The organism is Cognatundibacterium oligocarboniphilum (genome assembly GCF_013377855.1).
Classification (GTDB): Bacteria; Pseudomonadota; Gammaproteobacteria; order Burkholderiales; family Burkholderiaceae_D; genus Undibacterium; species Undibacterium oligocarboniphilum.
The window spans coordinates 1-57,671 of record NZ_JABXYJ010000007.1 but is presented as its reverse complement, the minus strand read 5'-3'; the positions used below and the strand labels follow the sequence as shown (position 1 = coordinate 57,671).

At 52.3% G+C, this 57,671-nt stretch carries 48 protein-coding genes and 1 riboswitch (1 of these 49 running past the window's edge); of the genes, 16 read left to right on the top strand and 32 right to left on the bottom strand.

The window, feature by feature from the left end:
* Positions 1–1,971 carry the 5' portion of a TonB-dependent receptor plug domain-containing protein gene (locus HV832_RS13380; protein ID WP_176804360.1) on the bottom strand. Its footprint begins 147 nt before the window's first position, so 1,971 of the gene's 2,118 nt are visible here — the first part of the coding sequence; its start codon is at positions 1,969–1,971; its stop codon lies beyond the left edge, outside the window.
* Between the two features lie 310 nt (positions 1,972–2,281).
* Entirely contained in the window at positions 2,282–5,023 is a 2,742-nt protein-coding gene (locus tag HV832_RS13375) for a PAS domain S-box protein (protein ID WP_176804359.1), read from the bottom strand.
* 313 nt (positions 5,024–5,336) lie between these two features.
* Between HV832_RS13375 and HV832_RS13370 the strand changes: the two genes are divergently transcribed.
* Positions 5,337–5,975 carry a response regulator gene (locus tag HV832_RS13370; protein ID WP_176804358.1) on the top strand — a complete coding sequence of 213 codons (639 nt, stop codon included), beginning with the start codon at positions 5,337–5,339 and terminating at the stop codon, positions 5,973–5,975.
* A gap of 55 nt (positions 5,976–6,030) precedes the next feature.
* Here HV832_RS13370 and maiA read toward each other — a convergent pair whose 3' ends face one another.
* Together maiA and HV832_RS13360 are read right to left on the bottom strand one after the other, a co-directional pair.
* Positions 6,031–6,687, bottom strand: coding sequence for a maleylacetoacetate isomerase (maiA, locus tag HV832_RS13365; protein ID WP_176804357.1), 657 nt, complete (start codon positions 6,685–6,687; stop codon positions 6,031–6,033).
* 11 nt (positions 6,688–6,698) lie between these two features.
* Positions 6,699–7,397 (bottom strand): fumarylacetoacetate hydrolase family protein, encoded by a 699-nt coding sequence (locus HV832_RS13360; RefSeq protein WP_176804356.1) that lies wholly within the window; start codon positions 7,395–7,397, stop codon positions 6,699–6,701.
* A 154-nt stretch (positions 7,398–7,551) separates the two neighbouring features.
* On the opposite strand from HV832_RS13360, the gene HV832_RS13355 reads away from it, so the two are divergent.
* On the top strand, positions 7,552–8,871 hold the full coding sequence (locus HV832_RS13355) for a TRZ/ATZ family hydrolase (protein ID WP_176804355.1): 1,320 nt from the start codon (positions 7,552–7,554) through the stop codon (positions 8,869–8,871).
* Positions 8,872–8,934: 63 nt separating this feature from the next.
* Positions 8,935–10,698, top strand: a complete 1,764-nt coding sequence (locus HV832_RS13350) for a M14 family metallopeptidase (RefSeq protein ID WP_176804354.1) — start codon at positions 8,935–8,937, stop codon at positions 10,696–10,698.
* Between the two features lie 63 nt (positions 10,699–10,761).
* Here the strand turns inward: HV832_RS13350 and HV832_RS13345 are convergent, their stop codons facing one another.
* On the bottom strand, positions 10,762–12,000 hold the full coding sequence (locus HV832_RS13345; protein WP_176804353.1) for a nucleoside recognition domain-containing protein: 1,239 nt from the start codon (positions 11,998–12,000) through the stop codon (positions 10,762–10,764).
* Positions 12,001–12,210: 210 nt separating this feature from the next.
* Between HV832_RS13345 and HV832_RS13340 the strand changes: the two genes are divergently transcribed.
* Complete coding sequence (locus tag HV832_RS13340; RefSeq protein WP_176804352.1) at positions 12,211–12,660, top strand: hypothetical protein; 450 nt, start codon at positions 12,211–12,213, stop codon at positions 12,658–12,660.
* Positions 12,661–12,691: 31 nt separating this feature from the next.
* On the opposite strand, the gene HV832_RS13335 is transcribed toward HV832_RS13340, so the two are convergent.
* Positions 12,692–13,339, bottom strand: coding sequence for a DUF1345 domain-containing protein (locus HV832_RS13335; protein WP_176804351.1), 648 nt, complete (start codon positions 13,337–13,339; stop codon positions 12,692–12,694).
* 219 nt (positions 13,340–13,558) lie between these two features.
* Between HV832_RS13335 and HV832_RS13330 the strand changes: the two genes are divergently transcribed.
* From HV832_RS13330 to HV832_RS13320, 3 genes are read left to right on the top strand one after another with little or no spacing between them, the layout of a single operon-like run.
* Positions 13,559–13,882 carry a hypothetical protein gene (locus tag HV832_RS13330; RefSeq protein ID WP_176804350.1) on the top strand — a complete coding sequence of 108 codons (324 nt, stop codon included), beginning with the start codon at positions 13,559–13,561 and terminating at the stop codon, positions 13,880–13,882.
* Positions 13,879–14,733, top strand: a complete 855-nt coding sequence (locus tag HV832_RS13325; protein WP_176804349.1) for an HDOD domain-containing protein — start codon at positions 13,879–13,881, stop codon at positions 14,731–14,733. Before HV832_RS13330 ends, HV832_RS13325 begins: the two co-directional genes overlap by 4 nt.
* 48 nt (positions 14,734–14,781) lie before the next feature.
* Positions 14,782–15,753 carry a GGDEF domain-containing protein gene (locus HV832_RS13320; RefSeq protein ID WP_223827335.1) on the top strand — a complete coding sequence of 324 codons (972 nt, stop codon included), beginning with the start codon at positions 14,782–14,784 and terminating at the stop codon, positions 15,751–15,753.
* A 110-nt stretch (positions 15,754–15,863) separates the two neighbouring features.
* Here the strand turns inward: HV832_RS13320 and HV832_RS13315 are convergent, their stop codons facing one another.
* The 5 genes from HV832_RS13315 to HV832_RS13295 all read right to left on the bottom strand — a co-directional run bounded on the left by HV832_RS13315 (position 15,864) and on the right by HV832_RS13295 (position 20,316).
* Positions 15,864–16,541: an OmpW/AlkL family protein gene (locus tag HV832_RS13315; RefSeq protein ID WP_176804348.1), complete on the bottom strand. Its 678-nt coding sequence runs from the start codon at positions 16,539–16,541 to the stop codon at positions 15,864–15,866.
* 15 nt (positions 16,542–16,556) lie between these two features.
* Positions 16,557–18,083 (bottom strand): alpha/beta hydrolase family protein, encoded by a 1,527-nt coding sequence (locus HV832_RS13310; RefSeq protein ID WP_176804347.1) that lies wholly within the window; start codon positions 18,081–18,083, stop codon positions 16,557–16,559.
* A 256-nt stretch (positions 18,084–18,339) separates the two neighbouring features.
* Positions 18,340–19,113 carry an HvfC/BufC N-terminal domain-containing protein gene (locus HV832_RS13305; RefSeq protein ID WP_176804346.1) on the bottom strand — a complete coding sequence of 258 codons (774 nt, stop codon included), beginning with the start codon at positions 19,111–19,113 and terminating at the stop codon, positions 18,340–18,342.
* On the bottom strand, positions 19,100–20,020 hold the full coding sequence (gene bufB / locus HV832_RS13300; protein ID WP_176804345.1) for an MNIO family bufferin maturase: 921 nt from the start codon (positions 20,018–20,020) through the stop codon (positions 19,100–19,102). The genes HV832_RS13305 and bufB overlap by 14 nt, the downstream gene beginning before the upstream one ends.
* A gap of 38 nt (positions 20,021–20,058) precedes the next feature.
* Positions 20,059–20,316 carry a BufA1 family periplasmic bufferin-type metallophore gene (locus tag HV832_RS13295; RefSeq protein ID WP_176804344.1) on the bottom strand — a complete coding sequence of 86 codons (258 nt, stop codon included), beginning with the start codon at positions 20,314–20,316 and terminating at the stop codon, positions 20,059–20,061.
* 187 nt (positions 20,317–20,503) lie between these two features.
* Between HV832_RS13295 and HV832_RS13290 the strand changes: the two genes are divergently transcribed.
* Positions 20,504–20,776 carry a hypothetical protein gene (locus tag HV832_RS13290; protein WP_176804343.1) on the top strand — a complete coding sequence of 91 codons (273 nt, stop codon included), beginning with the start codon at positions 20,504–20,506 and terminating at the stop codon, positions 20,774–20,776.
* Positions 20,777–20,813: 37 nt separating this feature from the next.
* Positions 20,814–21,032 carry an RNA-binding S4 domain-containing protein gene (locus tag HV832_RS13285; RefSeq protein ID WP_176804342.1) on the top strand — a complete coding sequence of 73 codons (219 nt, stop codon included), beginning with the start codon at positions 20,814–20,816 and terminating at the stop codon, positions 21,030–21,032.
* Between the two features lie 4 nt (positions 21,033–21,036).
* On the opposite strand, the gene HV832_RS13280 is transcribed toward HV832_RS13285, so the two are convergent.
* From HV832_RS13280 to mobB, 3 genes are all read right to left on the bottom strand, one after another.
* Positions 21,037–21,468: a hemerythrin domain-containing protein gene (locus HV832_RS13280; RefSeq protein ID WP_176804341.1), complete on the bottom strand. Its 432-nt coding sequence runs from the start codon at positions 21,466–21,468 to the stop codon at positions 21,037–21,039.
* Positions 21,469–21,650: 182 nt separating this feature from the next.
* Complete coding sequence (locus HV832_RS13275; RefSeq protein ID WP_176804340.1) at positions 21,651–21,851, bottom strand: YjfB family protein; 201 nt, start codon at positions 21,849–21,851, stop codon at positions 21,651–21,653.
* Positions 21,852–21,903: 52 nt separating this feature from the next.
* Positions 21,904–22,443 carry a molybdopterin-guanine dinucleotide biosynthesis protein B gene (mobB, locus tag HV832_RS13270; RefSeq protein ID WP_176804339.1) on the bottom strand — a complete coding sequence of 180 codons (540 nt, stop codon included), beginning with the start codon at positions 22,441–22,443 and terminating at the stop codon, positions 21,904–21,906.
* Positions 22,444–22,631: 188 nt separating this feature from the next.
* Here mobB and HV832_RS13265 point away from each other — a divergent pair, with 188 nt between their 5' ends.
* Positions 22,632–23,756, top strand: coding sequence for an ABC transporter substrate-binding protein (locus HV832_RS13265; RefSeq protein ID WP_176804338.1), 1,125 nt, complete (start codon positions 22,632–22,634; stop codon positions 23,754–23,756).
* Between the two features lie 79 nt (positions 23,757–23,835).
* Here the strand turns inward: HV832_RS13265 and ppc are convergent, their stop codons facing one another.
* The 4 genes from ppc to edd all read right to left on the bottom strand — a co-directional run bounded on the left by ppc (position 23,836) and on the right by edd (position 31,267).
* Positions 23,836–26,622 (bottom strand): phosphoenolpyruvate carboxylase, encoded by a 2,787-nt coding sequence (ppc, locus tag HV832_RS13260; RefSeq protein ID WP_218132047.1) that lies wholly within the window; start codon positions 26,620–26,622, stop codon positions 23,836–23,838.
* A 212-nt stretch (positions 26,623–26,834) separates the two neighbouring features.
* Positions 26,835–28,469 (bottom strand): glucose-6-phosphate isomerase, encoded by a 1,635-nt coding sequence (gene pgi, locus HV832_RS13255; RefSeq protein WP_176804337.1) that lies wholly within the window; start codon positions 28,467–28,469, stop codon positions 26,835–26,837.
* A gap of 130 nt (positions 28,470–28,599) precedes the next feature.
* Entirely contained in the window at positions 28,600–29,241 is a 642-nt protein-coding gene (eda, locus tag HV832_RS13250) for a bifunctional 4-hydroxy-2-oxoglutarate aldolase/2-dehydro-3-deoxy-phosphogluconate aldolase (protein WP_176804336.1), read from the bottom strand.
* Between the two features lie 175 nt (positions 29,242–29,416).
* Positions 29,417–31,267, bottom strand: a complete 1,851-nt coding sequence (gene edd, locus HV832_RS13245) for a phosphogluconate dehydratase (protein ID WP_176804335.1) — start codon at positions 31,265–31,267, stop codon at positions 29,417–29,419.
* A gap of 443 nt (positions 31,268–31,710) precedes the next feature.
* On the opposite strand from edd, the gene zwf reads away from it, so the two are divergent.
* The 4 genes from zwf (at position 31,711) to HV832_RS13225 (ending at position 35,877) form a co-directional block, all read left to right on the top strand.
* Positions 31,711–33,171 carry a glucose-6-phosphate dehydrogenase gene (gene zwf / locus HV832_RS13240; RefSeq protein ID WP_176804334.1) on the top strand — a complete coding sequence of 487 codons (1,461 nt, stop codon included), beginning with the start codon at positions 31,711–31,713 and terminating at the stop codon, positions 33,169–33,171.
* Positions 33,172–33,209: 38 nt separating this feature from the next.
* Complete coding sequence (locus HV832_RS13235; protein ID WP_176804333.1) at positions 33,210–33,887, top strand: 6-phosphogluconolactonase; 678 nt, start codon at positions 33,210–33,212, stop codon at positions 33,885–33,887.
* Between the two features lie 101 nt (positions 33,888–33,988).
* Positions 33,989–34,882 (top strand): SIS domain-containing protein, encoded by an 894-nt coding sequence (locus HV832_RS13230; protein WP_176804332.1) that lies wholly within the window; start codon positions 33,989–33,991, stop codon positions 34,880–34,882.
* Between the two features lie 158 nt (positions 34,883–35,040).
* Positions 35,041–35,877 carry an HDOD domain-containing protein gene (locus tag HV832_RS13225; RefSeq protein WP_176804331.1) on the top strand — a complete coding sequence of 279 codons (837 nt, stop codon included), beginning with the start codon at positions 35,041–35,043 and terminating at the stop codon, positions 35,875–35,877.
* A gap of 87 nt (positions 35,878–35,964) precedes the next feature.
* Here the strand turns inward: HV832_RS13225 and ribA are convergent, their stop codons facing one another.
* The 8 genes from ribA to HV832_RS13185 all read right to left on the bottom strand — a co-directional run bounded on the left by ribA (position 35,965) and on the right by HV832_RS13185 (position 47,859).
* Positions 35,965–36,606, bottom strand: coding sequence for a GTP cyclohydrolase II (gene ribA / locus HV832_RS13220; RefSeq protein ID WP_176804330.1), 642 nt, complete (start codon positions 36,604–36,606; stop codon positions 35,965–35,967).
* Positions 36,607–36,934: 328 nt separating this feature from the next.
* On the bottom strand, positions 36,935–38,812 hold the full coding sequence (gene ilvD / locus HV832_RS13215) for a dihydroxy-acid dehydratase (RefSeq protein WP_176804329.1): 1,878 nt from the start codon (positions 38,810–38,812) through the stop codon (positions 36,935–36,937).
* 275 nt (positions 38,813–39,087) lie between these two features.
* Positions 39,088–43,371 carry a translocation/assembly module TamB domain-containing protein gene (locus tag HV832_RS13210; protein WP_176804328.1) on the bottom strand — a complete coding sequence of 1,428 codons (4,284 nt, stop codon included), beginning with the start codon at positions 43,369–43,371 and terminating at the stop codon, positions 39,088–39,090.
* A gap of 1 nt (position 43,372) precedes the next feature.
* Positions 43,373–45,268 carry an autotransporter assembly complex protein TamA gene (locus HV832_RS13205; protein WP_176804327.1) on the bottom strand — a complete coding sequence of 632 codons (1,896 nt, stop codon included), beginning with the start codon at positions 45,266–45,268 and terminating at the stop codon, positions 43,373–43,375.
* Between the two features lie 6 nt (positions 45,269–45,274).
* Positions 45,275–45,718: an ExbD/TolR family protein gene (locus HV832_RS13200; RefSeq protein ID WP_218132046.1), complete on the bottom strand. Its 444-nt coding sequence runs from the start codon at positions 45,716–45,718 to the stop codon at positions 45,275–45,277.
* A gap of 15 nt (positions 45,719–45,733) precedes the next feature.
* Positions 45,734–46,429: a protein TolQ gene (gene tolQ / locus HV832_RS13195; RefSeq protein ID WP_176804419.1), complete on the bottom strand. Its 696-nt coding sequence runs from the start codon at positions 46,427–46,429 to the stop codon at positions 45,734–45,736.
* 158 nt (positions 46,430–46,587) lie between these two features.
* Positions 46,588–47,001: a tol-pal system-associated acyl-CoA thioesterase gene (ybgC, locus tag HV832_RS13190; protein WP_176804326.1), complete on the bottom strand. Its 414-nt coding sequence runs from the start codon at positions 46,999–47,001 to the stop codon at positions 46,588–46,590.
* 105 nt (positions 47,002–47,106) lie between these two features.
* The gene (locus HV832_RS13185; RefSeq protein ID WP_176804325.1) at positions 47,107–47,859 is read right to left on the bottom strand and encodes an SDR family oxidoreductase; all 753 of its coding nucleotides are present in this window, start codon (positions 47,857–47,859) and stop codon (positions 47,107–47,109) included.
* Between the two features lie 205 nt (positions 47,860–48,064).
* A riboswitch (ZMP/ZTP riboswitch) is annotated at positions 48,065–48,190 on the top strand.
* Positions 48,191–48,303: 113 nt separating this feature from the next.
* Between HV832_RS13185 and glyA the strand changes: the two genes are divergently transcribed.
* Positions 48,304–49,554: a serine hydroxymethyltransferase gene (glyA, locus tag HV832_RS13180; protein ID WP_176804324.1), complete on the top strand. Its 1,251-nt coding sequence runs from the start codon at positions 48,304–48,306 to the stop codon at positions 49,552–49,554.
* Between the two features lie 103 nt (positions 49,555–49,657).
* Entirely contained in the window at positions 49,658–50,149 is a 492-nt protein-coding gene (gene nrdR / locus HV832_RS13175; RefSeq protein WP_176804323.1) for a transcriptional regulator NrdR, read from the top strand.
* 75 nt (positions 50,150–50,224) lie between these two features.
* Here the strand turns inward: nrdR and HV832_RS13170 are convergent, their stop codons facing one another.
* Genes HV832_RS13170 through pilV form a run of 6 tightly spaced genes read right to left on the bottom strand, consistent with a single transcriptional unit; the run spans position 50,225 to position 57,530 of the window.
* Positions 50,225–50,791, bottom strand: a complete 567-nt coding sequence (locus HV832_RS13170) for a GspH/FimT family pseudopilin (RefSeq protein ID WP_223827334.1) — start codon at positions 50,789–50,791, stop codon at positions 50,225–50,227.
* Positions 50,791–51,252, bottom strand: coding sequence for a type IV pilin protein (locus HV832_RS13165; RefSeq protein WP_176804322.1), 462 nt, complete (start codon positions 51,250–51,252; stop codon positions 50,791–50,793). Before HV832_RS13165 ends, HV832_RS13170 begins: the two co-directional genes overlap by 1 nt.
* A gap of 20 nt (positions 51,253–51,272) precedes the next feature.
* Positions 51,273–55,193, bottom strand: a complete 3,921-nt coding sequence (locus HV832_RS13160; protein WP_176804321.1) for a pilus assembly protein — start codon at positions 55,191–55,193, stop codon at positions 51,273–51,275.
* 48 nt (positions 55,194–55,241) lie between these two features.
* Positions 55,242–55,895: a pilus assembly PilX family protein gene (locus HV832_RS13155; RefSeq protein ID WP_176804320.1), complete on the bottom strand. Its 654-nt coding sequence runs from the start codon at positions 55,893–55,895 to the stop codon at positions 55,242–55,244.
* A 7-nt stretch (positions 55,896–55,902) separates the two neighbouring features.
* Complete coding sequence (locus HV832_RS13150) at positions 55,903–56,955, bottom strand: PilW family protein (protein ID WP_176804319.1); 1,053 nt, start codon at positions 56,953–56,955, stop codon at positions 55,903–55,905.
* Positions 56,956–56,957: 2 nt separating this feature from the next.
* Positions 56,958–57,530: a type IV pilus modification protein PilV gene (gene pilV, locus HV832_RS13145; RefSeq protein ID WP_176804318.1), complete on the bottom strand. Its 573-nt coding sequence runs from the start codon at positions 57,528–57,530 to the stop codon at positions 56,958–56,960.
* Between the last annotated feature and the right edge of the window lie 141 nt (positions 57,531–57,671).

Sequence of the window (57,671 nt, the reverse complement as noted above, 5' to 3'; positions counted from 1 at the left end):
TTTAGGATCAAATTTCCACAAGGCATACAGATCCAGCACTCGCTTTGGCACAGAATATTTGCTTTGTGCGACCGAGATTCTGACCGGACCTGCATCCTGGAAACTGGCATTTCCACCGATAGTCAACGGTAGATTATCGAGCTTGTAATCAAGACCGATATTCGCGCTGACAGGTGTTTGAGAATCCAGGCGGTTATTCGGCCCCGGAACTGTTTTCAAATCCGACCAGTTGAAAGACAGGTTGGCACGAAAATCAATCGCTGGAGCATCCTTCATGACGGAACGCAGCGGAAACTTCGCTTCCAGCTCAATACCCTTGGTATTTGCCACGCCATCGTTGACCGGCATCGTCACCCATAAGCCATTGAGATAATTCAATTGCGTACGAATGATGTCATTAATATGGCGCATATAAACACTGGCGCTGAGCATGCCGCCGTCAGAAAGATAATGCTCAAATGCGGCATCAATGCCCCAAGCCAGTTCTGGCTTCAGCTCAGGATTTCCCATACTGTCAGGACTGGTCGCACTGTTATTATTTGAGATATAGCGACGGGGGATCAGCTGGCCCGTATCCGGCGCTTTATAGGTGCGGGTAATACCGAATCGCACCTGGTCATTTTTACTGTCCGGCAGCTTCCACAATGTTTGTAAAATCGGGCTCCAGACGCTGGATTTATTCCTTACCTCACTATAAGCACTGCCTTGACTGCGGGTATTCAACGCCTCCCAGCGCAAACCGGTATAGACAGACCACTGTTTGGTGACATTCCATTCGTCCTGGGCAAATAAAGCTATACGCGTCACATCTGCATGAAATATCTCATTCAGATTGATCGGCGTCAACGTGCTACCGGCACTGACCACGTCATTCTGCAGTCGCTCTTCATTCCGCTTACTATATGCACCATCCCAGCCGACAACAAAAGCATGATCTTCAATCAACGGTGCGGAATATTTACCGCTGATTGTCAGACCTTTGTCACTAGCGCCCGAAGTCGTTTTACGATCCAGTATCTGAGCGGCATTCAGGCCATAACCAAGCAGATCGACGTCGGAATTACGATGGTTATAATTCAGTCCCAGTTTAACATCCAGCTTGGCGCTGTCCGCCAGCTTATGAATCCAGTTCAGATTGGTCCGGATCATGGCGAAATCTGATTGAACCCGCTGCAGGTCACTGACATACGTTGGTAATGATCCCATCGCCGTCTGAGAATTTTCTGAAAAATTCCCGGAAAACCGGCTGGCGTTAATAAAACTCTGGGTAGTGATGGTATCTCCATTCTGGAGATTAATATTCACACGCGGTGCCAACCCGACGCCATTAAAAGTTCCCCATCCCAGCTGATCGGTATGGCGCAGTAAATTTGTTTGCCCGGCCGCGTTGGTGCCGACCTCGTCAAAGTAAGAGGGACGCTCATAGCGACCGTGATTCAGGTTGCCCGAGATAGAATAAGAGTAACGTCCCGCCTTATCAGAAATCTGGAAATTGGCATTTTCGCCCCATTGACCACCATCCTGCTGGCCGCCGATCTTAATTTCTTTCTGCGCGGTCTGTACTGCTTTTTTTAAGACAATATTGATCGCTCCAGCGATCGCCTGGGTACTGTATTCTGCCGTCGCTGCGCGGATGATCTCAATCCGTTCAATCAGATCGGGCGACAGCGAATCGAGTGAAAACCCGGGTGGACTGGGCTCGCCATTGAGCATAATCTGGGTATAACCGGAACCGAGACCGCGCATACGGATCTCACCACCTCGCCCCTGCACACCTCCGATCGTGATACCGGGTAAACGCTTGAGCACATCGCCGACCGTGGTATCTCCGTAACGGACAATGTCTTCCTGTGTCACAACGATTTTGGTTGCCGTATCCTGACGGCGCTCATCGTACGTGCGATTACCCTGTACTTCGACCTTCTGTATCGGGGGGCTATTAGGCCGTTTCTTTTTTTTCTGTTCATTCACAGAAGCATCCGTGTCACTCGCGGTAACAGGAGGTGTAGCGCTGCTCTGTTGTGCGTATGAGAAGGAATGGCAGGTCAGTAAAACCGACAGTATCATCAGGTTCAGGGGAAAACTTGGGAATCGCGTGGGCATGGAGAAATGATATAAGTGATACTTACGGAAACAGAAGAGAATTTCCCCGGCTCAGACATATCATGAAAATAAAAGTTCCCAATGACATTAGATTCATCACGACATCATAAGGCCATCGAAAAGTTGATCTGTACTGCAATAGCGAAATCTGTACACAGCGTTACAGATGTCATCCGGATCACTGAACGGCCGGCAGCTCGCCTGAGATATACGGTGCGACACAAGGCAACAACAGTATGAAACTGGTTCCTTCACCAGTCTTGCTTTGCAGACGAATTTCACCACCCAATACGCCGGTCACCAGGTTGTAGACAATATTCATGCCGAGCCCTGAGCCGCCCTGCCCCAGTTTGGTAGTAAAAAATGGATCGAACACTTTTTTCTGATCGCTCTCACCGATACCGATACCATCATCCGAAAAAATAATTTCGACCTCGCTGTCACCCACCAGCCGGCTATTCACACGTATTTCCCCCTGGTCACGGCCATCAAACGCATGCACAATCGCGTTCGTCACGAAATTCGTGATGATCTGCCCCAGCGGGCCAGGATAGCTGTCCATCTTAATCCCTGCCTGCAAATCCAGCGTCAATGTATAGGGTGTTTTTTTATACATCGGTGCCAAGGTAGCAACGATTTCATCCAACACCAGTTTTAAATCGAAGGTTCTTCGCTGATTACTGGACTGATCAACGGCCACCTGTTTAAAGCTGCCAATCAGATCCCGCGCTGCCTCCAGATTGCGCATCAGCAGGTCGGCGCCATGTGTTGCCACCTCCAGATACTGGTCGAGTGCAGAGCGCTTCAACTGACCGGCTGAAATCATCGCAGAAAACTCGCGCGTCTGATCCTGCAATGTGCTGGCAACAGTCACACTGTTTCCCAGTGGCGTATTTAATTCGTGAGCGATTCCTGCAACTAGTGAGCCTAGCGCAGCCATTTTTTCGGAACGGATCAGTTCTTCCTGAGTGTGCCGAAGAGATTCCATCGCACAAGCCAATTCGGCATTGGTCTCCTGCAGATTCTGAGTACGCTGCTCAACACGCAACTCCAGTTCATTTGAAATCTCCCGGATTTCTTTCTCAATCTGGTACTGCCGGGTGACATCCATCAATGAAAAAATACATACCGTTCCGGTATTCACATTCATCAGTCTGGCGGACATCAGGCACGTCATTACATTGCCGGAAGCATGCCTGACACTCACCTCCACCTGCTCAACATTTTTTCCACTCAGTAGCTGTTGAATAGCCATTTCCGGTTGCTGATCACTGATCCAGAAATGATACGCATGTCGGGCATTGCAAACCTGATCGCGCACGTAACCAAACTGCCGACCCCAGATATCATTGATTTCCAAAATCTGTCGCTCATCAATATCCATCAACCCCAGCGGAATCGGGGACAACTGGAATAAAGTTGCGTATTTTTTTTCATTCTCTCTGGTGAGATTTTCTGCGGCGACCCGCGCATTCTCGGCCTGAATATCTGCCTCGATACTTCTGGATGTCAGTAATAGATACTCTTTATTTTCGAGTCCAAACCGGGTTCCGGAAATACAACACTGAATGATATGGCCATCTTTATGTCGGAAAGCGACCTGAACATCTCTGACTTCACCATCGCTGTTAATGCGGGCAATCAGATCAGTACGCTGCTGAGGATCCGCCCACAGATTCAGTTCTGCCGAAGTATGTCCGATCGCTTCATTTCTGGTATAGCCACTCAAAGGCTCCCAGTTCCGGTTCACATCGAGATACTGTCCGGACTCTAATTTGGTGATGGTTAATGTTTCTGGTACCAGTTGAAAAACCGTTGATAAAATTTTCTCCCGCTCTTGCAACTCACACTCTGCGATTTCCCGCTTGACTTCAGCTTCATGCAATGCAGTAATGTCCTGCATGACATACATGACGTAGGTCTCCTCACCAGCGCTAAAGCGGGTGGCAGAAATAGATACATGAAACAGATGCCCGTTTTTATGCCGGAATTCGGCATCAAAGCGGAACACTTCACCATCCTCTCTCAACAAGGACTGCATTTTTTCCCGGACTGATGCGTCTCCCCAGAGATTAAGCTCCCCGGGGAAACATCCCAGTGATTCCTCACGTGAATAACCCGTGATGCGTTCCCAGTGCCGGTTCACTTCCAGATAACGGCCATCACTATCTCTGGTAATCAGCAGTGCATCAGGAACCAGCTGGAAAATCTTTTCAAACAAGATCATGCGAGCTTGCTGCAGTTTAGTCTCATCCTCTTTGAGTGATAATTTTTCCTCATTTTTCTGAGAGAGTAATTTTTCATTCAGACGAGAGATTTCGGACAAAATTGTCAGAAAGATGACTGAAATTTCGATCAGATTACGACCACCACGTAATATCTGCCCTGGATTAGAAAATTCCTCAAACAGATTCAGCAGCAGCAATATCACTGCATCGGTCATCAACAAAGCTGCAAGCGGGATGACCAAAGAAGATGCGCTATTGGCATTAGCGCGGTAACGCCATGCGGATATCGCAATAGCTAAAAAAATGAAAACAGGATAAACCACCTTCGATGCCACACGTCCGCCGCCAGTAAACTCCGACAGATGCGTCACCAGTACCCACATAACCGCGATCGCCAGCCCTGACATCATTTCAATTACATGAAATGACTGATGCAAACAAAAACGCACGCCAAGCCATAGGACACTGGCATACGCAAAAAAGAAAAACGTTTCTGCAATATCCAGATAAAGCAATGTACCGTAAAAAAAATCCAGTGCATGACGGCAAGCCTGCAACCCACACGCGAATGCCCAATAACGGGAAGCGCTGAAATCAGCGCTGATTTTAGGCAGCGCAAGCAAAGTCAAGGTGGCTAATGCATATACCAACACGGACACATCATTAACAAAGAAAACATTTATCTGGTGCATAAAATTTCTGGTAATGCTAATGTCAGAGTAAGAAAGTTGTCGGTCGGTTTCATACGGCGCATCGTGACATCTTTGCCGGAGCGTTCAGACAGCATCATGTGCTGATCGGATTTTGCGCCCGGTACTTTATGCAAGTTTCCTGTGGATAGCACAAAATAGTACCATTCCCCCAAGGGAAAATGAAAAAATCATCGTCACTTACAACATTATTTTGAGGAAGATCGCGTTGTTTTTCATACCCTTGATTAAGGAGACGGCATCACATACTATTCGGAAAGAAAAACAATCTATTCAAGCACCAGGGAGAACGCTGATGAAAGCAGAACACAGTAAAACGCCCGGCTTGCAAAACAACGGCATCCTGATCGGCATTGGCTCAGGCAAACGATCAGGATACACCGGGTTTGTTAACATTCATGACCTCAACACCTGTAGCAATCACGATATTGCAGCTACCGGCAGTCTGGACGACGACCTGATTGATTTTCTGGATGAGGAGCCGCTCGATTCTCACCTTAAAAAAGCGCTGCATCCGTGGAAAATATTGATCACAGATGACGATACCAATGTCCATGACACGACCCTGCTGGCACTTAATGGTGTTCGTATTCATGGCAGGCCTCTTGAATTTTTACATGCATATTCAGCCAGAGAAGCGCAGGATCTGATTCTGTCGTATCCTGATTTATCGCTGGTTTTACTCGATGTGGTGATGGAAACGGTGGATGCAGGCCTGAAGCTGGTCAAAATCATCCGGGATGAACTGGGAAAGAAAGATCTGAAAATTGTGCTGCGTACCGGTCAACCCGGTTATGCACCAGAAGAAAAAGTCAACCATCAGTTCGCAATTGATGGCTACACCACCAAATCAAAACTGACCCGGTCTTTGCTGATCTCGGTTTTAAATGATGCGCTGGCAGGCGAAGGATCCTCCGGCCATCTTCCGAACTAAAGACGATCGCCAGAAAATCACAAAAAGATATCCGCCTGGCGACTCCAGACAACCGCTATTCTGTATCAGGCTGATTTGAAGGCATCGCTTTGATAAATGCAGGATGTGTCTGGCAGCTTTCATTGATTTGCATCAGTACCGGCATGTCTGATAAATCACATTTGAAGCGCTGGGCATTCGCAATCTGGGGTATCAGGAAGCAATCCGCAAAACCTGGGGTATCACCGAAACAATACTTCCCCCGTATCTTTTGTGATGCCAGTTTTTTTTCTATAACAGCCAGTCCCGATTCGCACCAGTGCCGGTACCAGTTATTTCTTTCGGTATCGGACACACCCAGCGTTCCCGTCAGATACTTCAGCACACGTAAATTATTCAACGGATGAATTTCACATGCAATCGACAAAGAGAGAGCGCGTACTTCTGCTCTCGCCACAGGATCTGCTGGTAGTAAAAGGCGATCCGGATACACCTCATCCAGATACTCCAGAATCGCAAATGATTGTGTCAGCACCACTTGCTCCTCTGCGACCGTATCCGTCAATGCGGGGACCAGAGCTTCCGGATTGATCTGGCGATAAGCCTCAGACAATTGTTCGCCGCCATGATTCACCAGGTGAATCGCAGTCTGTTCGTACTCCAATCCCTTGAGATTGAGTCCGATTCTGACGCGGTAAGAAGCAGAGCTTCTGAAATAACCATACAGTTTCATACGTATTTCAGTTAAATAATTTCGACAGTCAAAGATCCCAGCAGATCAATCGCGCCTTCCAGCACGTCACCCCTCTGAACCGCGGCAACCCCTTCCGGAGTGCCGGTAAAAATCAGATCCCCGGCCTGCAGCGTGTATAACTCCGACAAGGCAGAAATAATTTCCGGCACGTTCCAGATCATTTTACCGATCTCGCTGTGCTGTCGCTCCGCGCCATTCACGAACAAGCTGATTCCGGCATGGCTGATATTGCCCGTGGCGGCACGTGGCATGAGTTCACCGACAGGGGCAGAATAATCAAAGCCCTTAGCAGTACACCAGGGCCGCCCCTGTTTTTTAGCTTCGGACTGTAAGTCGCGGCGCGTCATGTCCAGGCCTGCAGCGTATCCCCAGATATAACTTTCTGCCTCATTCACCGGAATCTTGCTGCCCGGCCGGCCGATTGCCACTACGAGTTCAATTTCATGGTGCAGATCTCCCGTTTTGGGCGGATAAGGCATTTTTCCTCTCTCCCCCTGTCTGACCGGCAATACCGCATTACCCGGCTTCATGAAGAAAAATGGCGGCTCTTTCCCTGTCCCGCCCATCTCTATTGCATGATCCGCGTAATTACGCCCTACGCAATAAATCCGGTTAACCGGAAACAACTGATCAGAACCAGAAATCGGTAATGCCGGTATTGCAGGGGTGGGAAAAACAAAATGTGTCATCGTCTGAATCCTGAAAATAAAATCACGTTAAATTTTTGTTCTGAACAAATCCGGCCAACAATCAGAACGCCAATTCAAGCTTGTTCAAAGAGTGCATAGGCAAATGTGATCTGATGCATTGTGGATATAATGACAGCTTATCCGGAAGATTGCCATGACACAAACTACCTGCCTCTATCCTCAATACTTAATTCCTGTCGAACCTGCTGCCACTGTTCTGTCCGATCATGCATTGGTCATACGAGGCAAGAGCATTCTTGATATTCTGCCTGCTGCAGATGCGCGCCGCCAATATGCCGAAGCATCGCATATTCCGCTGGCAACACATGCTCTGATGCCAGGGCTCATCAATCTGCATGCCCATTCGGCCATGAGTCTGCTGCGTGGTCTGGCGGATGATCTGACACTCATGGAATGGCTGAATCATCATATCTGGCCAGCTGAAAAGCAGCATGTTTCCGATGAATTTGTTTTTGACGGTAGCTGTTATGCGATGGCAGAAATGATCCGTGGCGGAACAACCACCGTGAATGATATGTATTTCTACCATGATGCCGTTGCCCGTGCCGGCGTTCAGTCAGGCATGCGAACAATTGTGGGTTGCAGCATTCTCGAATTCCCGACCAATTACGCACAAAATGCCGATGAATATCTGCAAAAGGCAATGAACGCCCGGGCCAGTTTTGAAAATCAGCCGGGTATCGATTTCCGGCTGGCGCCACACGCCCCGTATACCGTGGCTGATGCAACATTTCAAAAAATTGTCCGGACCGCAAATCAACACGGTATCGGTATACATTGCCATATTCACGAAACGGAAGATGAAATCAACAGTAGCCTGCAGCAATACGGCATGCGCCCCCTGCAACGCCTGCATCAGCTGGGCTTGTTAAGCCAAAAACTGATTGCGGCGCATGTCGTTCATGCCAGCGATGAGGAAATTACCTTGCTGGCGAACACTGGCGTCAGCGTAGCGCATAATCCGGCCAGCAACCTGAAGCTCGCATCCGGCTTTGCCCGTATTCATGCCATGCAGAACGCCGGCGTCAATGTCGGTATCGGCACCGATGGTGCGGCCAGTAATAACAAACTCGATTTATTGGGCGATATCCGCCTTGCCGCCCTCCTCGCCAAAGCAGAATCCGGTAACCCGTCGGCACTGACAGCACATCAGGCACTGGAAATGGCAACCCTGGCAGGCGCCAAGGCACTCGGCATGGAACAGCAAACCGGCAGCCTGGTTCCTGGTAAATTCGCAGACCTGATTGCGATTGATCTGTCATACATTGAAACCCAGCCTTTATTTGATCCCGTATCCCAGATTGTTTATGCCAGCGGCAGGGAACAAGTCAGTCATGTCTGGATCAATGGGCAATGCGTAATGCAGGAACGCCAGCTGACCACGCTGGATCAGGGAGCATTACTCAGCAAAGCAGCCTGGTGGCAACAGCAGATTAAACCTCAATCCTGCTGAACTACGACACTTCCACTCACCACACCTCAGCAAACGCGCTGATATTTTGATGATTGCGGACTGATGAAACGACTATCTTTTTATTTTGCTGTGCTGCTCGCAAGCAGTGCATGCTTTGCTGCGGATACGCTGACCACGCTGGCCGAACAAAGCGCTTATCAGAAAACCGGTCGCTATGATGAAGTGGAATTACTATGTCGGAATTTCCAGAAAAATTACCCCAAAGCGATCCGTTGCCAGGAATTTGGCCGAACACCAGAGGGACGCCCGATGCTGGCACTGATCGCGACCAGAACCGCAGCCTTCACACCTTATCTGGCAAAAGAAAAACAACTGCCAGTTACATTGATACAAGGCGGGATCCACGCAGGGGAAATCGATGGCAAAGACGCTGGTTTTCTGGCGCTCAAAGAACTGCTGGACAATACCGCAGCCAAAGAAGCCTTAGATAAACAGGTATTGATTTTTGTCCCCGTCTTTAATGTCGACGGCCATGAAAGATTCGGTGCATGGAACCGACCAAATCAACGCGGCCCGGAACAAATGGGTTGGCGCACGACAGCGCAGAATTACAATCTGAACCGGGACTATCTGAAAGCAGATACTGTTGAAATGCAGTCCATGTTACGGCTGATCAATCAATGGGATCCGTTGCTGACGGTGGATCTGCACGTCACCGATGGCGCCAAGTTTGAACATGATATTTCGATTCAGGTGGAACCGGTTCATGCAGGGGATAATGCACTCAGGGAAGCTGGAAAAGTATTACAAAATAATGTGATTACCGACCTGAGCAAATTGGGTTCGCTGCCATTACCTTTTTATATGTCGTTCAATAAGGACGATGATCCCATGTCGGGATTTACCGACGGTGTGCCTGCACCACGTTTTTCGCATGGATATTTCCAGTTGAGAAACCGATTTGGCATGCTGGTCGAAACACATTCCTGGAAAGATTATTCAACACGGGTCAGGATCACTCATAATACAATTATTTCTGTTCTGGAGCAGGTATCCAGACTTGGTGCAGAATGGCGAAAAACAGCACTGGAAGCCGATATGCGCGCAGTCAGCAACGGTGGGAAAACGATACCGGTCACTTATAAGGCCAGTGAGCAGTTCAAAATAATCGACTTCCGTGGTTATGCTTACACCAGAAAGCCATCAGAGATTTCTGGCGCACTGATGACCAGTTATGATGAAACAAAGCCGCAGATCTGGCGCGTCAGGCTTCGTGATGAGATTTTACCTGATGCGTTGGTTCAGACGCCATTGGGTGGTTATCTGGTGCCGGCATCGCATGCCCGCTCAGTCATTGAAAAGCTGCGTGCTCATGGATTGCAGTTTCAGACGCTCAATGCAGGACTGAACCAGATTGATGCAGAGCGCTTTGCCACTGCCAAAGTCACATTGTCGCCAGAGTCTGTCGAAGGTCACCAGATATTACAACTCAAAGGAAACTGGGTGGCGACTCAGCAAAATATCGGCAAGGGCGCTTTATTCATCCCGATAGCCCAACCCAAGTCGGCTTTGGTGGTGGCACTGTTCGAGCCACAAGCACCAGATGCACTGGTTAACTGGGGATTGTTCAACAATATGTTCGAGCAAAAAGAATATATGGAAGCCTATGTGGCAGAAGAAGTGGCACGGGAACAGCTGGCAGCCTCCCCCGAACTGAAAGCAGCTTTTGAAAAAAAATTAAAGGCAGATGAGGCGTTTGCCAAAAATCCGGCGGCTCGGCTCGAGTATTTTGCACGCCGCCACGCTTCATGGGATCAGCAGTATCAGCAATATCCGGTATTGCGGCTCAATACCGTGCCAAAGTAAAACAGTCATTCAAGAGTGCTGTCTGGTAGCGGGCTGGACTGGTGTGAACAGCCCGCACATTCATCAATGGAAAAACAGGTAGGCCACAAAAATTGCCGCAATCACACCGGCCAGATCAGCAATCAGCCCAACGGTAATGGCGTAGCGTGTTTTACGGATTCCGACAGAACCGAAATATAAAGCGACAATATAAAACGTCGTATCTGCAGACCCCTGAAAAATACACGCCAGGCGTCCGACAAAGGAATCCACACCATACGTTTTGATAACGTCAATCATGATCGCTCGCGATCCGCTGCCACTCAGAGGCCGCATCAGTGCCGCAGGTAAAGCTGAAGTGAAATCAGTATTCAGACCCGCTTGCGTAAATACCCAATTGAAACCAGCAACGATATAACTCAGCACTCCCGAATTTCTCAAAACACCAATGGCAACCAGCATGCCGACCAGATACGGAATCACGGTCAAGGAGGTCTGAATACCACCTTTGGCGCCTTCGATAAAAGCGTCATACACATTAATTTTCTTTCTCATCGCTGCAGCCATAAATCCCACCACGATCGTCAGCAACAACAAATTACTGCTGACCCGTGAAAACAGCTCTATTTCTGCACGGCTCATGTACTGGCTCATGTACCAGACCAGTCCGATCATCAGGGCACTGATGCCTCCCAGCCAGGAAATCACCACCGGCTGCAACAGGTTGATACGCTGGCAAACTGCCACCGCAAGCAATCCGACCAGCGTGGCCACATAGGTCGCAATCAGGCAGGGGATGAAAATATCCGATGGGTCTTTCGCGCCCAGCACGGCCCGTTGCGCCATGATCGCCAGCGGAATCAAGGTCAGGCCGGAGGTATGGAGTACCAGGAACATAATCTGTGCATCACTCGCCTCTTCTTTTTTCGGATTTAATGTCTGCAGGCTTTCCATGGCTTTCAGACCAAAGGGGGTGGCCGCATTATCCAGACCAAGCAAGTTGGCGGAAAAATTCATGACCATATGCCCGTTTGCTGGATGATCCCGTGGCACGCCTGGAAAAATACGTGCAAAAAAAGGGCCGATCACTTTTGCAAAAAAACCGATGACACCGGCTTTTTCACCAATATTCATTATTCCCAGCCACAGTGTCATCACACCCGCCAAAGGCAGCGCGACATCCATGACGCCGAGGCGGGCGGATTCAAATGTGCCATCCATGATGCGCTTGAAAACATCGGCATCGCCCAGCAACAGCCATTGAGCTAACGCCGCAATAAAGCTGATCAGAAAAAATCCGGTCCAAATATAGTTAAGTGCCATTGTTGAATGTTTTAAATGAATATCCGTGCAGGCGTTTTAACATGAAAAGAAACGAATAACGAATGATTTTTTTCATTCTGCCGATAGACACGCGACATGGAAGAAACATCCTGTTGCAGTTCTTACTGCTGGCACAGAATTTTATGTCATCGCCGCAGCAATCAAAGACGTTAGCAAAACCATCCACGTAAGAACCACAGGAGAATTAACATGTCCACCACCTTATTATCACGTCTGACTGCCTGCGCCATGCTGATGCTGGCCACGACAGCAATCATGTCAAATAGCGTACAGGCCCATGAACATGGCGAGCGGGAAGGGCGTGAGCGATATGAGATAGAGCAGGCACGTCGTTACTCTCCCGGTTATCAATACATTTACTACCCTGCCCGGCAAATCTATTTTTCACCGCAGTTCCGCACCTGGTATTGGCCTGATGGCCGTGGCTGGGTCAGCGGCAGCCAGCTTCCTTCTTATTTCAGAATAGATTTCCGTGCCGGCGGCATTCCGGTCTCACTCAGCTCCCCTTACCCCTATACGGAGCATGTGTACGTTGAGCAGAATTACGGCAGGCCATGGCGCAGATACCGGGACTGGCATGATGAGGATCAGGATGATGACGATGACCACGATCAATACTGGCATCACCATCATCATTGATTTTGATTGACCAACCCTGAATTAGGCAGCCTCAATTTCCTACCAGTCCTGCGGCGATATTGATAGAAAAACCCAATACCGCCAGATTGAACAGGAAACTCAGCACAGAATGTGCCAGCACGGTCTTGCGTGCGCTGCGCGATGCCACCGCGATATCGGACGTCTGCGCAGCGACCGCAATCGTGAAAGAAAAATAGAGGAAATCCCAGTAATCCGGCATCTGTTCGTCATCGGTAAATCTCAAAGCGCGATGCTTCTCCGGGGAGTTATAGAACAACAATGCATAATGAAAACAGAAAATTACTCCTAGCAGCAACCATGAACCAAGAACCGTGACGCTGGCAAAAAAATATTTCACCATTCTGATATCTGCCGGTAAAGTCTTGCTGCCGGATAGCTCCAGGATAATCGCACCCAGACTGATGGTGGCAGATAATGACAGCAAAGCCAGAACGACAATTGCACTGCTGTCCTGCTGAAGAGCGATCTCGCGCACATGAATTCCTTTGGCTCTGCTCATCAGCCACGCCATCAGCCCCAGGTAAGACCAGACTGCCATATTCCAGCAAAACAAGGCTTTTGTTGTCCAGGCCCAGTTGACAGGTAAAAATAAAATACTGATTAGAGCCAGTCCGAAAGTAATCGCGAGCCGGGGGCGTTGTGTCAGGATATTCGTCATAATTTTTTTCATCAGCAGGTATCAGGTGCATAGTCCCGGATATAACTATTTTCAATGAAATCAGGCATTTCTGAGACGAATCTGTAGAAAATCCGGATCAGCAGTGTAGTATATCTGTATCAAAAGTTGTCTCATAACAAGAATCGACATCCATCCCAGGGTTCTGAATCGCTACACGAAGATTTCTGCACCAGATGGCTTTAATCAGGAGATACCAGAATGAGTACCCACAGTCATTACCTGCCATTAAGCAAAGTTACTGCCGGCATGATTCTGGCTGAAAATCTCCTGGATAAAGTCGGTCATATTTTGCTACCTGCAGGTACCGTATTAACAGACAGCATGCTGCGTTCTATCTCAAATCACCACATCACTCAACTCTGTCTGGAAAAAGAAGCACCTTCCGCGGAAGATGCGGAGCAGTTAATGGAGAAGCGATTACTTCGGCTGACCAAACTATTCCGGAAACAGTCTGATGGTATTGAACCAGCAAATACCCTGCGACGTTATGTACAGGTTTATCGTGAAAGAGGTACATCATGACGGCTGATACCAGATACTCCATTCATCTGGATGATGTCATCCGGCATATCAGGGACTTACCCACGTTACAGGAAGTGGCTCAGGAATTGCTGGCAGAACTCGATAACGACGAAAATAATCTGGATCTGATTAATGAAAAAATTTCGATGGACCATTCGCTGACAGCGAAAGTCCTTCGACTTGCCAACTCATCGCATTACGGCATGAACTCCCGTGTGGTCACTGTGCAGCAGGCAACCTCACTGCTCGGCGTTAAAAGTATTAAAAATCTGATCCGCACCACCATCCTGGCAAACCGTTTTCCTCCGACACCTTGCGAGGGATTTGATTTCCGCGTGTTCTGGCGACACAGTATTGCGACTGCCATCTGTGCCGAGCTGATCTCGCGTGCACTGCACATGAAACACGATTTTGCATTTACTGCCGGTCTGCTGCACGACATAGGTCGGCTGGTTCTGGTCATCTCCTACCCCGACCGTTATGCTGCCGCGATTCAGTACAGAAATATGCATGACTGCTACATGCTGGATGCGGAGAGAACGATATTACAAGTGGATCATATTGAAGCCGGTGTCGCCCTGGCTCAGCAATGGCATTTTGCCGATGCCGTGCAGGATACCATTCGGGGTCATCATCAACCAGAAATTCCCGGCATCCACTCACTAGCTTCAGTGGTTCATGTTGCGGACGCCATCACACATGCACTTGATTTATCCGAAGACCAGAACGATCTCGTGCCGACGCTGTCAAAACGTGCCTGGGATACCCTGGCCCTGAGTGAAACGGAATATCTCGCTATTTTCAAGGAAACCGAAATGCGGGTAGAAGCTGTGAATCAAATTTTAACCTGATAATTTAATGACCTCATGTATCTGGATAAAACGATTTTGGAACAATTGATGTATTTTAAGAATGCCGCATACCGAATTGAGGATATTCATTTATTCCGCGACATCAGTGACAGCGACCTGGTTTTAATTCATCAGATCATTCAGGATTGCCCAGTGGTGAAAGCCAGAGCAGGCCAGATTGTGCTGGATGCAAACAGCTCTGGTTCCCGGCTGTATATTGTGCTCAATGGCGCACTCGGCATCACCAAACTCAATGAAGATAATAATCATATTGAGAATTCGATTACACAATACTTACCCGGCGAGTGCGTCGGGGAAATTTCCGTCCTGGATGAGGAAATTCATTCTGCGACCATCTCGGCTTTGTGCGACAGTGATCTGCTGCTCATAGAGGCAGATACGATGTGGCGACTAATCGATGAGTCGAATGGCGTCGCGCGTAACCTGCTGCAATTACTGTCGTTCCGGATCCGTGCTGCCAATGCACAGATCCGCAGCAGGCAGAAAGTCGGAGAATTTTACCGCCAGCTGTCAATGATCGATGGCCTGACCGGCTTGCATAACAGAGCTTGGCTCAATGTCCAAATGCCCAGCATGATTGAGCATGCGCTGATCAGCGGCAACCCCTTGAGTATCATCCTGGTGGATCTGGATCATTTTAAAAAATTTAATGATGAACATGGCCATTTGCTGGGAGATGATGTGCTGCAAAGCGCAGCCAAAGTGCTGAATGCAGGACTAAGGCCAACCGATTTTGCCGCCCGCTACGGTGGGGAAGAAATGATGGTGATTTTACCTGGTACCAGCCAGAAAGCCGCATTGGGCGTGGCTCAGCGCTTATGTACAAAACTTAGTAAAACCAGAATCTTTACCGATCAGGATAAAGCGTTGCCACACATCACCGGCTCATTTGGTGTAGCAACACTGCAAACACATCAAAATGCAGCAGACCTCATTGATGCTGCAGACCGGGCGCTTTACCGGGCAAAAAATGGCGGGCGGAACCAGGTTGCGGTTTAATCCGATAAAGCGTGCATAAACCGGTTGAACCATCATCAATAAATTAAAAAAGGGGTTCCGAAGAACCCCTTTTTTAACGTCAACGCAAAAACAAGTTTGTATTGAGGCACTCAAAAACTATAGCCGACACCTAATGTGACTGCGATAGGTTTGAAATCGATTTTAGTTTTACGCTCAATACTGCCTGTTGTCGCCGTCAGATCCGTTTTCACTTTTGCAGTAGCGAGGGAGCCAATCAGTGACCAGCGCTCATTGATCTTGTATCTTGCACCAATCTGAGCCGCGAGGCCAAAAGACTCTTTCAGATCTATCTTTGTCGGACCGCCAGTCGCGATATTATTCGACGCCGTCGCCGTCGCATCAAAGAACTGCGTGTAATTCAGACCCAGACCCACGTAAGGACGGAATGTGTCAGAAGCTGCGCCAAAATTATAGTTAATGAAGACCGTCGGAGCCCGCTGCTTCACTTTGGCAATCACACCGTAAGGACCAAGAACGCCACGGCCATAGACGTTATGTTCCGGCGGCAAGCCTGCGGTCAGATCAAAATCAAGATGATCAGTCAAGCGGTGTGTAAAGCCAAACAAGACGGTAGTTGCGTTACCGATTGTCAGTCCTGCTGGCTGAGGCGTCAGGAATGCCGGTCCGTTACTGGTGAAGTCCGGTGATTCAGGGTGCAGGAATACGCCAATCACACCAGCCTTGACAGTATTGTTGTATTCGTCAGCAAAAGAAGCTGTTGATAACAATCCTAACAGTATTGCTGCGGCGATTTTAGTTTTTTTCATGATCAGTTTCTCCGCTTATTTAGCCAGCACTTGTTGGAAGAAACCACGCGCAGCTGCATTGCAGAACGGTGGAACCAGAGAGCCATGATAAACACTGGCAACCGCTGCTGCCGGATCCTGCTTGGCAGCAATAGCTGCATTAATTGTTGCAGTTTTCACCTGAGCAAAACCAATTTTTGCCGCGGCAAACGGATCGGCCGCACTGGTTGGATTGGTATCCACATCCAGTGTTGTCAATGCTGCTGCCGGCAAGCCTTTTGCCTGGAAGAATCCTGCTGTTGCCTGAGTGCTCACGAAAAAGACTGTCGGATCGCTACCACCGCCGCACAGCATCACAGGCACGTTGGGTACGTAATTCCGCAAATCGTTTTTGACGCCAGCCTTACGCATCCCGTTCGCGGGAGTGCAGTTCAGCGGATCTGCCGGATTCACATTGCAGGGATTAGCCTGCGCATCCGCCAGATAAGCATTGCGATAGCTGGTCTTGATCAGATTGCCATCACCAAAGAAAACGCTGAAGGCCGGTTTGGATGGACCTGGCAGGGAATTTTGCGCAAATAACGCCAGTGCAGGCAATTTACCAGTCGTAAACAGATCATTGAAAGACAAGGATCCCGGAATCAGGCTTTCGATACCTGCGGCGTATTTGTCCTCATAGATGTCATTGGGTGTTGTATATAAACCACCATACGACTTCTGCCAGCTGGTCGTGATCATCGGCAGGAACACCGTGCCGCCTGCATTCGGGCTACCAGCAAACACCGCATCACCTAATAAAGCCATGGCATAAGGACCAGACATACCGGCCAGCGCAGTGACTTTAAATTCAGATGAGTAAGTAGTTTGCATAGCACGCTGTGTTGCCATTGCAACATGGCCGCCTTGCGAATAACCTGCGATCACCAGCTTGCCGGAATCCTGAGCGCCAATATTCGGGAACGCTTTACGGGCTGCACGTAAAGAGTCAACCATATCATTGGCTTGCTGTTCTGCGTTAAGGTACGGGTGATAACTCAGGGAAGAAACATCGTAACCGGCATAGTTGGATGCAACGACAATAAACCCCTGTGCAGCGTACATCGCAGCAACCAACGTGGCTTCAGCGTTGTCACGCAGGTTTGCCATATTGAAGGTTTTATCGACAGTTGTACCGTGCGCATACAACAATACAGGACGTGGGCCAGCACATGCAGGATCGCTGCCGGATGGCACCATGATTGCGCCAGTCGCATCGGTTGGCTCATTCGCGCCGCCAACCGTTGTATATTTCATGTAATACGTCGAGATGGCACACTTTGGCACACCTGTCACTTGGGTGAAACCCGGCTTTGCCGCTTCCAGCATCGCGCCGAAAACAACTGGATCCAATTTAGTCAGCGCCTGACCGGATGCCTGAGGAATAGGTACAAGATTGGGGGGGTTAGCCACCAGTGTGCCGCGTGCTACCGAAGTATCGATCGTTGGGCCTGGGCTACCGCTACCGCCGCATGCCGACAAAACCATCGCCGACAGCAGACCCAGCGTTAACTGATAATGACGCATTATTGTCTCCTTAAAAATTTTGTATGTAAGTTACAAGAACAGTCCGATGGAAAATTAAAGGAACGATCGTTCTAAAAACTTAATATGTAGTATCTCACCAGCTTAAATGCTTTAATAGCTGCTTGTACAGTTCTAGAGTAAACATTCTTAAAATGCATTCATCCAAAACAACAAGTGAGCAATACAGATTGGTCGAGGGGGCGAGTGATAGGTAAGACCTTCATCAAAGAAGTTGTTATGAAAATGTATCACCTGCTTAGACAAGCTCACTGAAACAATGCAATGACAGCCAGTACAGCAACTGCCCCTGAATATCCAGTTCCCGATTCTGACTTAGGGCATAGTCAAGCACATCGCCGATGCATTGACCATCAAACAGATAACCTAACATCCTGTATTGAAGCTGATCCAGCTCAATAACGGAAGCGTGCCAGCCTTGCCTCGTGATAATGCCAGCACAGGGTCTGCCGATGTCGATATGCCCCAGATCGGCTGCCTGTTTCTGATGAGCACGCCATATCGGGATACTCGCAAAATCAGCCTGATACAGCATGGCAGCGGGATGAGGGATCAGTCGCACAGCTAAAAAGTCTTTTCCTTGCCTGACAGAGGCAAGCAATGCATCCAACTCCAGCAGCGAAGCGTCAGCCGCATAATAAGCGCGGTGGAGCGTCCATTCCAAATCAGCGACATCCGGGAAATATGGATACTCTTTAACGAAATCGCTTTGACGCAAAAAATCCGGCAACCGGTTACCAAACTGATTCAGATCACTGGTTTCCGAAGGTATATTCAGTCCATAGTGATAAGCCATTTGTTCAAAAAAATCGTCGCCCACCAGTTGCAGCAACACTGGATAAGCATTGCGCAAGGCTGCACTCCAGTTTGCCAGCTGATTACCACGGTAATAGGAAAAACGTTGCACAGACTCAGGATTGCGCAACATCGCAGAAATATCCATCGATAACGATTGCTGCAATAACTGCGCAGCAAAGCAGCATTGCAGATCAGCCAGATCAGGGTAAGGCATTCGTTATTTCTCTGTTTTGAGATTGTGTGGCGTTCCGGTATTGCTCTGCTTTTTGTACCTCGGCCAGCAGAACCGGCAAAGCAGGAATGTGCGTATCCCATTCAATCAGTACTGGAATTTCCATTCCCAATAAACTGGACGACTGACGGAATAAATCCCAGACCGGCTCGGCAACATGACTGCCATGATCATCAATGAGGCATCCGTCCATCTGGCGATGTCCGGCGAGGTGAATTTCACCAATCGACCCGGCAGGTAGCCGTGTCAACGTCCACAAAGCCTCTGTCGCAGACTCCTGATGGTTAATCTGATTGACATATAAATTGTTTATATCCAGCACAATCCCGCATCCGGTACGCAGCGCCAGCTGTGCCAGAAATTCGGCCTCTGACATCTGATCATTCCGAAAACGGATATAAGTCGATACATTTTCGATCAGCACACGACGCTTCAATTGCGTCTGTAAATCGTCAATCCGGTCTGACAGTAAATTTAATGATGATTGGTTTAATGGCATGGGCAGCAGGTCATGCAGAGACCTTCCGGCAACAGAGCCCCAGCACAAATGCTCCGAAACCAGCGCCGGTTCAATACGCTCAGTCAGGCGTTTCAGCCGGTCGATATGATCTTGCCTGTATCCTTGAGCCGAGCCCAGTCCCAGCCCAACGCCGTGCAGGCTGATGGGATAATCCCTCCGCAGCAACGTTAATACATGCAGATCGTAGCCGCCATCTCCGAAATAATTTTCCGAGTGCACCTCCAGCCAGGTGACATCCACCGGTTCACGCAAAAAATCCTGGTAATGCGGCACCCGTAGTCCGACCCCGGTTCCACGCAGACCCGGAGCCGCATCGCTTGAATGCTGAACCGAAGACAAATTAGCCAACCGCGTTGTATGTGACGTCATACAGCAATATTGAGATAGCCCGATACAAGTGTCCAGGCTCAGGAAGCCTTGGGTGCATCGGTTTTACCACCCATTTTCTCGCATGTGCCGGCCGGGACCTTTTTCCAGTCCTGTGGATTGTTATCTGTCTTTGCCTGACCCGCACAGGAATGCGAGCCATCCTTGGCAGCGCAGTCATTTTTCCCTGCTTTTGACACGCCATAACATTTTTCAGTTTTAGCCGGTTCAGCCGCAGTAGCAATCGTCGTACCGAGCAAACCAGTCAAAGCTGCTGCAATCAAGGCTTTGTTGTTCATGTTTATCTCCTGAAAAGTTAAAATAAGAAACCCGGTCTGATCTGCATGAGGTGAACAGAACAGTACCGACTGACATTTTCCAGCTACTGAATACCTGTATAGGCAAGACCAAGTCTCAACTGTCACTGATATGAATCGCCAGTGCGTCTTATCCTACCATTTTTATTCTCTCAAAAACGGCCTACCGATGAATAACCCTATCCTTGCACTCAGGCAAAGTCTGGATGATTTTCTGCGGCAACAGATGACTGTCAGTGAGCTTTGCCGGTGCTGGCGAAACAACGATGTTTTGCTGACGCAATTACCGCCGCAATACCAGGCTGTAATGGAAAATATCTTGCTCAGACTGGAATCCGGCAGTATGTTTACCGAGGAAAGCTGTTCCTTCAGTCAACGCGATCTGATTACCGAACTACAGACCTGGCTGGATAAAGCCCATGCCCGCCTGCAGGTGATTTAGTGTATCCTGCGCCCTTTTTTCCAATTCCTGACATCACATGCAAACATTAGACTTCAGCCTGAGCGGCGAATACATTGAATTAAATCAATTATTAAAACTATCCGGTTTATGCGAAAGCGGCGGCGCGGGGAAAATGATTGTTGCCAGCGGTGACGTGTATGTGGATGGCCAGCAGGAACTGCGGAAAACAGCGAAAATCCGTGCCGGCCAGATGGTGGAACTGGGCGGAATCCAGATCCGGGTCCGTGCTGAATAAGGAATCAGGCTGATAACTGCTGCGCGTCCTGAAGCTCTGCATTCTGGCGGGATTGTGTCAGCATGAAGCGCGCCAACATATTGTCCATAGTATCGACGTGATGTTCAAACCAATGCGGTAATTCCTCTGCCAGACGTACAGCAAGATCTTCCTCACCAGATGCAACCCGGCGCCGCACTTCCTGCATCACCTCCAGGACGGCATCGTGCTCCTGCTTGTGGCAGGCGGCCGGCGGAAAAGCAGTTTCCGTCATCCAGATATTTTCCTGATCGAAATGGTGGACAGAGTGTTCAATCAAGGCATCCAGACGCTGAACAAATGTGGCAGGATTATCTTCTGCCAACGCAGCGCATAATTGTACGAACTCCTGATGTGTTTCATCCATCGGTTCATAACTGAGGCTCAACCTGTCCGACCATCCCCATGCTGTTGTCATCTCTGCTCCAGAAAAAGTGAATGCCGCAGATTATGGCTGATACAGCGGAATATTGCTTGCGTCAGATCATCCCCAAAGCAAAACAGCGCATTGATTGCGCTGTTTTATGGATGTGTCTGAGCAGTTTATTGCGGTCACCAGACAACTGGTCAGACCAGCTTGCTTCGCGACAGTGATACGGTTTACGCCGTTGTATTGATGTTGCGTCCCAGGTGAGAAGGCAGGTTGGCAACCGATTGATTATCAGGAATCGCCTGAATCAGTGCAGTGGCATTTTCAGTCTGAATATCATTTGCCTTTTTGAGCATGGCAATACTGACTGCCTGGCTGATACCGACATCCGCCAGTGTCGTTGCTACATTTGCTATTCCTGTGACATCCATGAGAAATCTCCTTATCCATCTGCTCCTATAACGGCAGAAAAAAGAGCTTCCTTTAGCCCGGAAATTCCTTTTTTTGAATTTTTCCATCCCGCATTGCGGTAAGCAACCATTCCAGAATTTCATCGGGCTGATTCAGATCCAGCCATGCGATGCCGTCCCGCAGTCCGGGAGGTGCCGGTACGTCCGAAGCAACGGCAATCACATAAGGGTCGTCGGGATACAGCGGCGGCTTTCCCAGTAAGGGACGATGCACCTCCAGCTTGGAAATGGGTTCCCATTTATATCCTTCTATTAACAGAATATCCGCTACGGAAAAGCGGGCAAGCAAAGTCTGCAATGCAGGTTCCGGCTCCGCATGCAGTTCCCTGGTAATCACATACCGGTATGGCGACACCAGCATCACCTCCGCAGCCCCGGCAGTGCGAAAACGGGCGCTGTCTTTCTGCGGCGGCTCAATGATGATGTCGTGATGGCTGTGTTTGACAACATTCACACGCTGCCCCACCGCAGTCAGTTGCGCGATCAGGAATTCCAGCAATGTCGTTTTGCCGCTTCCTGACCATCCGATAATCCCCAATAAGTTTTTGTTCATTTTTGTATTTTCATCATTCAGTCTGACCAACAATTCACGAATCGGTCTGGCCGCCCAACATCGCTGTATTGCAGGCAGTACAGCATCTGTTTTTCGCACCGAAGCGGAAAAACTGTTATCACTCAGTCACTTTGCAGTCACAATCCGGTGTCAGAATCTGTCGCACTGCAACAACCGATCCGACTCCCATGCGCTTGCTTTCCAGACAACTCATCGCTTTCATTATTGTACTGAGTAATTTCCTGACTGCCTTTGCCACAGCTCAGGATAATCCCATCATTATCGGTCAGGCCATTGATCTGTCCGGCCCGAATGGCAGCATTGGCCGGGATTATGTTGCCGGGATCACCACTTACTTTGACAGTCTGAATGTCAGCGGCGGCATCAATGGACGCCGCATCAAATATCTGGTGCGTGATGATCAGGGTAATCCGGCGCAATCTGCCAAAGTGGCCAGTGATTTGCTGGAAAAAGATAAGGCTGAATATTTACTGGGCGGTATTGGCGCCGCCGTCACGGATGCTGTCATCAATGCACCTAAATTTATCCAGAGCGGCCAGACACTGTTTGCGCCGCTGATCGGATCGGTGAAAAATTATGGTAACCGCGTCCTGTTCTGGCGCCCCAGCCCTGAGCAGGAAATGCAGTATATCTTCTCTTACTTTGACAAACTGGGCATTAAAAGCGTTGGCATCGCCGTACAGGAAAACAGCCTGAATCAGGATATGTTTCAGTACGTGAGCAATGAAGTGAAGAAACGTAAAATGCAGATGAGCGGTATTGTTCACATCACCGGCACCCCGGCTGACGTCGACCGTGAATCTGCGGTACTGGCCAATGCCAATCCGAATATCGTGATCGTGGTGGCAGACACGCTGGGCACCGGACTGTTCCTGAAAGAATTCCGCAAACATGCGCCACGTACCTTTGTCGCCGGTATGTCGCTGACGAATCTGGATACGCTGGCAGAAGTCGCCGGACCAAAAAATCTGGAATGGACGGTATTTTCGCAAGTGGTGCCCAACCCGCAGGGGAAGAAATCCATCATCCAGCTCGATCACAATAATATGATGAAAAAATTCCGTGATGAGGACTTGTCTGCCCTCACTTTTGAAGGATTCGTGGTTGCCAAAACACTGGTCAAAGGAATTCATTTATCCAAAGCCGGGCGGGACGGTCTGCAAACGCTGGCGGCACAAAAGGGAACGATGGACCTGGGTGGCATTCTGCTGACGCCAGGTGATGGAACCTATCGGATGTCTTCGTATGTGGATATCGCGCTGTTCCGCAAAGGTGGCGGCCTGATGTTCTGACACCTAGTGATTCAACCAGAAAAAATGCCCTCCGCGCAGAGGGCATTTTTTTGTACTTAGCGCACAGACAAAACCCAGCTTAACCGCTGTTTCTGAGACCGGTGGCAATACCATTGATCGACAGGTGAATGCCGCGTCTGACCCGCTCATCCGGGTCGCCCTGACGATAACGCTGCAGCAATTCAATCTGCACATGGTTCAGCGGCGACAGATAAGGGAAACGGTTACGGATAGAGCGCGCCAGCAGCGGATTGGCCGCCAGCAGCTCATCCTGTCCGGAAATCGATTTCAGCACATCGATGGTCGCTGCGTGCTCTGCCTGAATCCGCGGAAAAATCCGGTCGCGCAAGGCCTGATCTTTGACCAGTTGCGCATAACGGCTGGCGATACCGATATCACTCTTGGCGAGCACCATTTCCATGTTGGACAACAAGGTGCTGAAGAAAGACCACTGACGGAACATTGCCTGCAGCGTCGGCAAACCGTCGGCCGGATGCGCCGCCAGGTAACGCCGGACTGCCGTGCCAAAGCCAAACCAACCCGGCAACATCAGGCGGCACTGCGACCAGCTGAATACCCACGGAATAGCGCGCAGGTCTTCAATGGCGGTGGATTTTTTACGGGAAGCCGGACGACTGCCGATATTCAGTCCGGCAATTTCAGAGATCACTGTCGATTCCCAGAAATACTGTTCGAATCCTTCAGTGCCGTACACCAGATCGCGGTAGGCATGGAATGCGTAATCCGACAGCTCCTCCATCACCGACAAAAATACGGCAGGCGGGGCTGGTTCGGTGTGCGCCAGCATACTGGCTTCCATCGTGGCAGCAGCCAGCACTTCCAGATTGCGGCGTCCGACTTCCGGATTGCCGTATTTGGCCGTAATCACTTCACCCTGTTCTGTCAGACGGATCTGTCCCTGAACCGCACCGGCTGGCTGCGCCAGAATGGCCTGATAGCTTGGTCCACCGCCACGGCCAACCGAACCACCGCGGCCATGAAACAAACGCAGACGTACCTGATGTTTTTTAAAGACTTCCACTAGATCGAGTTCGGCTTTATACAATTCCCAGCCGGAAGTCAGAAAACCACCGTCCTTATTGCTGTCGGAATAACCGAGCATCACTTCCTGCGCCTGATCGCGGCTTGCCAGCAGGCGGGCATAGGCCGGAATCGTAAACAGACGATCCATCGCTGGCGCGCTGTTCTGCAGGTCGCCGATGGTTTCAAACAGCGGAATGATGTTCACATCCAGCCGCCCTTCTGCCGGATGCAGCAACCCGGATTCTTTCAGCAACAGCGCCAGCTCGAGCATGTCCGACACGCCATCGGTCTTGGAAATAATGCAGTTCGGTACCGCACCGGCGCCATAACGTTGTTTGGCGGTGGCCGCAGCCCGATAAATGGCCAGCTCGGACTGAGTTTCCTCCGAGTACGTCAGATAAGGCGAAGCCAGCGGACGGGCGGAGCTGATCTCCTGAATCAATACTTCGATACGCTGATCTTCGTTCAGTGTCAGGTAGTCTGTCGCCGGATTGGCTGCCTGTAACAATTCGGCCACCACGCGCTCATGCACATCGGAATTCTGACGCAGATCCAGCGGCGCCAGATAAAAGCCAAATACCCGGACTGCGCGCCGCAGATGACGCAAACGTCCCCGCGTAATCGCAGCCGAGCCGTTCGCCATCAGAGAGTTGTGAATCACATCCAGGTCTGCTGCGAGCTCTTCCGCCGCACGGTAGGGTGCGGCTTCTCCGCTCGGCGGGATTGATGGCAACAAGCCAAGCAACCGGGTATAAGTCGCTGCCAGACGGGCGTAAATGCCGCTAATCGCCAGACGGTAAGGCTCGTCAGAGCGGTGCGGCGAATGATCTGGTGAACGCTCGGCCAATGCCAGCAATTCATCCGACACTTTGACCAGCAGATTCGCCATCGACAGTTGCGAACCCAGGGTATGCAGCTCATCCAGATAAAAACGGAATGCCCGCGTCGATTGCATCGCCAGCGTTTTTTCCAGCACGGTGGCAGTGACGAAAGGATTGCCGTCGCGGTCGCCGCCAATCCAGCTGCCCATTTTCATAAAGCTTGGCAATTCACGCTGTTGCAATGCCGGGTCTTTGCTGGCCAGCAGGTCTTCCAGGCCGGCATACAGTTGCGGCAATTCGCGCAGGAAGGTGTAGTCATAAAAGCTCAGACCGTTCTCGACCTCGTCCAGCACCGACAATTTCGAAGTGCGCAGCATGCGGGTCTGCCACAACGTCAGCACGGCGCGTCCCAGTGCCTCTTCGTTGGCAGCGGATTCTTCAGGAGTCAGCTGCATCCGGTCGCGCTCGTCGAGCAGGCGGGTAATCACCATCTGACAATTCAGAATGCTCTTGCGCTGCACTTCGGTCGGATGCGCGGTGAGTACCGGTGCGACCTGCGCTGTCTGGAAAAAATCAAGCAATTGCTGCGTGTTGTGACCGGCGTTATACAAGGCTTCAATCGTGTGCGCCAGGCTGCCGGAGCGGGGCGCGGAGCCGGCGATCTGATGCGCTCTGGTGCGGCGGATATGATGCTGGTCTTCCGCCAGATTGACCAGATGCGAAAAGTAGCTGAATGCGCGGATCACTTGCGTGGTCTGGTCATTAGTCAGGCTGTCGAGCGTATTTTCCAGTTCGGCACGCGCTGCCTCATCGGCGTCGCGGCGGAAACGGATGGAATTTTGCCGGACCTGCTCAATCAGGTCGAACACATCATCGCCATGCTGATTTCTTACCGTATCACCTAACAGGCGTCCCAGACGGCGGATATCTTCGCGCAGGCTCTGGTCTTTGTCGTCATCTTTGTCGTTCATTTTGAGTGGTGGTTGGAGGTGGGCATTCATGCTGACAAAATTCTACGGTAAGTAAGGAAATCGAATGATGAAAATTCTTGCAAGACAATCGGTATTTTTCCCGATGATGCATCAGGAGAAATACCGATTACCGGTTCAGGTGTTAAGTCGGTGCACAGGCTGAGGGGCAGGATTGCGCCCCGGCAGCAGCTCTGACGGGGCTCCGGCAATAAAGGCAGGACGTCGTCAGACATTAGCCCGGCTCAGGCGGCTTTTCTGACTTTCTGGCTGTGTCTGACAGCCTGCAGCAAGCCTTTGGTGGAGCTGTCGTATTCTTCTTTCACTGCCGCCGGATCGAGGCTGATCAACTGCTGCGCCAGTTTTTTGCCGAGTTCCACACCCCACTGATCAAAGGCATTGATATCCCAGATCACCGACTGCACGAAAACCTTATGTTCGTACAAGGCAATCAGTGACCCCAGCGAACGCGGAGTCAGCGCATCGAGCAGCAGCGTGGAAGTCGGGCGGTTGCCCTCGAACACCCGTGGCGCCAGCATTTTTTCCGGCAGATCGCCCAGTTCGGCACGCACTTCCTCCATGCTCTTGCCGAGTGCCATGGCTTTCGATTGCGCAAAGCAATTTGCCAGCAAAGCCTGATTATGTCCCGGCAAACCGGCATCGTCATCGGCGACCACGATAAAATCTGTCGGGATGATCGTCGCCCCCTGATGCAGCAACTGGAAATACGCATGTTGTCCATTAGTACCGGCCTCACCGAACAGAATCGCTGACGTCGAATAATCGACGCGTTGCCCTTCGCGGGTCACGGATTTGCCGTTGCTTTCCATTTCCAGCTGTTGCAGATAAGCCGGCACGCGCGTCATGCGCTGATGATAAGGCGCAATCGACAAGGCTTGCAGACCGAGAAAGTTGATATTCCAGATGCCGATCAGCGCCATCAGCACCGGCAGGTTTTGCTCCAGCGGCGCCTGGGCAAAATGCAGATCCATCTCGTGCGCACCGGCCAGCATTTCTTCAAACCGGTCCATGCCGACATACAAGGCAATCGAGAGACCGATCGCGCTCCACATCGAATAGCGGCCACCCGCCCAGTTCCAGAACGGGAAAACGTTTTCTTCCGCAATGCCAAACTCCGCCGCCGCCGTCACATTGGTGCTGAGCGCCACGAAATGCTGGCGGATCTGCTCTGCCGGACAACCATGCGACAGCATCCACTCACGTGCCGTGCGGGCATTGGTCAGGGTTTCCATGGTGGTGAAGGTCTTGGATGCGACCACGAACAAGGTCGTTTCCGGATCGGCATTCGCCAGCGCGTCCGCCACGTGACGGCCATCGACATTCGAGACAAAATGCAGTGAGAGATTCTTCTGCGACCACGGCGCCAACGCGATGCATGCCATCTGCGGACCAAGATCAGAGCCGCCGATGCCGATATTCACAATCGTGCGAATCGCTTTGCCGGTATAGCCCACCCAGCGCCCTTCGCGCACGGCATCACTGAATGCACGCATCTGCGCCAGCACCTGATGCACGTCGGCAGCAATGTTCTCGCCGTTCAGCATGAATTTTTCGCCTTTCGGCAAACGCAGCACGGTATGCAGCACCGCACGGTTTTCGGTATGGTTGATCGCCTCGCCGCGCAGCATGGCATCACGCCGCGTCTCGACTTCCTGCTGCCGCGCCAGCGCCAGCAGATTCAGCTTGGCCGTAGTGTCGATGCGCTGCTTGGAATAGTCGAGCAGAATGCCGCAGGCAGATGCCGAAAAATGGGTGAAACGCTGCGGATCAGCACGGAACAGCTCTTTCAGGCTGGGCATGTTGGTAGCGCGCTGCTGCAACAGGCACCACAGCGGAGTGCGGGAAACGGAATTTGCCATGATCTTGCTCAGAAGTCGGTATCAGTCGGGACGACGGGTCAAATCGGGATTTATCCAGGGAGTATCTTTATTTTCCGGTTTGATATCCAGATAAACAAAGGGCTTTATAAAATACTCCCCCTGAGTATATTTATGCCTTGCCAGCGGCGGCAGCGGCTTTCGCCAGCGTGGCGATGGCATTCCAGTCCCCGCTATTGATCAGTCCTGCCGGGCACATCCAGGAACCGCCGACGCACAGCACATTTGACTGCTGCAACAGTGCTGGCGTGGCTTCCACCGTCACGCCGCCGGTCAGACAAAAACGCACTTCCGGGAAGGGTCCGCCGAGCGCCTTGGCCATCCTGGTGCTGCCGACCACATCGGAAGGAAACAGTTTGACGACGTGAAAACCATGTTCCAGTGCCAGCATCAGATCGCTGGCACCACCGACACCGGGAAAATACGGCAAGCCAGATTCCTGCGCCGCTTTTGCCAGCACCGGCGTGATGCCGGGGCTGATACCGAACGCCGCGCCGCTGGTTTTGACTGCATCGAGCTGTGCCGCAGTCAGGATCGTACCGGCACCGACGGTCACATCCGGGCAGGCGCGCACCACCTCACGCAGCACTGTCATCGCATTCGGCGTGCGCAGCGTGATTTCCACCGCAGGCAAACCGTTTTCCGCCAGCGTGGTGACGCACCGGATCGCCTGATCGACGTCATCGGTAACCAAAATCGGCAAAACACGGATCTGTTCCAGCTGGGTGATGATGCTCTGTGGCGTGTGGCTCATAATGTCTCTCAAATAAAAAGTGAAATTGCCTGCATCGGATCAGGCCGGAAATTTCCGAAACCGCATGACAGGCAGCGCCCTGCCGCCTGTCATGCCGGTCTAACCGATATACTTACCGATATGCTCTGAATCTTGTGTTCAGTTTTCCTTGCGTGATGCCGCTGTCAACCGATAGTCAGTCGATAAACAACGTCGATGCGCCATGTTCCGGCGCGGTCACGACCCGGCGCTGCGTCGCAAACAGGTCGCGGCCAAAGCCAAAAGTGACCTCCTTGCTGCGTTCGCACAGCGGACGCTGGTTCCACACCTGCTCATCGACCAGGGCACGCAGTTCGCCGGTATGCACATTCAGCTCGATCAGATCGCCATCCCGCACTTTGCCCAGCGGCCCGCCCTGCGCCACTTCCGGACTGACGTGCAAGGCTGCCGGCACCTTGCCGGAAGCGCCGGACATGCGGCCATCCGTGACCAGCGCAACTTTGTATCCGGCCGACATCAGACTGCCCAGCACCGGGGTGAACTGATGCAGCTCCGGCATACCGTTCGCCTGCGGCCCCTGGAAAATCACCACGGCCACAAAATCCTGATTCAGCTCGCCCGCCTTATAAGCCCTGACCAGCGCATCCTGCGAAGCAAACACTTTTGCCGGCGCCCGGATGATCCATGCTTCTTCCGGTACAGCAGAAGCTTTGACAATCGCGCGCCCCAGATTGCCTTGCAGCAGACGCAGACCGCCCGTTGCAGCAAACGGCTCGCTCACGTTGCGTACCACGGCGGGGTCAGTCGATGTGGCAGGCAGCGCTTCCCACTGCACCTGTGCCGCAGCATTCAGCACCGGACGTCCGGTATGGCTGTGCAATCCCTGATCGCCGAACACGGTCATCACATCGCCATGCATCAGACCAGCCGACAGCAATTCACGCATCACGAAAGTCGGACCGCCTGCATCCTCAAATGCATTCACGTCGGCGGTGCCGTTCGGATACACACGGGTCAGCAAAGGTACGACCGAAGACAATTCATCGAAATCCTGCCAGTCGATCAGAATACCGGCAGCACGCGCCACGGCAATCCAGTGAATCGTATGATTGGTCGAACCGCCGGTTGCCAGCAGGGCGATCACCGCATTCACGATGGTTTTTTCATTCACCAGACGACCAATCGGTTTGTAGTTACCGCTCTGTTCCGTCAGTTGCAGCACCCGCTCCACCGCCGCTTCCGTCAATGCGCTGCGCAACGGATCGGATGGATGCACGAATGCCGCGCCGGGCAGATGCAGCCCCATGGCTTCCAGCAGCATCTGGTTACTGTTGGCGGTGCCGTAAAACGTGCAGGTGCCGGCGCTGTGATAGGCCGCGCTTTCTGCTGCCAGCAATTCTTCCTTGGTCGCCTTGCCCTGCGCATAACGTTCGCGCACTGCGGCTTTTTCTTTGTTCGACAAACCGGAACCCATCGGTCCTGCCGGGATGAAGATCGTCGGCAAATGCCCGAACGCCAGTGCGCCGATCAGCAAACCTGGTACGATCTTGTCGCAGATGCCCAGACATAAAGTCGCATCGAATGCGTCGTGCGACAAAGCGACCGCAGTGGCCTGCGCAATCACGTCGCGCGAGAACAGCGACAGTTCCATCCCGGGGCGTCCCTGCGTCACACCGTCGCACATCGCAGGTACGGCCCCCGCCACCTGCGCCGTAGCGCCAAAGCGCAGAGCGGCGTCACGGATCTGCTGCGGATAAGATTCGTAAGGCTGATGTGCCGACAGCATGTCGTTGTAAGCCGTCACAATGCCGATATTCGGTTTTTGCGCCTGATTCAGCCAGATCTTGGCCTTGCTGTCCATCGCTGCATTGGCATGCGCCTGATTGGCGCAGGACAGCGATGCGCGGCGCGGACCGCGTTGCTGCATCTGATCAATCCGGGCCAGATAGGCCTGGCGCAGGGTCTGGCTGCGTTCGGTAATGCGCCGGGTCACCTTGTCGATAACAGGGTGCAGCGCTACGGTTGAAGATGAAGAGGATGTCGTCATAAACTCACCTGTGGCTCCGCAGAGCGAAAGAATAGAAAAACTGCATAGTGATGCAAACTGCCCTTCCGGCCTGTCCGGCACGATGCGGCAGCCAGCGGCAGACTTCTTCAGAAGCAGCATAAAAAAGCCTGCATACAATAGCGATCAAGATAGCATAAATCCGAAATTTTTCGTAACAAACTTTCAGAATTTTATTTTAAAGCCTATTTTTTGTACAAAAACATCAAATTTACCGTAATGAAACTACATTTCTGAAGTTTTTCTGGCATAATGAAATGGCAGGATTCTTTTAACGCAGGACGGGAATACCGTCGTGCCGCAGGATTCAGGCACAATCAGTCAGGCAGCACAAAACACCATGGCAGCGGCAGAACAGCAGCGAATGCAGTCCGGCGGACGCTTTTGGCTGCATCCCCAGAAGCAGAACATCTCTCGGAGTCAGCATGACCACTTTTGTCTTATTTGGCGGCACAGGCGATCTCGCCAAACGCAAACTCATCCCCGCGCTGTACAGCGCGTTTGTGAACGGCAGGCTGGACCAGCATTTCCAGTTTATCGGCGCCGCCCGCGAAGCCTTGTCGAATGATGAATACCGCCAGCGCGTCAGCGACAGCGTGGCGCACTATGCCGCCAAAGTCACCGGTGGCAGCCCGGAAAAACTGGCGGCGTTCCTGGAGCTGACCCACTATGCCAAGATCGATGCCCGCGTCCCCGAAGATTTCAAAAAACTCAAAGGCAGCCTGCGCACTTCCGACACCAATGCCACATTGTTTTATCTGGCGACCGGCCCGGACATTTTCATCCCGGTGGTGGAGCAATTATCGAAACACGGTCTGGTTGAAGGCAATGCCCGCGTGGTGGTTGAAAAACCCCTTGGCCGCGATGCGCAATCCGCCAAGGAAATCAACCAGTCGCTGCGCAATTACCTGAACGAAAACCAGATCTACCGTATTGACCATTACCTCGGTAAAGAAATGGTGCAGAATTTGCTGGCACTGCGCTTTGCCAATTCTTTCCTGGAACCGCTGTGGAACCGCAAGTGGATTCAGGATGTACAGATTTCGATCTCCGAGCAGGTCGGCGTCGAATCGCGTGGCGATTTCTATGACCACACCGGCGCCCTGCGCGACATGGTGCAAAACCACTTATTGCAACTGGTGTCGATCGTGGCGATGGAGCCGCCAGTGAATGCCAATCCGGATGCGATCCGCGATGAGAAGGTCAAGGTCTTGCGTGCCCTGCACAAATTCACGCCGGACGAGGTCAGCAAAAAAACGGTGCGTGGTCAGTATCGCGCCGGTGCTGTCGATGGCCAGCCAGTGATTGCCTATCAGGCCGAACCGGGTGTGCCACCAGCGTCGCGTACCGAAACATTTGTCGCGATCCGCGCCGAGATCGATAACTGGCGCTGGGCAGGCGTGCCGTTTTACCTGCGCACCGGAAAACGCATGGCGAGCCGCTGCGCCGAGATCACCATCAATTTCAAACCGATCCCGTATTCCATTTTCGGGAAAAATCAGGGGCCACTGCGCTCTAACCGGTTGGTGATTTCGCTGCAGCCGGAAGAAAGCGTGCAGTTGTACATGAAAGCCAAAGAGCCCGGCGAAGGCATCCGCCTGTCCGATGTGGCGCTGAATCTGGATTTCGCAGAGGCATCCAATTCGCGTCGTGTGGAATCTTACGAGCGTCTGCTGCTCGATGCGATGCACGGCGACCTGACGCTGTTTGTCCGCGATGACGAACTCAGCGCTGCCTGGGCGTGGATAGACCCGATCATGCTGGCCTGGCAGAACGACAGCGAAGGCCTGAAATCGTATATCGCGGGCAGCTGGGGGCCAGCCGCCGCCAGTTATCTGCTGGCACAGCATGGCGCCGCATGGGGTGAAGAATACGTAGAAGGCTGAACGCGGCGTTTGAGCCCCGTCACACAGAAAAGAAAAACATGAGACCTATCCAATATCATACCTTCGACAATTTTACGGCACTCAGCGAAGCGCTCAGTCAGCAGTGGGCGGAAATCATCCGCAGCACGCCGGGCGGCAGCAGCTTCGCGCTCGCCGGCGGCACCACTCCGGCACCGGTGTATCAGCGGCTCGATGAATTGCTGGCTCATATGGATCAGCACAATCCGATCAAACTGGTCGCCACCGATGAGCGCTGGGTCGCCGACGAAGATCAGCAGAGCAATGAAGGCCTGTTCCGCCGCTGCCTGCAGAAATCCGCCCGCGACAAACGCTGGCAGCTGGTCTCGCTGAAAAATGCGTCTTCCACGCCGGAAGTCGCCACCGAAGCCATCGATGCGCGTCTCAATGCGCAGCTGCCGCAGGCATTCAGCGCCATCCTGCTCGGCATGGGCGCTGACGGTCATATCGCTTCGCTGTTTCCCGGCGCGCCGGTGCAGCATGACGACCTGACCTGTCTGGCGGCGGTACATCCGCAAACCCGGCAAAGCCGTATGTCGCTGTCGTTGCCGCGCCTGCTCAATACGCAGCGCATCTGGCTGGTGATTACCGGTCAGGAAAAACGCGATGTGCTGGAACATGCTGTCGAAGCCAATCTACCGGTTGCTGCCCTGCTGCGCGAAGCCGGATGCGATATCGATGTTTTCTGGTGCCCGTAACAGTGTCTTTCAGCTGGCTGATGGCGCACAATACGGTTTTGCCCGGCGCATCATCTGATCCGTGTTGAGCGTCATTCACTCTGCCCACATCTGCACACATTATGGCAAATCCATTTACCGAATCCCGCCCTGTCCCGCCTTCTGAAAAAGGCTTGCTGGCCCGCATCCGTACCGCCAGCACGGCACTGAGCCGCGCTGAACGGCAGGTCGCGGAATTCCTGCTGCAAAAACCGCACGATGCGCTGGAAATGTCGATCCGCGTGCTGGCACAGGCCTGCGATGTGAGCGAGCCGACCGTGGCGCGTTTCGCCCAGAGCCTGGGATTCGACGGCTTCAAATCCTTCAAACTCGCATTCGCCAAAAGCCTGGCGACCGGCATTCCTTATCTGCACCTTGATGTGAATCAGGCGGATCAGGTCAAGGATGTCCTGCCGAAAGTATTTGACCGCACCATCGCAGCACTGATGGAAGCCCGCAACAATGCCAATCCCGCCAACTTTGAGGCTGCTGTCAATCTGCTGGCGCGCGCGCGCCGCATCGAATGCTATGGACTGGGTTATTCCGGTGCGCTGGCGATTGATGCGCAACTGAAGTTTTTCCGTTTCGGCATTCCGACCACCGTGTTCTGCGATGCCCATTTGCAGGCGCAATCGGCGACGCTGCTCAACAGTGATTGCGTGGTAGTGGCATTTTCCCGCACCGGACGCACACGTGACCTGATCAACAGCGTGCAGCTGGCAAAAAATGCCGGCGCCAAAGTGCTGGTGCTGTGCGCCAGCGGCGCGCCGCTGGCTGAGCTGGCCGATGTGCACATCAGCGTCGATGTGGAGGAAGACCCTGACATCTACACGCCGATGACTTCGCGCCTGGCGCATCTGACCTACATTGATGCGCTGGCCGTCGCTGTCACGCTGTTGCGTGGCCCGGCTGCGATTGACATGCTGGAACGCGCAAAAATCAGCATCAGTGAAAAACGGCTTGGCTCAAAAATCTGAAGCCGGATACGGTACGCTGCCCATTAATCAATTTCCGATAAGAAATAATCTACTCAATTGATGTAGTAAATATTTCACATCTTTGTGATTCCTATGGGTATCGCGGCGGCATTCGGGTAATACTGAACGCATGTTAACTTATAGAATGAGTTCAGCGAATGATCAGCATGCAACAGATCACCGACGATGTGAATGACCTGCCGAGTCTGCCGGCCGTCGTGATGGAGTTACTCAATAGCGTGGACCGCGACGATGTCGATATTCACGCGCTGGCGCAACAGGTCACCCATGATTTGGCACTCACCGCAAAAACTCTGCGTATCGCCAATTCAGCGTATTACACCACGCTGGTCAAGGTCACCACGATTCAGCAGGCCATCTCGCTGCTGGGTATGACAACGGTGCGCCAGATCATACTGACTGCGGCTGTCACCGGCTGTTTTCCCGACAATAACTGCCCCGGTTTCAGCCACAAAGATTTCTGGCAGCATGCCAATGCGGTCGCCATCATTGCCCGCATCCTGGCGCGCAGACTGAATTTTTCGCAGGATATTGCCTTCACCGCCGGGCTGCTGCATGACATCGGCACGCTGGTGCTGGTAGCTTATCATCCGGAGCGCTACGCCGCAGTCATCGCCTGGCAAAATACACACCAGAGTACGCAACCGGAAGCCGAAAAGGAAGTGCTCGGCCTCGATCATGCGGCGGTTGGTCATGCGCTGGCCGAATGCTGGAATTTTTCCGACGCCATCAAAAATGCCATCGGCGGGCATCACCAGCCAGACCGGCCCGGGCTCGGCTTTCTGGCGACGATTATCCATGTCGCCAACGGTATCGCGCATGTCCTGAACGTGACGGCAACGCCGGATCACAGCACACCGGAAATCTCTGCCCTGTCATGGGAAAGCCTGGGGCTGGACCAGAATGGGCTGGATCAGGTACTGGAAGAAGCCGCCCGCGAATTCAGCAAACTGCGCCAGCAGGTCGATCTGTAATCGGGAATACGACATGTCAGCGCAGAGAGCCGCATCACCCACATCCTGAGACATCTGGTCAAGCAAAGAATTGCTCAGAAAAATGCCTTATAGTTCCGGCGACAGCATGTGACCCAGCTTGCTGATTTTGGTGTTCAGGTAACGGTTATTGTAGGGATTGCGCTGGATGATCAGTGGCACGTGTTCACTGATCGTGACTTTCAGGCCTTCCATCGCGGCCAGCTTGCGCGGATTGTTCGTCATCAGTCGCAATGACTGTATGCCCAGATGCCGCAGCATCGGGTCGCACAGGCTGTAATCGCGCAGGTCTGCAGCAAAGCCGAGCTGCTGATTGGCCTCAACCGTATCGGCACCGTCGTCCTGCAGGTGATACGCGCGGACTTTATTCAGCAGGCCGATACCCCGCCCTTCCTGTCGCAGATACAGCAAGGCGCCGCGCCCTTCTTCCGCAATTTTCCGTAATGCCATTTCCAGCTGCGGCCCACAGTCGCAACGCTGGCTGAACAGCGCATCACCGGTCAGGCATTCGGAATGAATCCGTGCCAGCACCGGCTGCCCGTTCGCCACATCGCCCAGTGTCAGCGCAATATGCTCTTTGCCGGTTGCCGGTTCAAAAAAGGCATGCATACGGAAATTGGCCCAGGTGGTAGGCAGATTGCAGGAATCGACGTATTCAAGTGCCGCGGTTGCAGGAGTTGCAGGCTCGACAGGCGGGGTGTTGCTGGACATACCGTTCTCACGAATTTTGATTTACAGGACCCGGACGAACTGAGCTGTGCCAGACGGCGTCCCGATAGGGTGTCAATGGATTCCGGCGAGCCGTGGCGCCGCCAAAACAGAGAGTATAAACGACCAGCGCCTTTCTGACCGGCGATGCTGAACGCTTATTCTATTTTCTGCAGGTAAGGGCAAAATTCAGGAAAACAAGCAGCGCCGGTTGACCGGCGCTGCAAAATGCAGACAGGGCACAATAACAATGTGACAGTAGCAGCCATTGTGTAACCGCTTTCACCTCTTCATCATTATTGTTGCTGTTGCCTTGTTGTTATTTCACTGCTTATTTGCGACGCAGCTGGGAAATGTCACGCACCGCGCCACGGTCTGCCGAGGTTGCCAGCGCCGCATACGCCTGCAACGCCTGCGATACCACGCGCTCACGGTTCACTGGTTGCCAGGCATCAGCACCGCGTGCCTCCATCGCGGCACGGCGTTGTGCGAGTTCATCCTGACTGACTTGCAGGTGGATGGTGCGTGCTGGGATATCGATCTCGATGATATCGCCCTCTTCCACCAGACCGATGGTGCCGCCTTCGGCGGCTTCCGGCGAGGCATGACCAATCACCAGTCCGGATGAGCCGCCGGAAAAACGCCCGTCGGTGAACAGGGCGCAGGCTTTGCCGAGGCCTTTGGATTTGATGTAAGACGTCGGATACAGCATCTCCTGCATGCCTGGCCCGCCTTTCGGCCCTTCGTAGCGGATAATCACCACGTCGCCTTCATGCACAGTGTCGCCCAGAATGCCTTCGACTGCGGCATCCTGACTCTCGAATACGCGTGCTTTACCGGTAAATTTCAAAATACTTTCATCGACACCGGCAGTTTTCACGATACAGCCTTTTTCAGCCAGATTGCCATACAGCACGGCCAGACCACCGTCCTGCGAATAAGCATGGGCGCGTTCACGGATGCAGCCGCCGGACCGGTCGGTATCGAGCGAGTCAAAACGTTTCGCCTGCGAGAACGCCTGTTGCGTCGGCACACCGCCCGGCGCTGCCAGGAACAGGGTGCGCACTGCGGCGTCCTGACTGACCATGATGTCGTTACGGGCAATCGCTTCGGCCAGTGAAGCGCTGTGCACTGTGGGGCGGCTGGTGTCGAGCAGGCCGGCGCGCGCCAGTTCTCCCAGAATCGCGATGATGCCGCCCGCGCGATGCACGTCTTCGATATGGTATTTGTCCGTCATCGGCGCCACTTTGCACAGGCAGGGAACTTTGCGGGAAATGCGGTCAATATCTGCCATGCTGAAATCCACACCGGCTTCATGCGCGGCAGCCAGCAGGTGCAGCACGGTGTTGGTGGAGCCGCCCATCGACACGTCCAGCGCCATGGCGTTTTCAAAAGTCGCCTTGCTGGCGATGCTGCGCGGCAGGATGGAATCATCATCCTGTTCGTAATACCGTTTGGCGAGTTCCACGACGAGACGACCAGCGCGCAGGAACAGCTCCTTGCGGTCGGCATGGGTCGCCAGAATCGTGCCGTTGCCCGGCAAAGACAAGCCCAGCGCTTCGGTCAGGCAATTCATCGAGTTTGCGGTAAACATGCCGGAACAGGAACCGCAGGTCGGGCAGGCAGAGCGTTCAATCCGGCCGATTTCTTCATCGCTGACTTTGTCGTCGGCAGCCTTGATCATGGCATCGACCAGATCAATTTTCATGATTTTCTGTTCGCCGCCTTGTTTCGGATGCAGGGTTTCCAGCACTTTTCCGGCTTCCATCGGCCCGCCGGACACAAACACCACCGGGATATTCAGCCGCATCGCCGCCATCAGCATACCAGGCGTGATCTTGTCGCAATTCGAGATACAGACCATCGCATCGGCACAGTGCGCATTAACCATGTATTCCACGGAATCGGCAATCAGTTCGCGCGAAGGCAGGGAGTACAGCATCCCCCCGTGTCCCATCGCAATGCCGTCATCCACGGCAATGGTATTGAATTCCTTGGCCACACCGCCTGCCGCTTCGATCTCGCGGGCTACCATCTGCCCCAGATCCTTCAGGTGCACATGCCCCGGCACAAACTGGGTGAACGAATTCACCACAGCAATGATCGGCTTATCAAAATCGCCATCTGTCATGCCGGTGGCACGCCATAGGGCACGCGCACCAGCCATATTGCGGCCATGGGTAGTAGTCCGGGAACGATATTGCGGCATGATTCACTCCTGAAAATGGTCAGCGCAGGCTGGCCGGGAAAAATGAGAAAGCATCAGCTTGCATTGCTTGCTTTAATATGTCAAATATCATTTAAGAAGAAAATTAAGTCGAACTACATATTAATAAACCAAAATAAAAACCAGTCCCGCTGGCGCGGCGGCCGTGCATCTACGGGTAATGTGCTGGCTACCGGATGAGGCGCTGTCTCCCGTCTTTCATCCGGCGCAAATACTGCCTGCATACAGAGTAGGCCGATTGCGGACTCAGCTCTGATTTAATTGAAAGAGAAAGTGTACGTGACATCGACTGCCGATTCACTCCCGGTGCGCCCGACCACGGTAATGCGACGCGTCAGCTGCCAACTGAGGCGTATCGCACCGCTGGCATCACCCAGACCGCGTTCAACCGACAACACCAGCCCCGGCATCAGGCGTTTTCCCACGCTGATGACCTGATCGCTGCTGGAAGTGCTGCTGGACACGCCGGTGGTTCCGGCGACAGTTTGCCCCGGCACATGCGAAGCGCTGCTGCGTCCGGCAGATCCGATCGAAAATTCGTCAAAACCCAGTCCCTGTACAATATCGCGCGGCACGTTGCGGCTACCGTCACCGCCAAAAATCGCTGTGGCGGCAGACATCAGCAGCGAGGCATCACCGCCCGCCAACTGATCCGACCCGCGCCCCAGTACCAGCCAGGAGAGCTTTTCTGCATCCGGCACTGCCGGCTCCGATACCAGTCGCACCTGCGGCGCGACAACGGTTCCGACTACCTCCACCCCGGCCTCGACGGCCAGTCCTTGCCGCAGGGCGCGGATATTCAGGCCGGGATTAGCAGGTGGCCCCTGGAAATTCAGGATGCCGCGTTCAATCGCCAGTTGTTGCCCGTAACCTTCATACACACCGCGCACCGTGTTGATGGAACCGGTCGCCTGCAAGGGGCTGCCATCGACCGAGCGCAGGCGCAGACTGCCTTCCAGACCGGTATCGAGTCCACGTCCGACAAACACAAAGCGCGGCCCCATCTCGAAGCTCACATCGACCCGCGTTTTCAATCCCTTGCGCGCGCTACTGTCGCTGGCAGTGCGGTTATCCGGCCGTTCATGTTTGCGTGTTACAGTCACATCGCCGGACAGGCCGGGGGGCGGTAATTTCGGCAATCTGAAATAAGCCCCGTCGGCTTTCACGCCGCCAGTCAGGCTCCAGATATGATTAGCTTCTACAATGCTGGCCTGCCCCGACACAATCAGCCAGCGGTCCTTGCGCTGCAACAGCGGAAATTGCTGCCACTGCGCCTGAATGGCGCCGGTTTCCTTGCCGATATCCACCTCGCCGCTGGCCGTGAACAAGCCGCGCTTGCCGACCATCTCCACACCTTTGAACTGGGCATGTTGCGGCAACATCGTCACCACATTGGAAAACTGCAGCTGATTCAAGGTCAGGTGCGTGTCTTCGAGCTGCGCATCGAGCGTGCCATTCGGCAGCAGCAGACCTTCGGAAGCAAACGCCACTTCCAGTTCGCGTCCGCTGACCGCTGCCCGGTAACGCGGCTTGTCCAGATTGCCGCTCAACTGCGCATCCAGATTCAGTTTTCCTTTCAGCACCAGCCCGGGATTCAGCAAAGGCCCCAGCCATTCCAGATCGGGAATCGCGGCACTGACCTGGCCATTCAGCGCTGCCTCCGGCGGTAATTGCCATTGTCCCTGCGCCTGATGTAGCCAGGAATCAGCCTTGATCTGCCATTGCCCCAGACGGCTGCCATCGGCGCTCATCTGCAGACTGATGCGCTCGCCATCGGTCCCTGCCACCAGACCGCCAAGATGGATTTTCAGCTGAGCATCACGGATTCCCAGCGGGATCGCAGTAGCCGTACCATCCGGATCATTCAAGCGCAGGTCGCCCCCCTCGCGCTGAATCGAAATATCGCCACGCGCAGTGTCTTTCAGTTGCAGATTCCATGCCGCATTCAGGATCAGATTGCCGGTCACGGCATACTGCGGACGCAGCAGATTGACCAGCTCCAGCACGCGTGCATTACTGACAGTACCCTGCGTCATCAGTTGTCCGTTGACCCACTCCAGCTGATCCACGCTGAGTGCGCCCAAAGCACTTTGCAGCTGCAGTTTCCCGATACGGAAAGTCTGCGCATTGATCTGCAAGGCAGCAGGCGCTATCAGGCGAGCATCGGCCTTGCCGCTGAGTGTCAGCGTCTGCAATTCTCCGTGCCAATCCCACCCGGCACCCGGTACGGAGCTGCGCTGATTTGTACGGCTTAAGGTGGCACCGCCGCCGGTACTGCCGATATTGAGTGCCCCCTGTAATGCAGCGCTGAATTGCTGTTTGCCGGGAAAAGTCATCCGGGCGCTCAGGCGGTGATCGTCTTTTTTGCCGCTCAGCTGCAATTGCAGCTGGCTGATCTTCACTGCCTTACCAGACGACAGCGGATCGGCATCGGCAGAGCCGGGAAAGTCGCCTCCCAATTGCTGCATAGTCAGTTCACCGGCAACCAGACCGGCGTCGCCACCGGCAAGCTGTAATTTGCCATTCAGGCTAGCGGCCGTATAATTTTTTTGCTGACGGACGATACCGAGCTGACTGCCGTTCAGCGTTACCTGTCCCGCCAGATCGCGGAAACGCCCCTGCAGTTCCAGCGCGGCATCCAGCCTGCCGCGCAGCGCCAGCTGCTGGCTGCGCAATAACGGATTGAAGGCGCTCAGATCATGTGCTTCGAGCGCTAACTGCAGGCTGTCGCCGGGCGTGCCGACAAGCCCGTGACCACTCAGGTGATTATCGCCCCAGCGCAGATCGAGCCGGGTTATCCGCAACTGCTCGTGCTTCCACGTGAATTCAGCCTCGGCCTGCACCGGCTGTCCGGCGTACTGTCCCTGCAATTGCGGTAATTCGACCTGCAGCTGGACATCGGGTGCCAGTCGGCCGTCGACCCGGATTCCGGCATGCAGCTCACCGGCTTCGGTATCCGCCCAGTACGCCGGATTGAAATGCCCCAGATTGCCGGCGAAGTGAAACGCCTGCTCACCGTGCAATGCCAGCGTTCCTTTCCCTTCCAGCTGCGCCTGTCCGGCCTGCAAATGCAAACTGGACAGCGTCAGTAACTGCTGGCGGATATCATAACCGGCATCGGCTTTCAGCACGGCCAGTGCATCCTTGAGCTGGGTGGACAGCTGCATGACCTGCTGTGCATCTGTCCGGAGGCTAAGCTCCCCCTGAATATGCGTACTGCGCAATGCCGGATGCAGGACTTTCAGATCGACATTCGTCAGTTTCAGCCGGGCTTCGGCCCGGAAACTGCTGTTGCTGAACTCGATTTTCCCACCACCCTGCACTTCGCCCTGATGGGCCAGCCGTAGCTTCAGGTCACGAATATCGAGCAGATCATCGCGCCACAGCAGGCTGGATTGCAGGCTTTCCAGTGGCAAGGCATGCCGGTCCAGTGTACCGGGATTGCCATTAGTAATGCGGATCTGTCCGGCTACTGCTGCGGCTGTTTTCTGGACCGGATTTTTATTTGGCGCGGCGGGAGGTGTCATGATCGTCTCCGGCTGCAGGTCTGCCAGGATCCGTAAATCGGCCTGCGGTGCCTGGGCGGACCAGTCCGCCGGATTCAGATGCCGGATATCGATCTGCGCCTGCCGGATAATGTGTGTTTCAAAGGGCGCCAGCCGCGCACTGGCGGTGCCGCTTAATCGCTGTGCAGCGCTTGTGGTCGTTGTCGCGGTTGTGCCGGCTGGAGACTGCTGCAACTCGGCCTGTAATGCCAGTTGCAATGCCGTGAGATCTCCGCTGACCTGCAGTTGTGCCGACACCGGCGGAATATCCTTGAGCATCCGCCCTTGCAGACGGGCATTGCCGCGAAGGTCAAATGGTCGCGTCCCCGACAGACTGACAGTGCCGGTTTCCAGTTTTCCCCATGGTGAATTCAGGCGCAACTGGGCCTGATACTGGTTCTGGTGATACGTCAGCTGTCCTTGTAAGGCAGTCAGGGCAAGTAATTCTTTTTGCTGTCGGTCTGCCAGCATGTCCGCGATCTGCAGGCGTCCCACAGCCAGATCGGCGGCATTCAGGGAAAGCGGTAACGTCAGCTGTTGCGGCAGGCTGACCGGCGTGTTACTGGACAAGGTGGCAATCTGCAGATGGCTGATGTGTAAACGTTCAAACACCAGTTCGCGCCGCCATAGCGCCTGCGGTTGCCACGCTAACTGCACGCCGCTGGCCTGCACGTCGGTACTGGCATCACGGTAGCGGAGCTGATCCATTTCCAGTGCGTGACTGAGCGTCCCCCGCACACCGCTGGTCTGTATGTTGCCCGCAGTAAGCTGACCCAGCACAGCGAAAAAGACCCGGGTGCCGCTTTCTGATTTAACCGCCCACCCAATCAGCAGCACAGCCGCCAACAGCAATGCAGCCGCGCCGGCGAGCAGCCAGCGTAGCCATTTCAGCGGTCCGCGTTTCACCGTAACGGGTACAGGTTCAGGTACATCATCCTGCCCGCTGCTGTGCTCAGGGGGCAATGGTGCAACTCCGTTGTGATCAGCTTGCGTCATATCAGAATGCGATGGCAATAGAAAAATCCAGCCGGACCCGCTTCGACTGCCGTCCATACGCCATATCGAGCGCAATCGGGCCCGCCGGTGTGCGGTAACGGCCTCCGATACCGATTGCCTGCCGCAGGCTGAAATCGCGCCAGGTTTCCGCCGCATCGCCGACATCGACAAAAGTCGCCGCACCCCAGGTGCTGTTGAGCCAGTGCACATATTCCGCACTGGCCACACCCATCACGCGGCCGCCAGTCACTGCATTCAGATGCTGGATACCCAGACTCTGATAAGCGTAGCCGCGTACCGTCGTGCTGCCGCCGGTACGAAACAGGTAATCTTCCGGAATACCGGCATCGCCCTGCGCAAAAACCTGACCGGCCTCAGCCCGCAAAATCACGCTGTCAGTCTTGCCGACCGGAACCCAGCGCTGGTATTTGCCATAGCCGCGAATGAAACGCTGATCGGAAAACAGCGCCTTGTCAGAGATATCGAGATCAAGCTGATAGATCTCTCCCCGCCGCGGCGCAAACGCATCATCCACATCGCGCCAGGTCCAGCCTATGCTGGCGACCAGCGCCTTGCTGATTTCCTGCGGTTCTCCTTCGACGGTTTTACGTTCGCGGATCAGTTTCAGCGCCAGCCTTTGTTCCAGTAAACCGCGATGACTGGTGCGCTTGATACCGACGGCATTGCGTAGCGATAGCACGCCCGACACATCCTGACGATCGGCAATCACACCGAAAGAATCAAGCTGATTATCATGCGGCGGCAAATAAATATCGGCATACCCCAGCTGCCGCTTTTGCTCGATCCGGATCGCACTGCGCAAATCCCAGGCCTTTTCCAGAATATCGCGGTCACGGTAGGCCACTTCTCCGCGAAATCCGGTATTGCTGCTATAACCGACGCCGAAACTCAGGTCGCGCGCCCTGCGCTCGACCACGCTGACATCCACCGGTATCGCAAAAGCCTGCTCCGGATCGGCATCAATCGACACAGCAACGGTTCCAAAATAAGGCGAGTTCTGCAAATTACGCTGAAACTCCAGCAAGCGCGCGCGCGAATACAGTTCCCCCGGCACCGGCGGCTGATACCGCGACAGCAGCCAGGAAGGATAACGCTTGAGACCGTTGACACGCAGCTCTCCCAACCGGAAGACCGGGCCGCTGTCGACTTCCAGCGCCAGTACAGCACGCTGCTGATCGGCATCCACATTCGCCGCGCTGTCTGCTATACGTGCGGCGGCATACGTATCGGCGCGCAGGCTTTCGAGCAACTGGTTTTTTGCTTCGCTCCAGTCGTCCTCCCTGAATGGCTGCCCCTTGGTCAGCCCCCATTCATGGATCAGCCGCTGCTGGCGTTCCTGCGCAAGTGGCTCCGTTGACGCCAGCGCGCCCTGAAAATGAATTCCGACTTCAGCGATGATGGTCCTGGGGCCGGGGCTGACCGTCACCTGAATCAGCTTTGGCGCATTCCCTGCCGTCCCCTGAGCGACGGCCGGTGCAGTCGTTTCCTCCAGGTTTCTGAACTCGATCTGCGGCGAAAAATATCCTTCGGTCGCCAGAATGCCGCTGATGTCCTGGCGCAGACGCCGGATCAGGGATGGCGTGATATTCTGGGCTTCAGCGCCAGGCGAAAATTCGGCAATATGCTCACGCAGCAGCGCTGCCCAGCCGGCAGACTCAGCCTGTAATGCAAACCGCCCGCTGGTACTGCGCACGATGCTCTCGGGGTCGGTAATTACGTCATCAGGATGCGTGGTTTCAGCTGCTGGGGGAGTTTCAGTGCTTTGATGTTCCTGCGCAGCGGGAACAGTCTGCGCAGTAAGCGAACGAACAGGAGCACACCACCCCACCAGCAACATGCTCAACAGCAAAGGCAATGAACACTGTCTGATCGTCATCCTGATTTATCGGGTCGCCAAACCCACTCGATTGATTCCCAGTTTTTTGGCTTCGGAAATCACCTGCACCACTTCATCATAGACGATGCCTTTATCGGCAGACACCAGCACCGACAAATCCGGTTTGGCATCGTGGTATTCCCGCAGCTTTTGCAACAATTGCTGGCGGTTGCGCGCTTCTTCCTTGCCTTCCTGCAGATTATGTCCATTCGCGCCATTCCGGCTGTTCAGGCTGATGGTGGCATTGGCATCGGGTTTCAGCGTGATTTCAATGTAGTCGGATGGCGGCTGGGTAGACTGCCCTGCCGTCGGCAGATTAATCACGCTGGGATTGGTCATGGGAGATGCCACCATGAAAATAATCAGCAGCACCAGCATCACGTCGATATAGGGGACGACGTTGATTTCTGCCTTGAATTTGCGTTTACGTTCGCCACGCAGGTAACTCATACTGATTCCCTGTACTTATCGGGACTGGCGCTGAAGAATATTGGAAAACTCTTCAATGAAGGTTTCAAACCGGATCGCCAGACGGTCAATATCGTGCGAATAACGGTTATACGCCAGCACCGCCGGAATCGCAGCAAACAGGCCGATCGCCGTGGCAATCAGCGCCTCTGCAATACCCGGCGCAACCGCCGCCAGTGTCGCCTGCTGCACATTGGCCAGTCCGCGAAACGCATTCATGATGCCCCAGACGGTACCAAACAAACCAATATAGGGCGACACCGAGCCGACGGAAGCAAGAAACGACAGATGCGATTCCAGCATATCCATTTCCCGCTGATAAGCAGCTCGCATCGCGCGGCGCGCACCATCGAGCATCGCACCGGCATCCAGCGAGGCCTTATTCGCATTTTTGACTTTGTGATATTCGCTCATCCCGGCTTCAAAAATACGTTCCAGCGAGCCCGCCTTATCGCGCCCGGTGCGACGATTCTGGCTGGCTTCCTGATACAGCTCCACCAGATTGCCGCCGGACCAGAAATTCCGCTCGAAAATCTCGGTCTGTGAGCGGGCTTTGCGGATGGTAAACATTTTATTGAAAATATAGGTCCAGCTTGTCAGGGAAACGCCGATTAACAACAACAACACGAGCTGCACCAGCACAGAGGCATTGGCAATCAGACTCACAAAGGAAAGGTCTTGGGTAACAGTCATCATAAATCAGTTCAATCACGACAAAAAAATTAAGCAGGATGGCCGTATCGCATGTTTTTCAACAAGCCTGCCGGTCAACTGGTTCGCATGCAAGAGGCCTGTGCCCTGTCAGTGCAGACAACCATGACAAAGGCTGCCGCATCGATAGCGGTCAGACATTAAAGCGGCTTGAATGCCGACATTTTTTCCAATACCTCTTCCGGCATCGGTGTCGGACGCAGGCTGCTGGTACCGACGCAGCCGACCTTGATCTTTCCACGGGTCAGCAAGCGATCGCCGCACCAGGCTTCCTGTACAAACTGCACGGATGCACGCCCCAGCTTTTCGACCGTCACGGTGATACGGAGTTCATCATCAAGCCTTGCGGGAGCATGATACTCGACTGAGCTTGCTTTGACGACAAACATCACGCCTGCCGTTTCCGCCAAAGCCTGCTGATGCACCCCGGTCGCCCGCAGCCATTCGGTACGGGCACGCTCAAAAAATTTCAGGTAATTCGCGTAAAACACGATGCCGCCGGCATCCGTATCTTCGTAATAGACCCGGACATTCCAATTAAATGTGTTCTGCATTATATTCATTTCCGGGGGAGTATATGGCCATTTCAGCCTGTAGTCCTTGAAAATAAAGGAGCATTAAAAATACTCCCCCCAGTATCTAAAGACTGTGGATCAGCGTCAGGCCGGCTGACGTTTGATGTTCAACGGTCCGAAACCCTGACAGGTCGGCATCATTTCAATGTAATTAATATTCACATGCGGCGGCAATGTCGCAATCCAGTACGCTGTTTCTGCGATATCGGTGGCCGTTAACGGCACCGTTCCCTCATACACCTTGGCTGCCGCACCGTCATCGCCGCGGAAACGGACATTGGAAAACTCGGTGCCGCCGCACAGTCCCGGCGCAATGTTGGTGGTGCGCACATTGGTACCTGCCATATCCGCCCGCAGATTACGGGTGAACTGATCGACAAATGCCTTGGTGGCGCCATACACATTGCCACCAGGATACGGGGTTGAACCAGCAATCGAACCGATATTGATAATCATACCGCTGTTGCGCGCGACCATACCCGGCAAAATGGCACGGGTCACCGTCACCAGTCCTTTGGTATTGGTATCGATCATGGTATCCCATTCATCCTGCGAAGCCAGATGCGCAGGCTCGGTACCCAGTGCCAGACCAGCGTTATTGATAAGCACATCCACCGGCTGCCAGTCTGCCGGCAATCCAGACAACGCGTTTATGATGGAAGACTTCTGCGTCACATCCATACTGACCGGGAGCAGATGTGCGCCCAGTTCGGTCTGTAATGCGCTCAGACGCTCAATCCGGCGTGCGGCAGCAATCACCCAATGCCCTTCGTGCACGAATTTCCGCGCCATTTCCTCACCAAACCCTGAGCTTGCCCCTGTAATCAATACAATCATGTCTGCCCTCTGCTGAAAAGTTAAACAAATACTGCACAACTGACGATGCCGTATTTTAAGGGCTTTTCCGTCGATCCACCGTACTCTGCTCAGAAGCGGCGCACTTTCCCCGATTCCCCGGCAATTCTTTTGCCTTTCAGTCAAGCCTTTCTCATCAGGCGCTGCTTGCCCATTCATAGCGCATCACGTAAAATCCTCTCACCATTTTGTCTCACGTAACTGGCGAAAATGCCGGAAAACGGATAATTCCGTTCCGGCAAAGATGGGGATCCATCGGGAAGCGTGAGATGTCGGAGTCGGATGACTCCAGCCGTGCGCCTGGGTAGCCTGATGGTAAAGCAGTGAGGCTGCCATTCGTCATACCATTCCGAGCGACACCTCACAGAATACAATCAACTTACGTTGTTCAGCTTATTCAATCATTCAACAGGAATCAGGAAAACCATGTTTGCTAAAACTCATACGCTCGCCCATATCGACCCAGAAATATTTGCGACCATCCAGCAAGAAAACCACCGTCAGGAAGAGCACATCGAACTGATCGCTTCCGAAAATTACACATCGCCGGCCGTGATGGAAGCGCAAGGCTCCCAGCTGACCAACAAATACGCTGAAGGCTATCCCGGCAAGCGCTACTACGGTGGTTGCGAATATGTGGACGTTGTTGAGCAACTGGCCATCGACCGCCTGAAACAGTTGTTTGGCGCAAACTTCGCCAACGTACAGCCAAACTCCGGCTCGCAAGCGAATCAGGGCGTCTTCTTCGCCCTGCTGAATCCGGGCGACACCATCATGGGCATGAGCCTGGCCGAAGGTGGCCACTTAACGCACGGCATGCCGCTGAATATGTCTGGTAAATGGTTCAATGTCGTGTCTTACGGTCTGAATGCCCAGGAAGACATCGATTACGACGCGATGGAAAAACTGGCACGCGAAGCCAAGCCTAAGCTGATCATCGCCGGCGCATCGGCCTTTGCACTGCGTATCGATTTCGAACGCTTCGCCAAAATCGCCAAAGAAGTCGGCGCCTATTTCATGGTCGACATGGCCCACTATGCCGGCCTGATCGCCGCTGGCGTCTACCCTAACCCGGTTCCGCATGCTGACGTCGTCACCTCGACTACCCACAAGAGCCTGCGCGGCCCGCGCGGCGGCATCATCCTCAGCAACGACGAAGCGATTGCCAAGAAAATCAACTCCGCGATTTTCCCTGGCCTGCAAGGCGGTCCGCTGATGCATGTCATCGCTGGTAAAGCTGTTGCCTTCAAAGAAGCGCTGTCACCGGAATTCAAAGCCTATCAGGAACAGGTCGTCAAAAATGCAGCAGCACTGGCCAACACGCTGACCGAACGCGGCCTGCGCATTGTTTCCGGCCGCACCGAATCGCACGTGATGCTGGTCGATCTGCGTCCGAAAGGTCTGACAGGCAAAGAAGCAGAAGCAATTCTCGGCTCTGCACACATGACCTGCAACAAAAACGGCATCCCTAACGATCCACAGAAGCCAATGATCACTTCCGGTATCCGCTTGGGCAGTCCAGCGTTCACCACCCGGGGTTTCAAAGAAGCGGAAGCCATCAAGGTCGGTCACCTGATTGCTGACGTACTCGACAATCCAAATGATCCGGCCACTATTGAAAAAGTGAAAGCGGAAGTCAAAAAACTGACTGACGCATTCCCTGTTTATCAGGCCTGAGCATGATAACTGGTCAGAGTGCCGCGACAGCATTTTTGCATTCTGACCTGTTCCTGTTCCGCATCATTCGGTTCTGATATCTGAATCCCTCACTCACCATTCTATGAAATGTCCCTATTGCCACCACGATGATACTCAGGTGATTGATACCCGGGTTTCAGAAGAAGGAAATGTCATGCGCCGCCGACGACGCTGCGCGCATTGCGATAAGCGGTTCACGACTTATGAACGGATAGAGCTGGCGATGCCCGTGATTGTCAAAAAGAATGGCAGCCGGACAGAATATGAGTCTGCCAAACTGCGCGCCAGCCTGATGCTGGCACTTCGTAAACGGCCGGTATCGGCGGAAGCTGTCGACGGCGCCATTCAGCGCATAGAAGAAAAATTACTCTCCAGCGGTGAGCGCGAAATTCTCTCGGTACAACTGGGCGAACTGGTCATGCGGGAGTTAAAGCGTCTGGATAAAATCGCCTACATCCGTTTTGCTTCCGTTTACAAAAGTTTTGAAGACATCTCCGAATTCGCAGAGGCCATTCAGGAAATCAATGTAGAAAACAAGGTCGGGAAAAACAAGAAAGCAGCAGAACCTGAATAAAGACTCTGCTGCCAAGATGAGTTGTCAACTCCACGTATCTTTACATTCCAGGACTAACGTCAGTGATGCGCGGAATCAGTTTCCTGTATTGGTGTCGGCACAACTCACCTGATCCACTGCCGGATTGCAAATCCGTGCCCGCCCTAAAAAATTCAGTTTCACACGCTGCACCGATGATCCCAACGTAAATGACGCTGTTCCCGCCTGTGGTTGCTGACCGTTCGCATTCGTCCTGCTGCGGCCATTACCGGTATATGAAACATAAGGCACTGTCGAGTCCGTAAAATTATTCGTTACCGTAATCTTGCCGGGAATTGCCTCATGAATAATGATAATCGTCTCACCGGCATCAGGAATCGCATTGGCATTGGCGTCCACAAAAATGGTCCAGCCAGAGTTCCAGTTAACCCCGTCATTCGCCGCCATCGTTACCTGCCCGCCACGCTTGATAGCCTCTGTCCGCGTCAGATTTGTTGCCGAATAAAACTCGGTCGCGGTTGCCAACAATTTCTGATTATCGATGAAACTGTTAAAAGCAGGGGCGGCCATCGCCATCAGAATCGCTGCGATAGCGACGACAACCATGAGCTCAGTCAACGAAAAACCTTTTGTTCCAGACGTATCAATCAGCTTTTTCATCATTACCAGCATTGATCTTTAGTGCCAGATGTCCCGGAAAACCCTTTGACACCGGTACTGGTCAGAGTGAAATTACCGCATACAGGGTCTTTATAATTGCTATTCACGTTGCTCGTTCCTGGTGTGGCAGTCAGAAGTACACAATTCTGAATCGTATCTCCGGTACAGGCTGCTCCATTTATCTCATAAAAACTGCTGGCAGCAGCGTCAGCTGAAAACCAGTTAAATTTCATTTCATTAGCATCGGTCGATGAATTTGAAAAAACAATATAACTGTTGTTTTGTGTATAGTAGCGCTCCTGCTGCTGCATCAGCTTCATCAATGCCGATTTGGCTTCTGAACGCCGAGCTTTTAGCACGCTCGAATTATATGAAGAATACGCAATCGCCGAGAGTATTCCGGCGATAACCAGAGTAATCAGCAATTCAATCAGCGTGAAGCCCTGTGCTTTATTTTTACTCATAAATACCCTCAATATTTTGATTATTGTCCGCTCTGAGCAGCTTTGCGCATATCCTGATAATTTTGCAACTCTCTCCAGCTGACGCGCCCTGCTCTGGTTACCGCATCTGGCGCCGCCGCATTATCACTGGTCACGCCGGAAGAGTTTCCCGTTCCTGCGGTCCGTACTGTAATTTTTGTTGTGATCCTGCGGCTGCCGGTTGCATTTCTATCGCCAGTCGTAGTCGAAATATTCAATACAACCGGTGAAGTCAGGAGACCAATAGTTGACAGAGTGCCGGTCACGTCTGTGCTCATACCGGTTAACACATCGACCATGTATCTCCGGCCGCTCCCTCCGGAACATGGATCACTGCTTAAAATCAAGGTATTAAAGAACAAGTAATTACCCGCAGTAGTTCCGGTCAGAGTGTGATGAATCCGTTCGCCGGTTGTCAAGGAATTATAAAAGTCAAAATACCAGCCTTTTTTGGTTCCGGTTGCTGTTCCATACGTAAAACTATTACCCGTCAGCGTAAAACCCGCACCGGACGGTGTGGCGGTTCTCGGCTCCAACTGGCTGCGTCCCGTTACGGCATCCGCAGGATATGTGGTATCGAGAATCGCATAGTACGTGTTCGTCATATAATTTGACGGAGTAACGTCGTAAGTTTCCAGATATTTTCCGGTACCGAATAAGAGAATGTAGCCGCCGCCGGGAGCAAACACAATTTGCGGCTGAACCGTAATGGGCTGCACAACACCAGTGGATGTTTTGGCGGTAAAGACCGGTGTACTGGAAATAGTGGCCGCATTCAGTGTCGCCCCGGTAAAGTTAAAGCGCCACATGTTCCCCTGCAGATCCCCTGCGTACGCATAATTGACGGCGCCGTCACCGCCATAAGCGACATTAGGGGCTCCCAGTCCATTTTTACTGGTTGGGTCTTTAATCGGAGTCATCAATTTAAAATAATTGGAATTCAGTACCCACGGATCACCCGGATTTTTATCCAGCGACAATAAGAATAATGCACCCTGTCCGGTTGCCACCGGATTAGAGTCATAGTTATTGTAGCCGCTCGAAACAATTACAAAGTTCCCGTAAGTCGGACTCGCTGTCGTTCCGCCAGTTCGGAATTTGGCGATCATTGGCGGTGCAAGCACGTACCCCATATCGGCATCAATTTTGTCGCTGAATTCCCATAAGGCTCCCAAACCACCGGTAAAATTGGCCGGATTGGTAACATCCAGTGCAAACAAACCCTTACTGCCGGCACCAAAACCAGAAACCAGTAAAGTTTTCCAATTCCCTTTTATCTGCGCTTCTTTGATCGTAATCCGGCCATCAACATAAGACTGATGGTTGTAATAAGGATCCGAAAGATTGTTTAATTTCGAGATCAGGGTATTCGGGACGTAAGAAAACAGTTCTGTACCGTTAACTGCATCAAATGCATGCAGCATCCCGTCATTAGAGCCAACATAGACTGCCTTCTGTCTGTTGGCATAAGTTTGATAAAAAGCAGAATAGCTAGGGCCAGAAATATTTTTAGCCGGCGCACCATAATAAACCGGTGCGCTGTTGATGATATCCCCCAAAACACTATCCCGGGCGCGGAATTTGCCGACTGGATTACCATTGGCATCCTTACTCAGCTCCTGCGTGCGATCACCGCGCAGATAATTTATTCGGTCAGAAGCAAAATTATCCACTGTTCCTGTATGCGGGTCGGTATTCAAAGCGAGCTGATCGCTGGCACTGAAATTTCCTCCACTTGCCCAGGTAAATGGAACTAAGGCCAGTGAACCGTCCAGACTGATTTTGGACGTGTAAATATTGCGGCTGCCAGGAACAGGATTTGGAGAAATTTTTGCAACCGGATCCCCTGTCAGAATGACCCCTGCATCCCATACAGCTGGTGGATTAGAGATTGTTGCAGATTCTTTTTTCAGACTGCCCGACCATTTATCGGCTTTGAAGCCTGGTTCATAAACATAAGGATTATCACTGGCACTAGTCGATGAAATACCGACACCTGCCAGAGTCCCGCCTGTCGATGCGACATTCTGAAAAATAGCATTAATCGCTGCAATCATTTTCGCAGGATTACTGGCGAGGAAAAAATTATCCGGATCCGTACCATTGCCGTTTGCCCATTCAATGTTATTGGCGATCACCGTCTTGCCATCAACATCAAAGGTTTTATATGGATTCTGATCCAGATTCAGGTCATTAAATCCGCCATATTTTGCGGCCAGATAAAGTTGTGACAATCTGGGTGCAGTACGAGCTCTGGTTGGATTATCAATCAGCCCATTTCCGTTTTCATCCACATCGATAGTGAATGTTTTGACACGAACAGGCTTGTCCAGGCGTATATCGTTGGTATGCGCCCAATAAGCTGCACCTGCCATATAGAAAGTGCCGTTACTCGCGCCGGTGTATGCCGTGGCCATATTCGCCAAAGAAGGCGCAGGCGCAGAATTTCCTGATGAAGACGAGGATTCCATTGCCGCAACCAATGCAGTCTGTGCTTTGACATCAAATGCCGGCCATTGTGCTGAAGCGACATCCGCAGAACGTAAACCACGGCCATTTCCATTCAGGACTCCCCCTGGAATAAACGTATCCTGATGGGTATTCGCGTCACCAATGACTATGATGTAATTCTTCTGACAGGATGCTTCAATCGGATCAGTCCAGGTGGACAGGACTTGAAAGTTATCCTGCATCGCCGCAGTCTTACCGGTCAGCGCATTCGCTGTCGGTGCTCTGCCCTGTAAATAACGGATACTTTCGTAATACAACTCACTGATGGGATCATAAGCCTTGTAATTTCCGGTGCGTCCAAATTTATTGAGATAATTAATAACACCACTGTTTCCCGTAGCATCATTCTCTGAATTAGCAACAAAAATCCCTGTGTTAGCATCCCATTCCGGACGGTCATTGACTTCTTCAGCAAAGCCATTCGCAGCACGGTATTGCTTACTCCCGACATACTTCAATGGAGCCCTCAGCACACCGCCATAACGTGTATTCACCTGGTCAATTAAATAGCCGAAAGCACCATAACGAACGCTATTCTGATTACGCTGCATATTACCGACAGGTTTATAAGTACCATTTGGATACTGCAGACAAAGATCTGTGCGTGTCGTATTTTCCATACTGTCACAGACCTGAACACGTACCAGAAACTCACCCAGAACGCGATCTGTCGATGTATCGAGCTGAGTGTCTGTCGTTGCAATATTGTCTGGGTAGGTTCTCTGTGTTGTGCAGGAAGATGATGTATTGACGTCGCTGAATAAAATTTTATTGTCACAATTCAGAACATACAGGGTTGACACGTTATATGGCGTAACGCCATATGGAGCACTCATTGTTGAGCTGGCTGTAACAACTTTTTTCTTAAAATAACTACCATTGTTATAAAAACTATTATATAAGAACGCTCTTTGTAAAACCGTCTGTGTTGTGGAATCGATAAAACGATCGCCGCCAGTCAACGCCAAGCGCAACATATCAATAGCAGAAGATGCTGCCCAGTTCATGAAATTCCCGCTGAAAGCGGTTCCTCCGCATTCGTGATTAACGTCCGCATCTTTCACAATATAGAAATAACCATTCGTCATATCAGAAGTGCTGACCGCACGCGAAATTGGGTCACCATATGCATCCTGGGTAAACAATTTCAGACCTGCACCATTCATGTAGCATTTTTTGGTATTGAAATAGCCAATATAGTCCAGTGTTTTATTGTAATCACTGGAATTGTTATATGCAGCCTTAACGGTTGGAAATTCCACCGATAAATCAAGCAATAAATTGGGATGTACATTGCCTCCCCCAGAATACAAAGGGGTGCTTGAAAGGGATATAACAGGCGGTGCCGCAAAGACAAACGTTTGCATCACCATCAGATAACTGGCAATCACCGATTTCAACAATTTATTCAATTTGACTCTCCGGTCAGGGATGATTCATCTGCGCATTACACGCATGACTTAGGATCTGACAGCTTTTCTATAAAAGGACTGCAATACAACCTGGGTATTTGGATTCGGACCAAAACCGATTGCAGTGATACGGAAAAAATATTTAGTCTGCTCGTCAGCTTTCCCTCCGGCCTCTACATCTTGCACAGCTTCTATGATGTAACGTGGCAATTTGGCCGGGAAAGCCCCTTTCCCGGCCACCATCGTCTGTCCGGTAAAGCGACCATATTTAACAGAAGGGGCACCAGCAGCATCATTAGACAAATCAATGCTAAGCCATACTGGTGTTTGTCCATTAGCCGCAGGTAGGCACATGCCCTGATACAGATTGCCATCACCACTTGCGCAGCCAGCTTCAAAAAAGAGATTTGATGTCGCATCAAATACATTACTGCGTCCGTTTGCCAAGGCAACCTGAGGATCAATATCCATTTCCGCATCTTTTAACGCTGCCTCCGCCGACATCAGTGCAATCTGTCTGTCCCGGTCATTGCGCGAGGCTTTTTCACCTTGCAAAGAAATTGTTGTCAAAGACATGCTGAGGACAAGCACGACAATCAACATTAATAAAGATACAACCAGGGAAATACCCTTCTGTCTTTGATTTCCAGGTAAATACCGATATACGTATTTGTCAAAAGAGATAGATTTTTCGTTGAACATAACGAACTCAGTTTGGAGGAAGACAGGTCCCCCTGACGGGGTCAACATTACAGATATTCCGGATAAAAACAGTTGCCGTATACACTTTACGAACACGTTTTTGCCTGGAAGCAGGAAGATCCTGATCTTTGATAGTCGTCCCTTTGTCAACACCGGAATTGGCTGCTGCATAATCAGGGCCGAACAGATTGTATGTGGTCGTCGCTGTATCAACTCTTGAATTCTGCGTACCGCTGACGAGCATGGCAACTTTCACTTCTGTAATTTTCTTCCAGTAAGTTTTGCGATTTAAATCCTGAGCCTGTTGCGCAGCGGTTGACCCGGTTAATACCAGGTTGGCATCAAGTGCATTAATGGCCGTTGCCGTCAAAAATTTATTCGCGGTCCCATCAGTTGGATTACTTGTATCAACGCCATATAAGACTTGAAAAGATTCCACGCCTTTGACGATAGACTGTGCGCTCCAGTTACCTGATACAGGGTTATAGTATTTGCAAAATAATTCAGGTTCATTACCTGCCCCGTTAGCGACATAATAAATACTCCAGCCTCTATCCTGATCGGCGGTATTTGATGAAACCGGAGCTGGAACTGAAAATCCTGCACAGTTAATCACCGTACCATCGCCACTTCCGGTATTTCCGGAACCGAAAAAACGTACCGCCAATACATCGCTAAAATTAACCGATGATCCCAGTGGCGAGGAAATATCTGTCGATGTCGCAGAAACACTATTGGCATCCATACCATTCAGATCCGCACTGGCAGTAGATGGCGTAATTTGTGGAGAATTATTAAAATCATAGTTAACATAACCCGCCTGACGAAGTGAACGGGAAATGTTATCCAAACCAAACCGGGCAATATCCTGAGTATCATTGCCATCGGTCTGCGTCACGAAAAGGGTTTTGGTTGAAACAACCAGGCTGGTTGCGGCGAAGACAACCAACAAACCAATTGAAACCGAGATCAGTAATTCAATTAATGTCAGACCTTTCTGACGATATTTTGCGATGAAAATATCGCGGGTGTCAGCAAAAATACCGGGAATTGATTTCATAATTATTTGACGTAAGATTCTACAGTCACTGCGACACTAGGAGGATTAACGCCATTCGCTAAGACAAAGCTACCGTCAGGATTTTTGCTTTTCCAACCCAGCTTGATTGTCAAACCAGCATTCGGATCCGACGTACAAGTCCAAGTCAATGCTTTGCTAGAGCTATCAAAAGGCGAAGAATCACGACAAACCAGCACCCGACCTGCAGGCAAGGTTTTTTTGACACGAACCAGCCATTCATAGATATCGGCTTTTGCTAAGTCAGTCGCATTACAATTTGCCGCTGAGGTATAGCAAAGTGTTGGTGCGGCAGGGTCGGAATCTATTGCTGAATTATAATTAATTGAAGCAAAAACATTTGCGGCATCAGACAATTTCATCTGAGTATCGTTAGAGCGCATTTTATCTGCAAGCTCATTCGCCAACTCCACTGCAATAGTCTGGTATCCGCTTTGTTGAGACGTCCTGACTGCAGCAAGTTGGAGGCCGGCTGCGCCAATAATCCCCAGCGCAAGTACAAACACAGCAACTAATACTTCAATCAGCGAAAAACCCGGAGTTTGATTTGGAATCATGATGCCAATAAGAAATATTTAACAATCTAATTTTAATATATTTTCTTATTTACAAGATACCATTCGTCTCCCATTACCGTCCATTGATCGGAAATATCGAATGAAGCGTGCATTCCGCCGCGCCCTTGGTTGACTCCGACA

Coding starts and splice junctions, on each gene's coding strand:
- HV832_RS13265 (WP_176804338.1), top strand. CDS start 22,632: ATGCGCTTGCTTTCCAGACAACTCATCGCTTTCATTATTGTACTGAGT.
- HV832_RS13305 (WP_176804346.1), bottom strand. CDS start 19,113: ATGCCTTACCCTGATCTGGCTGATCTGCAATGCTGCTTTGCTGCGCAG.
- HV832_RS13290 (WP_176804343.1), top strand. CDS start 20,504: ATGAATAACCCTATCCTTGCACTCAGGCAAAGTCTGGATGATTTTCTG.
- ilvD (WP_176804329.1), bottom strand. CDS start 38,812: ATGCCGCAATATCGTTCCCGGACTACTACCCATGGCCGCAATATGGCT.
- glyA (WP_176804324.1), top strand. CDS start 48,304: ATGTTTGCTAAAACTCATACGCTCGCCCATATCGACCCAGAAATATTT.
- HV832_RS13320 (WP_223827335.1), top strand. CDS start 14,782: ATGTATTTTAAGAATGCCGCATACCGAATTGAGGATATTCATTTATTC.
- pilV (WP_176804318.1), bottom strand. CDS start 57,530: ATGATTCCAAATCAAACTCCGGGTTTTTCGCTGATTGAAGTATTAGTT.
- HV832_RS13315 (WP_176804348.1), bottom strand. CDS start 16,541: ATGAAAAAAACTAAAATCGCCGCAGCAATACTGTTAGGATTGTTATCA.
- tolQ (WP_176804419.1), bottom strand. CDS start 46,429: ATGACTGTTACCCAAGACCTTTCCTTTGTGAGTCTGATTGCCAATGCC.
- HV832_RS13335 (WP_176804351.1), bottom strand. CDS start 13,339: ATGACGAATATCCTGACACAACGCCCCCGGCTCGCGATTACTTTCGGA.
- HV832_RS13285 (WP_176804342.1), top strand. CDS start 20,814: ATGCAAACATTAGACTTCAGCCTGAGCGGCGAATACATTGAATTAAAT.
- maiA (WP_176804357.1), bottom strand. CDS start 6,687: ATGAAACTGTATGGTTATTTCAGAAGCTCTGCTTCTTACCGCGTCAGA.
- HV832_RS13205 (WP_176804327.1), bottom strand. CDS start 45,268: ATGACGATCAGACAGTGTTCATTGCCTTTGCTGTTGAGCATGTTGCTG.
- ribA (WP_176804330.1), bottom strand. CDS start 36,606: ATGTCCAGCAACACCCCGCCTGTCGAGCCTGCAACTCCTGCAACCGCG.
- HV832_RS13280 (WP_176804341.1), bottom strand. CDS start 21,468: ATGACAACAGCATGGGGATGGTCGGACAGGTTGAGCCTCAGTTATGAA.
- HV832_RS13155 (WP_176804320.1), bottom strand. CDS start 55,895: ATGTTCAACGAAAAATCTATCTCTTTTGACAAATACGTATATCGGTAT.
- HV832_RS13330 (WP_176804350.1), top strand. CDS start 13,559: ATGAGTACCCACAGTCATTACCTGCCATTAAGCAAAGTTACTGCCGGC.
- HV832_RS13150 (WP_176804319.1), bottom strand. CDS start 56,955: ATGAAATCAATTCCCGGTATTTTTGCTGACACCCGCGATATTTTCATC.
- ppc (WP_218132047.1), bottom strand. CDS start 26,622: ATGAATGCCCACCTCCAACCACCACTCAAAATGAACGACAAAGATGAC.
- zwf (WP_176804334.1), top strand. CDS start 31,711: ATGACCACTTTTGTCTTATTTGGCGGCACAGGCGATCTCGCCAAACGC.
- HV832_RS13185 (WP_176804325.1), bottom strand. CDS start 47,859: ATGATTGTATTGATTACAGGGGCAAGCTCAGGGTTTGGTGAGGAAATG.
- HV832_RS13235 (WP_176804333.1), top strand. CDS start 33,210: ATGAGACCTATCCAATATCATACCTTCGACAATTTTACGGCACTCAGC.
- HV832_RS13375 (WP_176804359.1), bottom strand. CDS start 5,023: ATGCACCAGATAAATGTTTTCTTTGTTAATGATGTGTCCGTGTTGGTA.
- HV832_RS13350 (WP_176804354.1), top strand. CDS start 8,935: ATGAAACGACTATCTTTTTATTTTGCTGTGCTGCTCGCAAGCAGTGCA.
- HV832_RS13275 (WP_176804340.1), bottom strand. CDS start 21,851: ATGGATGTCACAGGAATAGCAAATGTAGCAACGACACTGGCGGATGTC.
- HV832_RS13230 (WP_176804332.1), top strand. CDS start 33,989: ATGGCAAATCCATTTACCGAATCCCGCCCTGTCCCGCCTTCTGAAAAA.
- eda (WP_176804336.1), bottom strand. CDS start 29,241: ATGAGCCACACGCCACAGAGCATCATCACCCAGCTGGAACAGATCCGT.
- HV832_RS13200 (WP_218132046.1), bottom strand. CDS start 45,718: ATGAGTTACCTGCGTGGCGAACGTAAACGCAAATTCAAGGCAGAAATC.
- mobB (WP_176804339.1), bottom strand. CDS start 22,443: ATGAACAAAAACTTATTGGGGATTATCGGATGGTCAGGAAGCGGCAAA.
- HV832_RS13345 (WP_176804353.1), bottom strand. CDS start 12,000: ATGGCACTTAACTATATTTGGACCGGATTTTTTCTGATCAGCTTTATT.
- nrdR (WP_176804323.1), top strand. CDS start 49,658: ATGAAATGTCCCTATTGCCACCACGATGATACTCAGGTGATTGATACC.
- HV832_RS13340 (WP_176804352.1), top strand. CDS start 12,211: ATGTCCACCACCTTATTATCACGTCTGACTGCCTGCGCCATGCTGATG.
- HV832_RS13310 (WP_176804347.1), bottom strand. CDS start 18,083: ATGCGTCATTATCAGTTAACGCTGGGTCTGCTGTCGGCGATGGTTTTG.
- ybgC (WP_176804326.1), bottom strand. CDS start 47,001: ATGCAGAACACATTTAATTGGAATGTCCGGGTCTATTACGAAGATACG.
- HV832_RS13295 (WP_176804344.1), bottom strand. CDS start 20,316: ATGAACAACAAAGCCTTGATTGCAGCAGCTTTGACTGGTTTGCTCGGT.
- bufB (WP_176804345.1), bottom strand. CDS start 20,020: ATGACGTCACATACAACGCGGTTGGCTAATTTGTCTTCGGTTCAGCAT.
- HV832_RS13210 (WP_176804328.1), bottom strand. CDS start 43,371: ATGACGCAAGCTGATCACAACGGAGTTGCACCATTGCCCCCTGAGCAC.
- edd (WP_176804335.1), bottom strand. CDS start 31,267: ATGACGACATCCTCTTCATCTTCAACCGTAGCGCTGCACCCTGTTATC.
- pgi (WP_176804337.1), bottom strand. CDS start 28,469: ATGGCAAATTCCGTTTCCCGCACTCCGCTGTGGTGCCTGTTGCAGCAG.
- HV832_RS13225 (WP_176804331.1), top strand. CDS start 35,041: ATGATCAGCATGCAACAGATCACCGACGATGTGAATGACCTGCCGAGT.
- HV832_RS13325 (WP_176804349.1), top strand. CDS start 13,879: ATGACGGCTGATACCAGATACTCCATTCATCTGGATGATGTCATCCGG.
- HV832_RS13170 (WP_223827334.1), bottom strand. CDS start 50,791: ATGATGAAAAAGCTGATTGATACGTCTGGAACAAAAGGTTTTTCGTTG.
- HV832_RS13165 (WP_176804322.1), bottom strand. CDS start 51,252: ATGAGTAAAAATAAAGCACAGGGCTTCACGCTGATTGAATTGCTGATT.
- HV832_RS13355 (WP_176804355.1), top strand. CDS start 7,552: ATGACACAAACTACCTGCCTCTATCCTCAATACTTAATTCCTGTCGAA.
- HV832_RS13370 (WP_176804358.1), top strand. CDS start 5,337: ATGAAAGCAGAACACAGTAAAACGCCCGGCTTGCAAAACAACGGCATC.
- HV832_RS13360 (WP_176804356.1), bottom strand. CDS start 7,397: ATGACACATTTTGTTTTTCCCACCCCTGCAATACCGGCATTACCGATT.